This window comes from Mariniflexile sp. HNIBRBA6329, assembly GCF_043558645.1.
In the GTDB taxonomy this organism is placed as follows: domain Bacteria; phylum Bacteroidota; class Bacteroidia; order Flavobacteriales; family Flavobacteriaceae; genus Mariniflexile.
The window spans coordinates 230686-288356 of sequence record NZ_JBIFXS010000004.1 but is presented as its reverse complement, the minus strand read 5'-3'; the positions used below and the strand labels follow the sequence as shown (position 1 = coordinate 288356).

General features: G+C 34.2%; 50 protein-coding genes, 1 tRNA gene and 1 pseudogene (2 of these 52 only partly in view). 37 read left to right on the top strand and 15 right to left on the bottom strand.

The window, feature by feature from the left end:
* A protein-coding gene (locus tag ACGK9U_RS07960) for an AAA family ATPase (RefSeq protein ID WP_394465832.1) crosses the window boundary here: on the top strand, positions 1 to 196 show its 3' portion. It extends 803 nt beyond the left edge of the window; only the last 196 of its 999 coding nucleotides appear in the window; the start codon falls outside the window, past its left edge; it ends in the stop codon at positions 194 to 196.
* A 79-nt stretch (positions 197 to 275) separates the two neighbouring features.
* Positions 276 to 1607, top strand: a complete 1332-nt coding sequence (locus tag ACGK9U_RS07955) for a DUF58 domain-containing protein (protein WP_394465831.1) — start codon at positions 276 to 278, stop codon at positions 1605 to 1607.
* 95 nt (positions 1608 to 1702) lie between these two features.
* Here the strand turns inward: ACGK9U_RS07955 and ACGK9U_RS07950 are convergent, their stop codons facing one another.
* Positions 1703 to 2182, bottom strand: coding sequence for a Dps family protein (locus ACGK9U_RS07950; protein ID WP_394465830.1), 480 nt, complete (start codon positions 2180 to 2182; stop codon positions 1703 to 1705).
* Between the two features lie 103 nt (positions 2183 to 2285).
* On the opposite strand from ACGK9U_RS07950, the gene ACGK9U_RS07945 reads away from it, so the two are divergent.
* Positions 2286 to 3227 (top strand): LysR substrate-binding domain-containing protein, encoded by a 942-nt coding sequence (locus ACGK9U_RS07945; protein WP_394465829.1) that lies wholly within the window; start codon positions 2286 to 2288, stop codon positions 3225 to 3227.
* A gap of 98 nt (positions 3228 to 3325) precedes the next feature.
* Here ACGK9U_RS07945 and ACGK9U_RS07940 read toward each other — a convergent pair whose 3' ends face one another.
* The 7 genes from ACGK9U_RS07940 to ACGK9U_RS07910 all read right to left on the bottom strand — a co-directional run bounded on the left by ACGK9U_RS07940 (position 3326) and on the right by ACGK9U_RS07910 (position 8572).
* Complete coding sequence (locus ACGK9U_RS07940; RefSeq protein ID WP_394465828.1) at positions 3326 to 4318, bottom strand: hypothetical protein; 993 nt, start codon at positions 4316 to 4318, stop codon at positions 3326 to 3328.
* Positions 4293 to 5336, bottom strand: a complete 1044-nt coding sequence (locus tag ACGK9U_RS07935; RefSeq protein ID WP_394465827.1) for a cytochrome-c peroxidase — start codon at positions 5334 to 5336, stop codon at positions 4293 to 4295. Before ACGK9U_RS07935 ends, ACGK9U_RS07940 begins: the two co-directional genes overlap by 26 nt.
* Positions 5337 to 5417: 81 nt before the next feature.
* A complete protein-coding gene (locus ACGK9U_RS07930; protein WP_394465826.1) occupies positions 5418 to 6218 on the bottom strand; it encodes an MbnP family protein in 801 nt (266 codons plus the stop codon).
* 169 nt (positions 6219 to 6387) lie between these two features.
* The gene (locus ACGK9U_RS07925) at positions 6388 to 6711 is read right to left on the bottom strand and encodes a hypothetical protein (RefSeq protein ID WP_394465825.1); all 324 of its coding nucleotides are present in this window, start codon (positions 6709 to 6711) and stop codon (positions 6388 to 6390) included.
* A 148-nt stretch (positions 6712 to 6859) separates the two neighbouring features.
* Positions 6860 to 7057: a hypothetical protein gene (locus ACGK9U_RS07920; RefSeq protein ID WP_394465824.1), complete on the bottom strand. Its 198-nt coding sequence runs from the start codon at positions 7055 to 7057 to the stop codon at positions 6860 to 6862.
* 118 nt (positions 7058 to 7175) lie between these two features.
* Complete coding sequence (locus ACGK9U_RS07915) at positions 7176 to 7976, bottom strand: TIGR00266 family protein (protein WP_394465823.1); 801 nt, start codon at positions 7974 to 7976, stop codon at positions 7176 to 7178.
* 140 nt (positions 7977 to 8116) lie between these two features.
* Complete coding sequence (locus ACGK9U_RS07910) at positions 8117 to 8572, bottom strand: DUF4442 domain-containing protein (protein WP_394465822.1); 456 nt, start codon at positions 8570 to 8572, stop codon at positions 8117 to 8119.
* Between the two features lie 146 nt (positions 8573 to 8718).
* Here ACGK9U_RS07910 and ACGK9U_RS07905 point away from each other — a divergent pair, with 146 nt between their 5' ends.
* The 4 genes from ACGK9U_RS07905 (at position 8719) to ACGK9U_RS07890 (ending at position 12404) form a co-directional block, all read left to right on the top strand.
* Entirely contained in the window at positions 8719 to 9165 is a 447-nt protein-coding gene (locus ACGK9U_RS07905; protein ID WP_394465821.1) for a DUF4870 domain-containing protein, read from the top strand.
* Between the two features lie 258 nt (positions 9166 to 9423).
* Positions 9424 to 9762 (top strand): PadR family transcriptional regulator, encoded by a 339-nt coding sequence (locus ACGK9U_RS07900; protein ID WP_394465820.1) that lies wholly within the window; start codon positions 9424 to 9426, stop codon positions 9760 to 9762.
* 1 nt (position 9763) lies between these two features.
* Positions 9764 to 11542 carry a PspC domain-containing protein gene (locus ACGK9U_RS07895; protein ID WP_394465819.1) on the top strand — a complete coding sequence of 593 codons (1779 nt, stop codon included), beginning with the start codon at positions 9764 to 9766 and terminating at the stop codon, positions 11540 to 11542.
* 133 nt (positions 11543 to 11675) lie between these two features.
* Positions 11676 to 12404 (top strand): head GIN domain-containing protein, encoded by a 729-nt coding sequence (locus ACGK9U_RS07890; protein ID WP_394465818.1) that lies wholly within the window; start codon positions 11676 to 11678, stop codon positions 12402 to 12404.
* 61 nt (positions 12405 to 12465) lie between these two features.
* Here the strand turns inward: ACGK9U_RS07890 and ACGK9U_RS07885 are convergent, their stop codons facing one another.
* Positions 12466 to 14634 carry a prolyl oligopeptidase family serine peptidase gene (locus ACGK9U_RS07885; protein WP_394465817.1) on the bottom strand — a complete coding sequence of 723 codons (2169 nt, stop codon included), beginning with the start codon at positions 14632 to 14634 and terminating at the stop codon, positions 12466 to 12468.
* Positions 14635 to 14818: 184 nt separating this feature from the next.
* On the opposite strand from ACGK9U_RS07885, the gene ACGK9U_RS07880 reads away from it, so the two are divergent.
* A complete protein-coding gene (locus ACGK9U_RS07880) occupies positions 14819 to 15655 on the top strand; it encodes a GIN domain-containing protein (RefSeq protein WP_394465816.1) in 837 nt (278 codons plus the stop codon).
* Between the two features lie 18 nt (positions 15656 to 15673).
* On the opposite strand, the gene ACGK9U_RS07875 is transcribed toward ACGK9U_RS07880, so the two are convergent.
* From ACGK9U_RS07875 to ACGK9U_RS07855, 5 genes are read right to left on the bottom strand one after another with little or no spacing between them, the layout of a single operon-like run.
* On the bottom strand, positions 15674 to 17638 hold the full coding sequence (locus ACGK9U_RS07875; RefSeq protein WP_394465815.1) for a DUF2264 domain-containing protein: 1965 nt from the start codon (positions 17636 to 17638) through the stop codon (positions 15674 to 15676).
* A gap of 59 nt (positions 17639 to 17697) precedes the next feature.
* Complete coding sequence (locus ACGK9U_RS07870; RefSeq protein ID WP_394465814.1) at positions 17698 to 18699, bottom strand: glycoside hydrolase family 43 protein; 1002 nt, start codon at positions 18697 to 18699, stop codon at positions 17698 to 17700.
* Between the two features lie 12 nt (positions 18700 to 18711).
* Positions 18712 to 21825, bottom strand: coding sequence for a glycoside hydrolase family 2 TIM barrel-domain containing protein (locus ACGK9U_RS07865; RefSeq protein WP_394465813.1), 3114 nt, complete (start codon positions 21823 to 21825; stop codon positions 18712 to 18714).
* 20 nt (positions 21826 to 21845) lie between these two features.
* On the bottom strand, positions 21846 to 22991 hold the full coding sequence (locus ACGK9U_RS07860; RefSeq protein ID WP_394465812.1) for a glycoside hydrolase family 88 protein: 1146 nt from the start codon (positions 22989 to 22991) through the stop codon (positions 21846 to 21848).
* 32 nt (positions 22992 to 23023) lie between these two features.
* Positions 23024 to 24373 (bottom strand): BNR repeat-containing protein, encoded by a 1350-nt coding sequence (locus ACGK9U_RS07855; RefSeq protein ID WP_394465811.1) that lies wholly within the window; start codon positions 24371 to 24373, stop codon positions 23024 to 23026.
* 309 nt (positions 24374 to 24682) lie between these two features.
* On the opposite strand from ACGK9U_RS07855, the gene ACGK9U_RS07850 reads away from it, so the two are divergent.
* The 16 genes and pseudogenes from ACGK9U_RS07850 to ACGK9U_RS07775 all read left to right on the top strand — a co-directional run bounded on the left by ACGK9U_RS07850 (position 24683) and on the right by ACGK9U_RS07775 (position 44263).
* A complete protein-coding gene (locus ACGK9U_RS07850; protein ID WP_394465810.1) occupies positions 24683 to 25996 on the top strand; it encodes a nucleoside hydrolase-like domain-containing protein in 1314 nt (437 codons plus the stop codon).
* Between the two features lie 121 nt (positions 25997 to 26117).
* Complete coding sequence (locus ACGK9U_RS07845; protein ID WP_394465809.1) at positions 26118 to 27584, top strand: nucleoside hydrolase-like domain-containing protein; 1467 nt, start codon at positions 26118 to 26120, stop codon at positions 27582 to 27584.
* Positions 27585 to 27596: 12 nt separating this feature from the next.
* On the top strand, positions 27597 to 29063 hold the full coding sequence (locus tag ACGK9U_RS07840) for a DUF4038 domain-containing protein (protein ID WP_394465808.1): 1467 nt from the start codon (positions 27597 to 27599) through the stop codon (positions 29061 to 29063).
* Positions 29064 to 29091: 28 nt separating this feature from the next.
* Positions 29092 to 30465: a glycoside hydrolase family 105 protein gene (locus ACGK9U_RS07835; protein WP_394465807.1), complete on the top strand. Its 1374-nt coding sequence runs from the start codon at positions 29092 to 29094 to the stop codon at positions 30463 to 30465.
* A gap of 20 nt (positions 30466 to 30485) precedes the next feature.
* Positions 30486 to 31163 (top strand): response regulator transcription factor, encoded by a 678-nt coding sequence (locus tag ACGK9U_RS07830; RefSeq protein ID WP_394465806.1) that lies wholly within the window; start codon positions 30486 to 30488, stop codon positions 31161 to 31163.
* Complete coding sequence (locus tag ACGK9U_RS07825; RefSeq protein ID WP_394465805.1) at positions 31160 to 32431, top strand: sensor histidine kinase; 1272 nt, start codon at positions 31160 to 31162, stop codon at positions 32429 to 32431. The genes ACGK9U_RS07830 and ACGK9U_RS07825 overlap by 4 nt, the downstream gene beginning before the upstream one ends.
* A gap of 113 nt (positions 32432 to 32544) precedes the next feature.
* Complete coding sequence (locus tag ACGK9U_RS07820; protein WP_394465804.1) at positions 32545 to 33363, top strand: PepSY-like domain-containing protein; 819 nt, start codon at positions 32545 to 32547, stop codon at positions 33361 to 33363.
* 55 nt (positions 33364 to 33418) lie between these two features.
* Positions 33419 to 34810, top strand: a complete 1392-nt coding sequence (locus ACGK9U_RS07815) for a polysaccharide lyase family 1 protein (protein WP_394465803.1) — start codon at positions 33419 to 33421, stop codon at positions 34808 to 34810.
* 22 nt (positions 34811 to 34832) lie between these two features.
* The gene (locus ACGK9U_RS07810; RefSeq protein ID WP_394465802.1) at positions 34833 to 36248 is read left to right on the top strand and encodes a nucleoside hydrolase-like domain-containing protein; all 1416 of its coding nucleotides are present in this window, start codon (positions 34833 to 34835) and stop codon (positions 36246 to 36248) included.
* 45 nt (positions 36249 to 36293) lie between these two features.
* Positions 36294 to 37769, top strand: a complete 1476-nt coding sequence (locus ACGK9U_RS07805) for a polysaccharide lyase family 1 protein (RefSeq protein ID WP_394465801.1) — start codon at positions 36294 to 36296, stop codon at positions 37767 to 37769.
* A gap of 11 nt (positions 37770 to 37780) precedes the next feature.
* Positions 37781 to 39121 (top strand): polysaccharide lyase family 1 protein, encoded by a 1341-nt coding sequence (locus ACGK9U_RS07800; RefSeq protein WP_394465800.1) that lies wholly within the window; start codon positions 37781 to 37783, stop codon positions 39119 to 39121.
* Between the two features lie 110 nt (positions 39122 to 39231).
* Positions 39232 to 39303, top strand: a pseudogene (locus ACGK9U_RS07795) (hypothetical protein); the annotation flags it as partial.
* Positions 39300 to 39494: a nucleoside hydrolase-like domain-containing protein gene (locus tag ACGK9U_RS07790; protein WP_394465859.1), complete on the top strand. Its 195-nt coding sequence runs from the start codon at positions 39300 to 39302 to the stop codon at positions 39492 to 39494. The pseudogene ACGK9U_RS07795 and the gene ACGK9U_RS07790, both read left to right, overlap by 4 nt.
* A gap of 474 nt (positions 39495 to 39968) precedes the next feature.
* Positions 39969 to 41201, top strand: coding sequence for a T9SS type A sorting domain-containing protein (locus ACGK9U_RS07785; RefSeq protein WP_394465799.1), 1233 nt, complete (start codon positions 39969 to 39971; stop codon positions 41199 to 41201).
* A 333-nt stretch (positions 41202 to 41534) separates the two neighbouring features.
* Positions 41535 to 43364, top strand: a complete 1830-nt coding sequence (locus ACGK9U_RS07780; RefSeq protein ID WP_394465798.1) for a T9SS type B sorting domain-containing protein — start codon at positions 41535 to 41537, stop codon at positions 43362 to 43364.
* A gap of 35 nt (positions 43365 to 43399) precedes the next feature.
* Complete coding sequence (locus ACGK9U_RS07775) at positions 43400 to 44263, top strand: alpha/beta hydrolase fold domain-containing protein (protein ID WP_394465797.1); 864 nt, start codon at positions 43400 to 43402, stop codon at positions 44261 to 44263.
* A 366-nt stretch (positions 44264 to 44629) separates the two neighbouring features.
* On the opposite strand, the gene ACGK9U_RS07770 is transcribed toward ACGK9U_RS07775, so the two are convergent.
* Positions 44630 to 44704: transfer RNA gene (locus ACGK9U_RS07770), tRNA-Pro, on the bottom strand.
* Between the two features lie 231 nt (positions 44705 to 44935).
* Here ACGK9U_RS07770 and ACGK9U_RS07765 point away from each other — a divergent pair.
* The 13 genes from ACGK9U_RS07765 to lepB form a co-directional block, all read left to right on the top strand.
* Complete coding sequence (locus ACGK9U_RS07765; RefSeq protein ID WP_394465796.1) at positions 44936 to 47191, top strand: TonB-dependent receptor domain-containing protein; 2256 nt, start codon at positions 44936 to 44938, stop codon at positions 47189 to 47191.
* A gap of 23 nt (positions 47192 to 47214) precedes the next feature.
* Positions 47215 to 48339 (top strand): PQQ-dependent sugar dehydrogenase, encoded by a 1125-nt coding sequence (locus tag ACGK9U_RS07760; RefSeq protein WP_394465795.1) that lies wholly within the window; start codon positions 47215 to 47217, stop codon positions 48337 to 48339.
* 10 nt (positions 48340 to 48349) lie between these two features.
* Positions 48350 to 48751, top strand: a complete 402-nt coding sequence (locus ACGK9U_RS07755; protein ID WP_394465794.1) for a c-type cytochrome — start codon at positions 48350 to 48352, stop codon at positions 48749 to 48751.
* 66 nt (positions 48752 to 48817) lie between these two features.
* Entirely contained in the window at positions 48818 to 49423 is a 606-nt protein-coding gene (udk, locus tag ACGK9U_RS07750; protein ID WP_394465793.1) for a uridine kinase, read from the top strand.
* A gap of 1 nt (position 49424) precedes the next feature.
* Positions 49425 to 49748, top strand: a complete 324-nt coding sequence (locus ACGK9U_RS07745; protein ID WP_394465792.1) for a septum formation initiator family protein — start codon at positions 49425 to 49427, stop codon at positions 49746 to 49748.
* A complete protein-coding gene (locus tag ACGK9U_RS07740; protein ID WP_394465791.1) occupies positions 49741 to 51129 on the top strand; it encodes a methylmalonyl-CoA mutase subunit beta in 1389 nt (462 codons plus the stop codon). The genes ACGK9U_RS07745 and ACGK9U_RS07740 overlap by 8 nt, the downstream gene beginning before the upstream one ends.
* Before the next feature lie 35 nt (positions 51130 to 51164).
* Positions 51165 to 53288, top strand: a complete 2124-nt coding sequence (scpA, locus tag ACGK9U_RS07735) for a methylmalonyl-CoA mutase (RefSeq protein ID WP_394465858.1) — start codon at positions 51165 to 51167, stop codon at positions 53286 to 53288.
* Positions 53289 to 53396: 108 nt separating this feature from the next.
* Positions 53397 to 54161 (top strand): ParA family protein, encoded by a 765-nt coding sequence (locus tag ACGK9U_RS07730; RefSeq protein ID WP_394465790.1) that lies wholly within the window; start codon positions 53397 to 53399, stop codon positions 54159 to 54161.
* 2 nt (positions 54162 to 54163) lie between these two features.
* Positions 54164 to 55075 carry a ParB/RepB/Spo0J family partition protein gene (locus ACGK9U_RS07725; RefSeq protein WP_394465789.1) on the top strand — a complete coding sequence of 304 codons (912 nt, stop codon included), beginning with the start codon at positions 54164 to 54166 and terminating at the stop codon, positions 55073 to 55075.
* Positions 55065 to 55679 (top strand): DUF5683 domain-containing protein, encoded by a 615-nt coding sequence (locus ACGK9U_RS07720; RefSeq protein ID WP_394465788.1) that lies wholly within the window; start codon positions 55065 to 55067, stop codon positions 55677 to 55679. Before ACGK9U_RS07725 ends, ACGK9U_RS07720 begins: the two co-directional genes overlap by 11 nt.
* A 38-nt stretch (positions 55680 to 55717) precedes the next feature.
* Positions 55718 to 56419, top strand: coding sequence for a 4-hydroxy-tetrahydrodipicolinate reductase (gene dapB, locus ACGK9U_RS07715; RefSeq protein WP_394465787.1), 702 nt, complete (start codon positions 55718 to 55720; stop codon positions 56417 to 56419).
* 20 nt (positions 56420 to 56439) lie between these two features.
* Complete coding sequence (locus ACGK9U_RS07710; protein ID WP_394465786.1) at positions 56440 to 56796, top strand: four helix bundle protein; 357 nt, start codon at positions 56440 to 56442, stop codon at positions 56794 to 56796.
* Positions 56797 to 56833: 37 nt separating this feature from the next.
* Positions 56834 to 57671, top strand: partial view of a signal peptidase I gene (gene lepB / locus ACGK9U_RS07705; protein ID WP_394465785.1) — the 5' portion only. The gene runs 770 nt beyond the window's last position; only the first 838 of its 1608 coding nucleotides appear in the window; the start codon lies at positions 56834 to 56836; its stop codon lies off the right edge, out of view.

Below are 57671 nucleotides of genomic sequence, written 5' to 3'. Positions count from 1 at the left end.
TATTGCCATATTGAATGCTGCCAAATCCAACGCTGCCATTAACGGAAGGGATTTTGTAACGCCCGACGATATAAAACGCTGTACCAAAGCCGTATTAAAACACCGTTTGGTATTAACCCCAGAACGGGAAATGGAAGGTTTTACGGTTGAAAAAGTCATTGAACAAATTTTAGAAACCATTGAAATTCCTAGATAAATTTTTTAATTAGATATAAGATCGCTGCGCTGTTCGAAACAAGAATATAGACTTTTATAGTCGTAGTAAAAATTAATAAATGAAACGCTTTTTCAAAAATATCTACTTAAATACACACTTTTTTGTAAGTGCAAGTGTTCTTGTTTTCCTATTTATTCTGGCATATATTTTTCCAGGGTTATTGGTTATCGCCCAAATGTTGTTTTTTGTTTTTGTAAGTTTACTGCTAGTGGATGCCATCCTGCTATTCAAACAAAAAGGCATCACAGCATCACGAATTTTACCAGAAAAATTGAGTAATGGTGACGATAATCCTATTGAAATTTCATTAAAAAACAATTACAATTTCACAAGCACATTAAAACTTATTGATGAGTTACCGTTTCAATACCAAAAACGCGATTTTGAAATAGATACAGAATTAGAAAAGCAGAGTTTTAAAAAAATCACCTATACCCTTCGCCCTTTAGAACGCGGTGAATATTATTTTGGTAATTTAAATTTATATGCTTGTAGTCCCATCCGTTTCGTTTCAAGACGTTTCCAATTTGGAAAAGATGCGATGGTACCCAATTACCCATCATTTTTACAATTGAAAAAATACATGCTTATGGCGTTTTCAAACAAGATTTTTGAATATGGTTTGAAAAAGATACGCCGTATTGGGCATACCATGGAATTTGAGCAAATTAAAGATTATGTACAAGGTGATGATTTACGCAACATCAACTGGAAAGCGACCGCAAAAAGCAACCGACTGATGGTAAACCAATACCAAGACGAGCGCTCGCAACCCGTTTACAGCGTCATTGATAAAGGCAGGGTCATGAAAATGCCCTTTGAAGGTTTAAGTTTGTTGGATTATGCCATTAATGCATCGTTAGTAATTAGCAATGTGGCTTTAAAAAAGCAAGATAAAGCGGGGTTATTTTCATTTTCAAGAAAAGTTGAAAACCGTGTGGTTGCCGAACGCAGGCCCTCGCAAATGAATACTATTTTGGAAACCTTGTACAATTTAGATACCGATTTTGTAGAATCGGATTTTTCAAGATTGTATATAGATATAAAGCGCAGTTTAAACCAACGGAGTTTACTGTTGTTGTACACCAACTTTGAAACTTTAGATGCTTTGCACAGGCAATTACCTTACTTAAAAGCCATTGCTAAATACCATTTATTGGTTGTTATCTTTTTTGAAAATACTGAATTGCAAAAACTCACCCGAAAAAGTGCCACAAACACCTTTGAAATATTCGAAAAAACCATTGCCGAAAAGTTTATTTATGAAAAGAAATTAATTGTAAGCGAACTTCAAAAACACGGTATTCAAAGTATATTAACAGCACCCGAGCATTTAACAATCAACACCATTAATAAGTACTTGGAGATAAAAGCTAGGGGACTTCTTTAATAAAAAGTTATGAGTTCAAAGTTTAAAGTTCAAGGTTTAAAAGTTATGAAACTAAGTAACCGTCTTTTTAACTCTGAACTCTGAACTCTGAACTTTTACACCGTTTCGCTTAACCAAGCCTTCATCATCCAAACGGTTTTTTCTTGTTCCGTTATAAAATCACTCATCATGGAGTTGGTACCTTCATCGTTGGCATCGCCCGATTTATCTAAAATGGCACGTTCAATTTTTAATAATTCCGATAATGAATCAACAATTAACCTCACTGCCTTTTCATCTTGTGAAATATTTTTAACAACGGGCACTTGGGCATGTGCCATATAATCTTCAAAGGTGTGAAGAGGCGTTTCTCCCAATGTTAAAACACGTTCTGCAATTAAATCTACTTTCATATTGGAATCGGTGTACAATTCTTCAAACTTCACATGTAAATCAAAAAAACGTTTGCCTTTAATGTTCCAATGGATACCACGTAGGTTTTGATAATATATTTGAAAATTTGCCAACAAATTATTTAAGTCTTTTGCCAAATCTTTGGTCTTTTCAATATCTAATCCAATGCTATTTAATGTCATAATCACTTTGTTTTATTATACTACAAATTTAATCTATAATTAACTGTTAAATCGATAAATTTTATTGATAGTTTTTATACTTTTATAGGCTAAATTGATATACATGACTATTACACAATTATACTATGTTTTGGCAGTAGCCGAAAATCAAAATTTCACAAAAGCAGCCGAAAAATGTTTTGTAACGCAGCCAACTTTGAGTATGCAAATACAAAAACTGGAAGAAGAATTGGACATTCAAATTTTCGACCGTAGCAAAAAACCCATTGAATTGACCGATGTTGGGAGAAAAATAGTAACGCAAGCCAGAAATATTGTAAACGAATCGTATAGAATTCAAGATATTGTAGACCAACAAAAAGGGTTTATTGGTGGTGAATTCAAACTTGGCATCATTCCAACGGTCATGCCAACACTTCTGCCCATGTTTTTGAAAAATTTCATAAAAAAGCATCCTAAAATAAAGCTTAAAATTGAGGAGTTGACCACAGAGGAAATTATTGAGCGCTTAAAAGATGGCCACCTAGATGCTGCTATTGCCGCTACGCCTTTAGAAGATGAAAACATTAAAGAACGTGTGCTTTACTTTGAACCTTTTGTGAGTTATATACCTAAAAACCATAGGTTACACGGCAACAATAAAATTAATGTAGCCGATTTGGATATTAGTGATATGCTTTTACTTGAAGATGGGCATTGCTTTAGAGATGGCGTTATTAATTTATGCAAAGCTTTTAAAGACCAATCGGACGAGCAATTTCAGTTAGAAAGCGGCAGTATTGAAACCTTGATAAAATTATCGAACGAAGGTTTGGGGATGACGCTTCTACCCTATTTACACACCTTGGATATTAATGAAAAGGAAAAACAAAATCTGCATTACTTTAACGAACCCACACCTGCCAGGGAAGTAAGCCTTATCTACCATAAAAGCGAATTGAAAATGCAAATTATTGAAGCATTGCAAGATGTTATATCTGGAATAATTCGTGGTGCTATTGCGTTTCAAGATGTGAAAATTATAAGTCCACTGCCTTCAAAATAAATAAAGTATCAAAATGCATGTCTGTTCGAGTGCAGTCGAGAACTTAAAAGCTTAGGTCTCGACTGCGCTCGACCTGACACATGTTCGAACAACTTTGTTTACAAAACATAATTCAAATAAATAGTAAATCTGTTTTTAGACGTTACATTATCTCCAAACAAATGCTGGCTTATAGGAAAGGTATAGTTTGCTCCAACTATAAATTTATCAATCATAAACTCGGAACCCAATGTACCATTTACAATGTTTCCATTGGTGTCTTTTAAAGTTTCACCGAACTGTTTTATAGAATCGTAAACATCGCCCGAAATACCTAAAAACGGACTTAAAGCCGATTTTTCGAACGGTACTTTGTAATAGACGTTAGAAGCAAAACTAAATTGATTTCCAAAACGGTATTCGTTTTTATTTTCAGTCTTTAAATAGTAAGTTGCCGTTGTATTAACACCTAGATTGTTTTTAGAATAGGTATGCATCAACGAAAACACAGCATCAAAACTCCCTGTTCCTACTTGAAAACCTGGGTTCACTCTATTGGCTAAACCCTCCTCAAAAGAACCTGTTGGCAACTTTGCCCCTAAACCAAAATTTAATTGATGTGCAGATAATTCTCTTTCTTCTTCTGCATCTTCCTCATTTTCAGCTTTCTTTTTATAAAACTTAAATTGATACCACCCAATAATTGACATATCCCCCAAACCATTTCTATGTTCGCTTCTATCTTCAAATTCCCTATTTAAATCTTGATATGGAATAATGGCATTCAATGAAAACCTTTCGCTAAGGGGTACACGCCCCCAAAGTTGGTAGGTATTGAAACGCTCGGTACTTGTTGGCGAATTACTGAAAATACCATCTTTCGATTTAAAATCTTGGTAAATGTATCTTACACCCAAAAAACTCACATTTCCTAAAGTGCCAAAACTAGAGCTTCCGCTACTGGTAGAACATCCGCATAAATCGCAAAAAAACTCAAATGCACTGTGTTTATGTGGCGGTATGGATTTCGCTTCATTCTGTAATGGAATTAATAAGAACAACGTTCCTATTAAAACCGCTTTTATATTAATATTCTGCAAATCTTTCATCATTTAAAAATTCGTTATCTGTAAGTATTTTTAAAAACGCAATAATGCTCTCTTTTTCGTAGGCATTTAATGTAATACCATAGGTGTTATCCGGTCTTAAAAGCGATGCATCCACATTTCCGTTATCCACAACGCCAGAGTTGTAAAAATCTAAAACGGCTTCTAAAGTTGCAAACCTGCCATCGTGCATGTAAGGAAAGGTGTTTTCAACATTTCTTAAACTGGGTACTTTAAATTTGTATAAATCATTAGGGTTTTCAAAAATGACAAACCGCCCTTTGTCGTTTAACTTGGGGTTTATAGGTAAACCGTTGTTTCTGTACGATTGGTCCGTAAACAAATCGGTTGCATGGCAGGATGCACATTTTTGTCTAAAGGTGTTCAAACCATCTAATTCTATTTGAGATAAAGTAACATTATCTTCATTCCTAACGTATTTATCATATTTAGAATTTGAAGACACCATCATAACCATAAACTGCGATAAGGCTTTTAGCATGTTGGCTGAATTAACTTCGCCATCATCAAAGGCTTTTGCAAATTGCTTTTGGTAATAAGCATCTTTTTTAAGCTTTTCTACAACATTTGATAAGGTTTCACCCATTTCCAATTCACTTGTAAGTGGAATGATGGGTTGAAAATCTAAATGCGAAGCGGCTCCATCCCACATAAACTCTTTTTGAAATGCCATATTTTGTATGGGTGTTGAATTTCTAAACCCTATACCTCCATTAACACCATGGCTTAAAGTATGCCCGTGATGGGTAAATGCAAAAGCTTGTTCATGGCAAAAAGCACAAGGTATGGCATCATTGGCAGACAATTTCCCCTCATAAAACAAGGCTTTACCCAACTCGAAACCCTCTTGGGTTAAGGGGTTGTTCTCCAAATTATAGACAATATCTGGAAAGTTTGATGGCAGCTCTAATGTTAAAGGTCTTGGAATATAAGCATCTTCATCTTTTGAACACGACACCAAAAAAAGCTGAATAAAAATAACTGTAATAAGTATTTTTTTCATCTGTTATCTTTTTGCAAATTCATATATAGAATGATTAGGAAGTAATTTTAAAACCACTCCCTAACCGTATCTAATTATGATTTAGTTATTGTGTACATGGTGTACCTCAAAAATACCTTTTAGATTATTGGCAATAACAGGTGTTGTTTCTGCACTGGTGTGTACTTGGTTGTAACCATCGGCAAAATTTACAGATGTTTCCCCATCAAATACTTTAGAAATATCGGCAACAATATGTACTTCAGGTTCGGCTGTTTCTCGCACTCTTACTGTGTTTGGGAACATTAAGGTAACTTCTTTATAATTATCTAAAGATGTACCAACGCTACCCATGTGCAATGCTAAGGTTCCGTCTACAACCTCTGGATTCGCAATAGCGGAAGAGTAAGTGCCATCAAAACGCATAAATCTGTATCCTGTAGCCCACGCCCACATCATACCAGCTGCTTGTGCATCAGCAAGAAAATCACCTTGACCATCAGCACCTAAAGCATAACGTGTTTGGTCAATACCTATCCCAAAAGTAATTTCAGTATAATCGGCAGCATCAACTCCTTCTAATGCAATTAGTATTTCGCCTGCATTATTTCCGTTAGCTTCATCTATAATAAACACATTATTTTCAGCTGGATAAGTGAATGTATTTCCTTTAGAATCTTTAACCCTTACATTGCTGATGATGTATTTTAAAGTTGTAAGTTTATACGATTCGTTATTGGATTTATTATAGGACGTTCCGAAAATAAAATCTTGGTCTCCTACACTATTATCAAACTTTAAGGTTAAAGTTCCTGTTTGCCCTTCTAGACTTTCATCTTCAGATGAGCATGATATAATTAATACGCATAGCAATAATGCCAATGCCATTTTAGTAATTTTCATTTGTAAATTTTTATTGTTTTTAAATTGTCAAATGCAACATCCATAGCCTAATTAATCAATGATAATAAGGCATCATCATAGATGTTTCATTTATTAGAAATTTAATAGCAACGCGCGCTATTATTTGCAAGCACTTAAAAAGCCTTGTAAAAAAACTGAATATTAAATTTTAAGAAATTGGGGGTTTGTATGCTTTATCTGCATGGAGAAAGTGATAACCATTGGTATAACAAAAACTATCTTTTTTATAAACTACATCAATAAATTTATTGAATTTCACTTCTTGGGAAGCTGCTATAAATACAGGGAGAAATGACTCGGAAATAACCCTTAAAGGTTTATTGCTATCTTCATCATTTTTATTTGAAGTTTCACTTAGCTGAGTTGCCAAATGACATTTACCATTACATTGAAACTCTGGTTTATCTTTGTTAACACAGTATTTTTCAATTATAGAATCTATATTCAACTCAAAATAAACCAATTGCCCCATATAATATGCTGGACGAATGGAAAAGCAACATAAAAGAAATATGGTAATAAGCTTTTTCAGATGAATTATTTTTTTGCAAATATACAATTCAACTGAATACTTTAACTGATTTTTGTCATAAAAAAAGCGACCTAATGGTCGCTCTTTTTTATGGTTTCAAATAAATTAAACATTGATTTAATTCTGGGTTTTGCTGTACAAGAGAAAGAATAAATTGTTTAAGCTCTTCTAACTCATGCGGCAGTAAACGTTGTGCTGCCTTTTGTACTTCTTTGCAAAACAATGATGCGTCAAAACTAACTTTTTTAAGCACAGTTTTGGTGTAATCAAGCATTGCTCTTGCCATAATTTTGTTAGGGTTTAGGTTTGATAAAGGTAGATTTTTTATATAAGCTATATTTTGTTGAATGTTTAAATTTAATAAAAAATATCAAGCAATTTTAAATTTTAATTAAAATTAACTTTTAAAAACGATTATCCCCGTCTAAAAGGTTTCCTAAACCACCTAAAATACTACCTTCTCCTTTATCTTTTCCACCGCCCTGTGGCGCCGATGCTAAAACTCTGCCTGCCAACCTACTAAATGGTAAAGACTGGATATATACCGTTCCCGGACCTTGAAGCTTCGCAAAAAACAAACCTTCGCCACCAAAAATGGTGTTTTTAATACCGCCTACAAACTCAATATCGTAATCTACATCTTGGGTAAAGCCCACAATACAACCGGTATCTACACGTAATGTTTCACCACGCTGCAATACTTTTTTAGCCATGGTGCCACCAGCATGCACAAATGCCATACCATCACCTTCCAGTTTTTGCATGATGAAACCTTCTCCTCCAAAAAGCCCACGCCCCAAACGTTTACTAAATTCTATACCAATACTGACACCTTTGGCGGCGCATAAAAAAGCGTCTTTTTGGCAAATAAACTTACCTCGAAATTCGGTTAAATCTATAGGGATAATTTTACCTGGGTAAGGTGATGCAAAACTTACATTGCGCTTTCCTGTTAGGGTGTTGTAAAACGCCGTCATAAACAAACTTTCACCAGTTAGAATACGTTTTCCTGCGCCTAAAATTTTTCCTAAAAATCCAGAATCATTTTGAGCGCCATCACCAAAAATGGTTTCCATTTTAATACCATCGTCCATCATCATAAAACTGCCTGCTTCGGCAATAACACCTTCTTGCGGATCGAGTTCTATTTCTACGTATTGCATTTCTTCGCCGTAAATTCTATAGTCAATTTCGTGTGCTGTCATTTTTTTACTGTTTTTTGTTGATTCGTTAAATCGTTGAATTGTTTATTGGTAGCATTGTTTAAGAATTTGTTACATTTTTTGTTAGTCGCTTAGTTGCTTGTTGTTAAGTTGTAAAGCAGTTAAACGACTTTACAAACGCCTTAACTTTTAGCTTTGATACTCCACTCAAAAACAAAGGTTGAAACTTCTAGTCCTTCTTCATTCACTCCTACAGATTTCATACTAATGGTTTGCCCCTCGCCTGTTTCAATGGCTTTTAAAAGTGCTTCATCAATTAATTGACCATCGTTACAAGTGAAGGTTATTTTACCGGTTGCTTTTTTAGTAAATGTTGCTGAATTTGACGTAACCAACATGGATACCCGCTTACCTGAAGCTTTTATTTTTGTCATCATTAAAGCGCCCGTAGAAAACTCTGCTGCCATACCTTGCACTGCCCAAAACATGGAATTAAATGGGTTTTGATTTATCCAACGGTGTTTTACCGTAACCACGCATTTATTGGCATCTATGTATTGGGTTCTAACGCCACAAAAATAGGCCGACGGCAACTTAAAAAACGTGAAACTATTTAGTTTTCCGGGAGTTATATTCATTTATAATGATTTAATTTTCTACTAAGTTATGAAATAAATTCACATTTGTAAATGTTAAAATTGTGTTAAATTATGGTACTATGCGTAACATAATACCTGTTTAAAGACATATATTTGCATAAGAAACTATTATATGTTTTAAAATCATGCTAGACAATCACCAAAAAAACATCGCTACTTTTATCCATTTATCAACCTTTAGTAGGTTTATTATTCCGTTTGGGAATTTTATTGGACCTATAGTTTTATGGGTTGCTAATAAAGAAAAATCGGAATTTGTGGACAACCATGGAAAACAGGCTATTAACTTTCAAATGAGTATCTTATTATATGCTATTATTATTGGAACCATCTCTATTCCGTTCTTTATTTTCAACATTTTTAGTGGTTTTGATTTTATAAACTTTAATGGTTTCCACGATTTTCATATTAACATAGGCAAGCCCTCTCCACTATTGTACATTGGTGGCACTTTAGGTGTTTTGGCTGTTGTGGGTTTTATTATTGAACTTGTGTTAATTGTTAATGCCAGCTTGAAAGCTAGAGATGGTGTTTATTATAAATATCCGTTTACCATTAATTTTTTAAAGTAAAATGACTTTTGGAAAGAAAACAGAAAACAGCAAACATACCCGCGTTAGGGATTGCTCATGCATGTATATTTTAAAATTGAAATCGTGAATGCTCCGCATTTGAAGCGGTATCCTTTTTTGAGGCACGAAAAAAAGATATAGCGAAAAACCCGACCCGATAGGGTAACGCAAAAAAAAAAGAATAAAAATTTCATCAAATAACAATCATCAAATCAATCAAAAAATGAACAGTTTCACTTTATTAAAACGCTTTAGAACATGAAGATAGAAAACACAAAAGCACAGATGCGTAAAGGGGTTTTAGAATTTTGCATACTATCGGTCTTAAAGGACGACGATGCGTATGTGGCAGAAATTTTAGACACCTTAAAAGACGCTAAGTTGCTGGTGGTAGAGGGCACGATTTACCCCCTACTTACACGCTTAAAAAATGCCGGACTACTTAATTACCGTTGGGAAGAGTCTACTTCGGGACCGCCAAGAAAATACTATGGTTTAACCGAAACCGGTAAATTATTTTTAAATGAATTAAACACGACTTGGAGCGAACTACAAAACGCTGTGAACTTAGTAACGAACACCAAAAAAAAACATTAAAATGAATAAAACAGTCAACATAAATTTAGCAGGAACCTTCTTTCATATTGATGAGGACGCCTATTTAAAATTACAACGCTATCTTGAGGCTATAAAACGTTCATTTACAGACTCTCAAGGTCGTACTGAAATTATTGCGGATATTGAAGCACGTATTGCTGAACTTTTTAGCGAACGTGTGCAGAACGACCGCCAAGTAATAAGAATTAAGGAAGTTGATGAAGTTATTTCCATTATGGGGCAACCGGAAGATTATTTGGTGGATGATGAGATATTTGAAGATGAGCCACAAGCGGCTTATGAACGAAAATCATCGGCTTCAAAAAAACTATTTAGAGATACCGATAACTCATACATTGGCGGTGTTGCTTCTGGTTTAGGACATTACTTGGGTATTGATGCCGTTTGGGTGCGTTTACTTTGGGTATTGCTTACCGTGGGTTCAGGCGGTACGTTTATATTTATTTATATTCTGTTCTGGATTTTAGTTCCTGAAGCTAAAACCACTGCCGAAAAAATAATGATGACAGGCGAACCTGTGAACATTAGCAACATTGAAAAAAAAATAAAAGACGGGTTTGAAACCGTTACCGAAACAGTAAGCGATGTTGCTAAAAACGTTAGCGATTCGGTATCGAACGCTGCTAAAAAAGTAGATTTTAACAAGCAGGGAAGTAAGATAAAATCGAGCTCCAAATCATTTTTTGATACAGTTGCCGATGTAATTATGCTCTTCTTTAAAATAATTGCAAAGTTTATAGGCGTTATTTTAATTCTAGTAGGCGCCTTTGCTTTAATTGCTTTAATTATTGGATGGTTTTCTGTGGGTGTTATCAATGTTGTAAACATACCCGGATTAGACTTAATAGACATTGCCAATGCTGGCAACACGCCTATTTGGTTGGCATCATTGTTAATCTTTTTTGCCATTGGAATACCGTTCTTTTTCTTGTTTTATTTAGGATTAAAAATTCTAGTGAACAACCTAAAATCTATTGGAAATATTGCAAAATTCACGCTTTTGGGTTTATGGCTCATTTCAATTATTGGATTGGTGGTTATGGGTATTAGGCAAGCCAGCGAACATGCTTTTAACGAACGTGTTGTTGAAAAGCAAGAACTAATTATAACTGCCAACGATACCTTAGAAGTAAAAATGGTTGACAATGATTTATTAAGAAACAGATACGACAGACACGATTCTTTTAAGGTTGCTAATAATGAAAACGGTGAAAAAACCATTTACAATTCAGACATTAACATTCTAGTTAGATCGACTACCGATTCCTTAGCTTATATAAGTATTGAAAAAAGTGCTGATGGCAGAGATTATGAAAAAGCCATTGAACGTGCCAAAAACATAGAATATAATTATGTTTTAAAAGGAAATGAATTGCAGTTAGACCCTTATTTATCTACACTTTCCAAAAACAAATTTAGCGACCAAGAAGTTACCGTTATTTTGTATTTGCCAGAAGGAACTGTTTTTAAATTTAACAATAATACTAAACATTTTTTAAGCCACAGAATTCCTTCAAACTATGTAAATCATTATTTAGAGGTTGCCGAAGACGACCTAGTTTGCTACGATTGTGAAGAAGATGAAAGTGAATTCGAAGTAAACATTGATACACCAAACATAAACATTGACGAAAACGGTATTGAAATAAAAAGCGACAACAACACTTTAAAAATTGACAACAACGGTATTAAGGCCGAATCGGAAGATGTAAAAGTAAACATCAACGCTAAAGGCGTAAATATAAAATCTGAAAACTAACAATTCAGCAATAAAAAACAACAGTTCAGATATTTAAGTTACTCATCAAAACCTTAAAATTAGATATTTGAATTATAAATCATCAACCAATAAGATGCTGAAACAAGTTCAGCACTAAGAAAAACGAACAGTTATGACAACTTTAGCAAAAATTATTGTAAGTACCCTAGTAAGCTTAAGCTTGGTTTCGTGCAATTTCGATTTGAACATAAATTCCGGGGTTAAAGGGAATGGACATGTTACCACAGAAAACCGCACTATTACTAAACCATTCGCAACCATTAAAGCTACTGAAGGTTTAGATGTTTATTTAACTCAAAGCGACAACGAAAGCATTAGTGTTGAAGCCGATGAGAATTTACAAGGCCTTATTATAACGGAAGTTATTGATAATGTTTTAAAAATTCACACGAAACAAAACATAGGCACCTGTACTTCTAAAAAAGTTATGGTAAGTTTTAAAAATATTTCTAACATTATTGCCACCAGCGGTAGTGATGTAAAATCTACAAGCACTATTGTTACCAAACACTTAAATTTAGAAACCACCAGTGGTAGCGATATGGATTTAGATGTGAACACCTCCACCCTAAATTGCAAATCTACTAGCGGTAGCGATTTAAAACTTTCTGGAAAAACCATTGAACTTACAGCCGAAGCAACTAGTGGTAGCGATTTTAAAGCAGCTAATTTGATAGTGCAAAATGCCGATGTAAAAGCTTCAAGTGGTGCAGATGTTACAGTAAACGCCACTGAAACATTAACTGCAAAAGCCAGTAGTGGAGGCGATATTAAATATACAGGAAACCCTAAAAAAGTAGACAAAAGTTATAGAGCTTCAGGCAGTGTCCAAAAACAATAACCATTTAAAGCCAACCAATTTAAAAACAAACCCCTAAGCTTTCGCTTAGGGGTTTGTTGTATTAATCTTTAACTGATTTGCTTAATTGAAAATCTGGATGTCCAGATTGCCAATAAAAGAACGCAAACAAACCTGAAAATTCATTTATAGCATCTGTTAGTTTTGTTCCACCACCATGACCTCCTTCAAAATTAGTCAAGAATAAAATGGGGTTATCAGATGTATTGTCAGCTTGCATTTTAGCAGCAAACTTAGCAGGTTGCCATGCTATAACTCGTGGATCATTTATTCCTGCAGTAATTAACATGGCAGGATATTTAGTGTTAGGCTGTAGGTGGTGATAAGAATCCATTTCTAATAGCCCTTTAAATTCTGCAGGATCTTTAACGGTACCAAATTCAGGGGTGTTTACTGGTCCATTTGGAGTTTCTTCCATCCTAACTGTATTCATAGCTCCTACCATAGGAGCTCCAGCAACAAATAAATCTGGGCGTTCTGTTATAGTCCTTCCAACAAAAATTCCACCTGCACTTGCTCCAAAAATTGATAATTTACTTGGATTTGTATAGCCTTCTTTAATCAAATATTCCGCAGTTGCTATACCATCTTTCCATGTATTAGGTTTCGTTTCTTTTTTCCCTCCTCTATGCCATGCCTCACCCAACTCACCACCACCTCTTACGTGTGGTACTACTAACACCCCATTGTATAAAGTATACGCCAATGTAATAGGGCTAAAAAACGGACTTGAAGAATTACCATAAGCACCATAGCTATAAATTACTGTAGGATTTTGCCCATCCATTTCTATGCTTTTGTTATGAATAATAGAAACTGGTACCATAACGCCATCATGAGACTTCACCATTACCTCTTTCGCTATTAAATTATCTAATTCTGGATATTCAACAGGAGTTGATAATTGTTGATGCGTAAAGGTATTTGTTGCTAGATTATATAAAAACCGTTTACCTGGAGATGTCCAACCTGAAATGGATATCCAAATTTCAGATGATTCGCTATTTTTACTTTCCAAACCTACTTGACCTGCCGTAAATGGTAATTGAAGTTTTTTAGGAACTGTTTTGTTTTTCGGTAAAAAATACACATTTGCTTCCACACCATTTTTCATGACAGCATAATACAGTCCGTCTTTAGTAACTTTAAAATCAATAATCATTTCAGATTCAGATTCTGTCACAATAGTTTTAGCATTCGCAAAAGATGGAGCCTTTATTGATGCTTTAAGAATTTTATAATTGGACGCATCTTTATAAGTTAGAAAATAAATATTTTCTTTATCACCTTCAACATTAACCACATGATCACTTCTTTGTGCTAGCACTTTCCATTTTACACTTGAATCGGATTGAGCGTCTTTATAAAATAATGCTAAACTATTATCTACCGTCACAAAATTTAGAACATCTAAATTTGATTCTTCTGAATAAGAAACAATTGGAATTTCTTTTGCATCAATATTAAAGTCGGGATATAATTCTGAAGAAAAAAACAAATCATCAGCTTCTTGCTCGGTATCAATTTTATGAATATAAACTTTTGTAAATAATTTTCTATTCATATCAGTAACATCTGCAGAATTCAACTTATTATAATAAAACTCATTTCCAGATTTAAGCCAAGATATACCCCTAGTAAGATATAATATCTCGTTAAATTTTTCTCCATTTTCTTTAAAAATTAATACCTCTGGGTTTTCAGAACCATTAGGTGAAACGGTTACTGCTATTTTATCGCCAAGTAAATTTGGATTTATAGAAGCGATTGTGTAAGTTTCTTTGGCATCGGCTTTATATTTTAAGGGATCAAAAAAAAGTGTTTCTTCACCTTCATAACCATTACGCTTATACATTTTACCAATATCTTCACCAGGCATGCGTTTTATGTAGTAATACACATTACTTTTTGTAATGTGTACATTGTTTATAGAAGCCGACCTTCTATTTATCAACTCCATCATTTTATCAAATAGCACCTTTTTTCCAGAAATGCTATTTAAAACAGACGATGCATAATTAGCGTTTTCCTTCATCCAGGTTAGGACTTCGGGATTAGATAAATCCTCCATATATTGATATGGATCTTCTAATGTTAAACCATAATATTGGTTGGTTACAACTTTAACTGGAGCTAAATTGGGTTTAACAATTTCCTGAGCACCAATAGTAACACAACACACCATTAGAATAATACACAATAATTTTTCCATAAAGATTTCGTTACAAATTGGTTAATTAAAAAATTTTGCTAAAATTCAAGGAGATTCATGAATATACAATAAATTTATTATACAGTACAATTACTGTAAACAAATAAGCCCAACCAAAACTTTAATTAAAGGTTTGGATGGTTTTTGTTTATATTTGTTAAGACAACGCCTTTTTTTCAAATCAATGAATAAACCATTTTTTACCATTTTCTTTGTTTTATTTTTCTGCTTTATTTCAGTGGCACAAAATCCTGAAAAAGTAAAAGGCAACAAAAACGTTACCATGGTTCAAACTGAAATTGATCCATTTCACACCATCATCGTTGATGAAGATTTCGATATTGAAATAATATATAATAACGTTCCTTCCGTTACCATTGAAACCGATGAAAATCTACACGAGTTTATAAAATTCAATGTAAATAATGGTGTTTTAACCTTTGATAAAACCACTCGAATTACATCTAAAAAACTATTAAATATCACAGTAAATTACGATGATAGCTTAACCAATATTAGAACTATAGATGATGGCGAAATACTATCGTTAACCACCATGAATTTAGCTAACACCATATTAATTACCGAAGGATCTTCAAAAGCAGGTTTAACTATAAAAACTGGTGGTTTTGAATTTCAAAGTAATGGAAAATCGAAAGTAAAATTGAATCTAACTTGCGACAATGCGAAACTTTCTTTAACCGATAATAGTAAGCTGGATGCATTGATTTACTCACCAAAAACCAATATAGATTTATATCAGCGCGCTAGCACAAACATTGAAGGAGAAACAGATGAACTACAAATAAAAACCGATAATTTCTCAAACTTTAATGGTAAAAACTTTACCGCCAAAACCTGTAATACGTTAACTGAAATATCCAGCGATGTCTACTTGGATGTTGTTGATGCCATTACTATTGATGCATCTGGCAACAGCAGTGTTTATCTTTATGGCAATCCTGAAATTGTTATCAAAAAACTTGCTGATACATCAAAAATTCAAAAGAAAGAAAAATGAAACATAGCCGTTTAAATATTAATGTTTTATAATTATTTCGTTTGTTTGGTTTAAAATCTTAATTCTACCGTCATTTAAAACATCTATTTTCCTTACAGGTAGTAATTCTTTTTCATTCCATTTTTCACCAGATTTTTTCCAAAGCATCAAAGTTGCATAAACTGTTGTTTCTTTTCTATTTAAAATTTCATTATTGATAACATTAATCACATAACTTTCATCACTTTCAGGGTGCAACCCTTTTGATTTTATAACTTCTGTTTTATTCCAACCTAATAGAGGCACCATTGCTAATTGGTATTCTCCATTATCAATAATAGTAATCTCATAGCCTTTAATCTTTCTTTTTGAGGTAACAATTTCTTTATTTAGCTTGGGTAAGGCATAATGCCCTAAACGTAATGATATAGGCTCTGTACTATTACTTCTATCAATTCTTAAAACGCCATTAGCTAAAGGAACATCTGCTAAATTGAATTTAACAGCTTCATCCGTTTCTAAAACCACATCTCTGTAATAAACACCATCCTCAAACTTTTTAAAAGTGTACAATCTAAAAGCTTCCCAGTCTTTGTTTTTGTTTTTTATAAGATAATTCATGGCAACTTCTCCATTTTCACCATCGGCTTGCCAAGGGAAAGCACTATTGTAAGATAATCTATTATAATTTTCCGTGGAACGGAATTTTTGCCAGTCGTCTTTCACTTTTTCATGACACCATGCCCTAATTTCGGAAGCTCCAATATTAGGATAATCTGTAATTAATATCTCTGAAGCTTTCTGAAAGTTATTATATACCTCATCTTTTTTAAATTCAGTTTCCCAAGCACCGTTGTTCTCTTTTGCTGTCCAAAATGGATTATCGTCAGGAACGAGCAACCCTAAAAATGCTTTCCCCATCCAATAAACACTGCCTCGGCAGCTGTAAACCTGAACAGCAGGCTCAAAAGCACCATAAAAACCTAAAGTTGGTACATGATCTTGCATAAATTCTGGATGTGTAAAGAACTGTTTTATAACACCTGACGAAATCCGTCGCATCCAACCATAATTTACATCTGATTTATCATTTTCAAACCCCATTAACGGAAACGGTATTATAGATCCTATACGGTAACTTATACTTCTTCCATACATAATCATTTCTCCATTTTCACTAAATAAATATGGATAGTTATCTTTTACATCTTTAAAATTAGTTACGAATTTTGAAGCTATCTCTGGGTAATGCTTTTTTCCAAAATATTCAGACCAAATCATGCCATACATTTGAAATGCCCACATACTGTAATAATCGTAGGCAGGACTGTCGTTATACCAACCTTGTCCGCGATAATGCGTTAAAGACTTTTCAAGATATTCTACTAACAAATTTTCATTAACAGCATAACCTTGCTCTTTAAAAAAACTTAGCACGAAAATATTGAAAAATTTCCAGTTAGAATCTACTGTTGGCCCATCACCATAACTTAACATTGATTTAGCGAGTGCATCTTTTTGACTTTGTGGTAATCGATCCCACAATACATCTGGGTTAATTAACATAGATACGGCCAAAGCACCAAACTCTACTAAATTTTGACTTGGGCCTCCATTTTTAGCTCTTGGTACTATATAAGATTCACTTTCAGGATTTATTAATTGTTCTATTTGATATCTATAATAATCAGCAACTTTTATATTATTAATTACAAGATTTGGATTTTCCTTTAACAGAGGTGCAGCCACAAACAAGGTTCTACAAATCCCTTCGAGCTTTTCTGTGGGTATTTGACTCTCCTTTTGAGGATAACTTTTACCTGGTTGTTTAGGGAACTTCATAGGAGAATCCAAGTTATCAATATAACTAAAAGCACCTTCGAGCAAATACAAAGCAGCATCTTTCCAATGTTGTTTGGTCATACCTGTGTAAGGACTTAACTCGTAATCTGGATTTATAATTTGAAACACATCTCCAGTGTTCTGCTTTTGTTGGGAAAACACTGTGATACTGTTTAAGATGAAAAATAGTACAAATAATTTTAAGCGTATCATATAAAAAACTAAGGTTTATAAACGTTAAGAACAACCAATTTATCACCAGTTAAATCCACCTCAAATAAATGAGGAACTCTTATAGTTCTGTTATCCACTTTTTTATGGCTATGTAAAGCCATTAACTGCTTTCCTTCAAATGTTTTAAATAACATGCCATGACCAAAATTAGGTGGTGTAATGGGATCCTTTTCTTGAATCCATGGACCATCGAGTGTGCCACTTTCTGAATAAGCAACACCTTGGGTGTAAACATTGTAAATCCAACTGGTCCAAATCATTCCTAACCGTCCTGTTTCTGTTTTAAACAAATAAGGGCCGTCGGTAACTTTGTGGGGTTTATCATTGCCATTTGCATCCTTTTCTCGACTCCAAGGAGAATCGCTTGCCTTAAAAAGTAACTTTCCCTCTCCAATAGAGCCACTTAAATCAGGCTTTAATTCAATTTTTTCAATAGTTCCGTTACCACTCTGCAACCATTCATAACAATATACCATATATGGTTTTCCATCTGTGTCTATCCAAAACGTGCCATCAAGAGTTGGTTTATCTGCTGGCAAATAGATATCATCTTTCATAGGAACAAAAGGACCGTCGATTGTGTCACTTACCAAAATATGGCTTGCACGACGTTCTATGACATTACCTGCAACCGTATCAATCATTACATTTCTGTTAGTGAAGGTAGCGAAGTAATAATATTTATTTTCGTATTGATGAAGTTCTGCCGCCCAAATCATAGGGTTGGGTCCCATCCAAGAATTCGGATTTGTTTCAGTCACTTTATACGGACCTTCCCACATTTTTAAATCTTTACTTTTCCATAACAAACCACCGGTACCAGTCATATAATACATATTGGTTTCCTTATCTGCTAAAATAGCTGGATCGCTTAATCTTATAGAATCTAAAGGTATATTTTTTTTAATATTTCCTTTTTGCCCAATACAAAGTGTTATCCATAAAAAGCAAATACATACTGAAAAGTAACAATGTTTTTTATTTGTCATTTTATATTTTAATTATTCTGACACAAATTTAATCTGATATGAATAGGTGTATTTCTTATCCTCTAAACGATATTGCTTATGAGGATATGCACCCCAACTTGTATCTCCACCAACCCCTCTTTGCTTTAGATCGATGTGTAGGTATATTTTATCTTTTTCTACAATAATATCTATTGGGTGTGTTTGTGATTTTGTATCGCCACCATCTAAAGCTTCGGCACTCATGTTTAAGGCACTGAAACCTAGTGGTTGTTCGCCTACAATTTGAATACCTTTACTTTGGTTTGTTAAACTCAACCATCTTATATCAGTTTTATAGCCAGCTTCTTGTGGACGAATGTATTCCCATGTATATTGATTTTCAACTTTATCTTTATAAACACCAATAAAGGATGCCGTATTTCTATCAGAATAATTTTCCCAAGGCCCACGCCCGTAATAGGTTAAATTATCATACGTGCCATCTAAAACCATTCGCATTCCGAAACGCGGCAACTCTGGCAACTCTTTTGATGACATATCTATACTAGAAGTAATTTTTATGGAACCATCATTTTGAATTAAATAATCTACCGTGTACGGAACTTCCAATTCTGAAATGATAAACTCAACTTTAACAAGTACACCTTCCTTAGTTTCTTTACCAACAGTAACATTTTCTACTTTCAAATTTTTATGGGCGTTTTTCCATTTTCCCAAACGCTCAGGCATTTTATTACCATAATCATTATCAGTTGGTGCACGCCAAAAATAGGGCTCAGGAAAGTTTCTAATTACCTTATTGTCATCATTAGTTTTTAGTTTATACATAAATAATTTCCCTTGAACCAAATCAAAACTACCCACCACATTACCACTTTCAAACTGTAACGTGTCTCTTACGGTCTTATAAACTAATTTGCCTTTACTTTCAATTTTTTCATCAAAATATGAAGTAATATTTATTTTAAACTGTTCTCTAGCAATTTCATGGTTTGCTGGAATAGTTTTCGTTGTATTCTTAGTGTAGGCATAAACTTCTAAATAATATTCTTTCCTATCTTCCAATTTAGGAAATTGCAGTGCTATTTCTTTTATTTCTTTTGGATTTGCTGAAACTTTAAAAGCCTGTTCTTTAACAACTTCACCATTAGCTTTTAAAAACCATTTAAAATTGTAATCATCTAAATTGGTGAAATTGAATTTATTGGTTACAACCAATGTATGTTCTTTTTTCAAATCGAATTGTATATCTTGATATACTTTCTTAACTTCATAAAGTCCAGGATGCGGCATTCTATCGGCTGTTACTAAGCCATTAGCACAGAAATTTTGATCGTGCTGCAAATGTTCACCACCTAAATCGCCACCATAGGCCCAAAACATTTTACCATCTGCTGTTTCCGTTTTTAAGCCTTGGTCAACCCAGTCCCAAATAAAACCACCTTGCATTTTTTTATTTGAACTAATAATATCAAAATACTCTTGAAAATTTCCGTTGCTGTTACCCATTGCATGCGAGTACTCACACATAATGTACGGTCTTGTTTTTTCTAAATTTTCTGCATATTCTTTCATTTTACCTATACTCGGGTACATAGGAGCAACAATATCGGTATTACTATTTTCATCGGCTTGTTCAAACATTACAAAACGTGTTTTATCCGTTTCTTTCAACCATTTATAAGCATCATAAAACACGGGGCCATTACCACACTCATTCCCCATAGACCAAAGAATGATTGAAGTACAATTCTTGTTCTGTTCTTGCATACGTTTTATTCTATCTAGATGAGCAGGCGCCCATTCTGGCAAATATGCGGGATGAATACTCTTATCAAACCTTCCTTGCTTTTCTGCACCCATGGCATGGGTTTCTATATTGGCTTCATCTACAACATACATGCCCAATTCATCACACAAGGTGTATAAATACGGGTCGTGCGGGTAATGGCTCATCCTTATGGCATTGACGTTGCTTTGTTTCATTAACTTGATATCTTCCAACATGGTTTCCTTATCAGGCGCATGTCCTTTAATTCCATGATGCTCATGCAAGTTTACACCATTTACCATTAAAGGCTGGCCATTAACCATAAGTTGCGAATTTTTAATTTCAACTTTCCTGAAACCTATTTTTTTTGAAATAACTTGGATATCATCTTTATCAGATAATTTCAAAATATATCTATATAAATTAGGTGTTTCTGCACTCCATTTTGTAACATTATTTATAGTTGAAGAAAAGGTAATCTTTGTGTCTGTTTTATTTAATTTTCTTTCTTCAGAATAAACCACTTTATCATTTTTATCTAGTAGACTGATAGAAATTGTTTGTTTTTTAGATGATTTACCTTCAAAATGTATTAAATCTGCATCAATTTTAAAAATTCCATTTGTGTAATTTTCATCTAAATTTGCTTCTGCCGAATAATCCCAAATAGTTGATTTTGGCACCGCTTGTAAATATACGTCGCGTTCTATACCACTTAACCTCCAAAAGTCTTGGTCTTCCAGATAACTACCATCATGCCAACGAAACACTTGAACAGCAAGTACATTTTCTCCTTTAAGTAAATATTTTGTAATATTAAATTCTGCTGCGGTTTTTGAAGCTTTTGTCATGCCAACCTCATTACCATTTAGAAAAATACGGGCATAACCAGAAATGGAACCAAAGTTTATAAACACTTCTTTCTTATTCCAATTTTCAGGGATTGTAAAATGTTTTCTATAGCTTCCAACAGGATTGTAAGCCTCATCTATAAATGGCGGGTTTTTAGGAAACGGGTAAATGATATTGGTATAAATTGGAATATCAAAACCCTGCAATTCCCAATTTGAAGGCACATTAATAGTTTTCCAATTTTTTGTATCTAAATTGGTTTTATAAAAATCCTGTGGCCTTTCGGATGGTTTTTTAACGATGCTAAATTGCCATTCTCCATTCAAACTTTGATACAAACTTGAATTTTCTGGAATATCAATTAGTGCAGATTCTTCATCTTCATATAAAACGAAAGAGGATCTACCACTTTCCTTATTACGGTCAACAATTGCTGGGTTTTCCCATTCGCTAGTCTTATTTTGAGCAAAACTTAAATATGTAAGCGTTAAAAAAAGTGGTATTAAAATTATTTTTTTCATTTATAGTTTAGTTGAATTTATTAATCTAAAAATCGATACATTTCTGAAGCTGCTAATAAAAACGCACCTACACCAAAATCGGCAGTAGAATTAATATCTACAACCTGACCTGGAATTGCTTTTTCGCCTATTGGCTGCACATAACCTACTGCCCCATTTTCTTGTAAAGCAACTTCGATTAAATATTTCCAAGATTTTTTAACCACTGGCAAATAGGTTTCTTTATCTAAAACACCATTATTTATACCCCACAAAAAACCATAAGTAAAAAATGCTGTTCCGCTGGTTTCTGGTCCTGGAGCATGTTCTGCATCCAAAATACTGCGTGTCCAATAACCTTCCTGCTGTTGTGCTCTGGCTAAGGCTTTTGCCATATCTTTAAATCTGCCAATGTATTTTTGCTTTTGGTTTGAATCTGGCAAATCTTGAATAATTTTAGCATACCCTGCAAAAACCCATCCATCGCCACGCGCCCAAAAGTCCTTTTTTCCATTTGCACTTTTATGTTTGGGGTAAACATACTTGGCATCACGATAATAAAGTTTAGCATCTTCATCATACATAATACTATCGGCATAGGATAAATATACATCTAACTTTTCTAAATATTGGGCATTACCTGTAACATTGTACAACTTCGTCATTACGGGCATTACCATATACAAACCATCTGCCCACCACCAATAATCGGTTTTATCGGTACTCATTTCATATTCCATAACTTCACGAGCACGCGCAATTTTACGTTTGTCATTCGCTCCTGTAAAATTGTACAAATCAATATAAGTTTGAAAGCAAATTTGCCAATCTCCAAACAAAACGTGTTTATCTGTTTCTCCGTAATTATACTTCCATTCGGATTTGTTTTGCGACTTAGCACCCATCCATTCATTTTTATTTGCCCAAACCAACGAATAATCAAGATAGTCTTTATTTTGAGTTACTTTGTAAGCCTCCATATTTCCTGTATGGTATGCGCTAACATGCCAAAACGCATTTCCAAAATTTGGATGTGTTTCTTGCCAATGGTTGTTCACTTTATGAATTATTGAAATGACTTCCTTTTTTGATTGATTTATTGCACTTCCCTTTGCAATACTGCCACAGCTAACAAAACCCAATGTTATTAAGATTACAGTTGGAATAAGTAATGTTTTTAAATTCATAGGTTTTCTATTTGATTTATATCTTATATAATTTATTGTTGATACGATGATTCTATCAATTTATTGAGATTTTTCACCCTTAAAATTGTTATTTCGGAAGCTTTTTTTTCAGCAACTCCCTCTCCATCAATTTGAGTTACATTTTGCAAAAAAATGTGGAGCTCCTTTTTGCTTTTCCATAAGGAAATATCGTAATTAGGCTCCCATTGCCCTACTCCATTTTCTGTTAAATCAATTACTTGAAAAGGTGATTTATCATTTAAGAAAGCATATCCCAAAGACACTTTATTACCTCTTTCTTCGTCTCTAAAAAGAATAGATATCAATGTTTTATTATTAACCTCATCAATTAAAATATCTGGACGTGCTATAGGAATTCGTTTTGTGCCACCCCCTCCTAATGTAAAGGGTGTTTTTCTAAAACCTGTGTTCATCTTCTTCCATATACCAGATTCCAAATAAACAACTTGATATTGCGGGATAGTCGATTCGTTCCAATATGTTGCTATGTATGGATTCCCATTAACATCTGTACACATTGCAGTTTGATTAATTAGGTTGCTATTTTGAGGAATTCTCCAAGCAATTTCAGCTGAAGCTAAAGTTATTGGCAACACATATTTTTCTCCTGTAGATTTTTCCCAGGTTTTACCACCATCTTTAGAACGTGCATAACATAAATCATGGTTGGTTTCTACCTCCCAAGTTTCCCTCCAAACCCAAGAAACATGTATAACGCCATTAGCATCTACACATGCCTGCCAATAAGCACTGCGCTTTTCTTCACCGTCAATAAGATTGCTTTGTAATTGTGTCCATTTTTTTGTTCGAACATCATAAGAATTGATAACCAAATTACCTCTTCCAGATTCGCCCGATCTGTAAAAAAATACTAAATTTCCGTTAGGTAAATTATAAAATTCCGGGTAGGTTACTTTTTCTTCTTGAAATGCGGTCATGCTTATTTCATCACCTAATTCTAAGCTTAAAGGCGTTTTGCTTTTGGCATAACGTAGCTTTGTATTATGGTGATCCCAACTTACATGTAAAAACCCATCGCCATCTATTGCTAAACTAATGCTATTATGAGCATCTTTTGTATGGCCTTTGTATGGTGTTTTTTTAATAAACCATTTAGAAGTGTTTACTTTTCTTTTGGCTAAAACTAAGTAACTATCATTGTTATAATATGCCGAAAACTGATAGTTTTTATATGTAGATATTGCATTTTTCCTAAATTTTACAGTATTTACCGAGTTATTGCTCCACCCATTACCTATTACAGTAGATGATATATTTGTCTTACATGCAACCAAAAACATGCAACATAAAACCAATGTTAGACAAAACTTAGACAATAAGAATATTCTATTCTTTTCCAATAATTAATTAGTTAACTTCAATCGTAATATCTATTTTGATTCCATCCATGTTTAACAATAAATATCATGGCTAAAATTACTCAAAATAAAAACAAAAATTGAAAGGGCAAGCTATAAAAAATCAAAAAAACTGGCAACTATACCTAAAACATCTTTAGTTTGTTTTTAGAATTCGGCGCACCATTCCTTTTCATATCTTCTTCATTTATTTATGTTTGTTAATTTTTTTTTTCGTTTATTTTCTTTTTGTTATATTTACAAAGAATTAAAAAAGTTTACTAATGATTTTTAAACTAAAATATGTCAAAAATGCTCATTAATACTTTAATAAGAAAAACAGGCCTAAGTATTATTGGATTCGCAGTTCTATTTGCTTCTGTGCTAGTAATGCATTGTAGCAATACCCAACAGCACAAAATAAAACCTCGTATTTTAATTAGTAGTGATATTGGAGGAACCGATCCAGACGATTTTCAATCTGCCATACATTTATTTATGTATTCCGATTTATTTCAAATTGAAGGACTTGTTTCATCCCCCTTTGGAAACGGTAGAAAAAAAGATTTTTTAGACATGATAGATCTTTACGAAAAAGATTTTCAGCAATTAAAAAAACATAATAAAGACTTACTTGAACCTGATTATCTTAGAAGCATTTGCAAACAAGGAGGTATTGCAAGTGCACCTTTTAAAGGATACAATTCTGCAACTGAAGGCTCTGATTGGATAATTAAATGTGCTAAAATGAAAAGTGAACAACCACTTTGGGTTTTAGTTTGGGGTGGCATTGAAGATGTTGCCCAAGCTTTACACGATGCCCCAGAAATAGAAAAAAACATTAAAGTGTACTGGATTGGTGGTCCTAATAAAAAATGGGGCATTAATGCATATGCATACATTGCAGAACATCATCCAAACCTATACATGATTGAAGCTAATGCCACATACAGAGGTTGGTTTATGGATGATGATTCACCTGAAAACATTAAAGGCGACAAATATTACGACAACTTTATTCAAGAACGAGGCGCTATGGGCAAAGCTTTTAAAAATTATTATAACGGCAACATTAAAATGGGAGATACTCCTTCCCTAGCCTATACAATGAACGGTAATCCTAACGATCCTACAGGCGAAAGTTGGGGCGGTAGTTTTACAAAAATAAACAGAAGTTCCAGATATATTTTTGAAAGAAATACTACAACTTCCGACACTGTTGCCGCCTATGGTGTTATAGAATGGAAATTTAAAGGCCCTGAATTAGACATCCCTAAAGACTCATCATGTTTTACAATAGAGATTTCTAAACAAATATGGCCAGGGTATTATCTTGGTAACGGTGTTTATGGCGCGAGTTACTCATCTAAAAAACCAGAAATTTGCAGCTACACAACTGCAAGTAGCATCCCTGAGCTAAACGAACAAAATGGACAATTTGTTAGTACTGCTCCCTGGCCCGGAAAACCAAATGTTGATGATTACAAACTTGGTAACAATTGGTACGGAGACAAAACAGAACCAGAACTTTTCCTAAAAGATCAACAAGGTGCCAAAACCATATCAAAATATCGTTCAGAATTCCTATTGGACTGGGCAAAACGATGGAAATGGCTTGATAAATAAGTCTAGAATAATTGGGATTATTATTTCAAAAAGAAATAATAAACGAAATAAATAGTTCTATCTAATAAAATGTAATCGATTATTATTTATATTTAAAAACAAACATTCAACAAATAACGACATGAAATATCACCTAAAGTATTTTCTTTTTTTCAATGTTATTTTAAACACCTACTTATTATTCCCTCAAAGCAACAAAATCATTGACAAAACACGAGTTATAATTACAAGTGACGGTGAAATAGATGACGAATGTTCTATGGTACGTTTTTTATTATATGCTAATGAGTGGGATATTGAGGGCATCATCACTTCCAGTTCTCAATACCACTGGCAAGGACACAAATGGGCAGGTGACGACTGGATTGACCCCTATTTAAAAGCTTACACTGAAGTATATCCCAACTTAATTAAACACGATAAAACATACCCTGCGCCTGCATATTTAAAATCAATTAACTTCCTTGGCAATGTTGAATCTGAAGGCGAGATGGAAAAAGTTACGGCTGGTTCACAACATATTGTTAATGTTCTTTTGGACGAATCGGACAATCGGCCTATTTGGGTTCAAGCTTGGGGAGGAACCAATACCATCGCCAAAGCTTTAAAAACAATCGAAGAAGAATATCCTAACAAAATAGCTTATGTAGCAAATAAACTGCGCTTTTTCTTTATCTGGGAGCAAGACAACACGTATCAAACATATATCCGTCCACATTGGGGAAAATACAATATTCAAACCATAATATGCGACCAGTTTTGGGCAGTTGCTTACCAGTGGGATAAAATAATGCCAGAAAATAAAATAAGCTATTTTAAAAATGATTGGATGACGCCTAATATTCTAGAAAATCACGGCCCACTTTGTTCTTTATACGAAGCCTATAAAGGTGGTGACGATAATGAAGGGTTTAGAGCCGAAAACCATAAAAAGAAAGGCGATTTTAGGTCTGAAGGAGATTCACCAGCTTTCATTTATACCATTCCAACAGGATTACGCTCTTTAGAATCTCCTGATTATGGTGGCTGGGGAGGCCGCTATGTTAAAGTACGTGAAAACACTTGGCTCGATCAAGTTCCTGAAGATAATTATACCTATCCAGAAGGGCGTTGGTATACAAGTACAGCCTGGGGTCGGCAATATATGAAAAACATATATCCAAAAAACCAGGATTTAATGAATACCTATTTTAAACCCATTACCCGTTGGGCAGATGTGCTACAAAATGATTTTGCCGCACGTGCCGATTGGTGTGTTAAATCTTATGATGAAGCCAACCATGCGCCAATTGTTAAAATAAAAAACGGAATAGACTTAACAGCAAAACCTGGCGATAAAATAAAACTTAACAGCAAAGGAACTTATGATCCTGATGGCAATAAACTTAGTTACTCTTGGTGGCAATTTAAGGAAGCAGACAGTTACAGTGGGGAAATTCAAATTTTGAACACCAATGATCAAACAACCAAGTTTGTCGTTCCTAAAGATGCTAAAAAAGGAGATACCATTCATGTTATATGTGAAGTAAAAGATGATGGCACACCTCAACTTACTAGATACCAACGGATAATTATAACAGTTAAATAAAAAGTTAATACGATGCTAAAAAACATAAATATTACAATGATTTTATGTGCTACTCTAATATTTTCACTAAAAGCACAAGCACCTTGGCAAGAACACGGAAAACTTGAAGTTTCCACAAACGGACATTATATCCAATATAAAGACACAACTCCTTTTCTATGGATTGGAGATACGGGTTGGGGCATGATTCAACAATTAACAAGAGAAGAAATCGACCAATATTTGGACAGTCGCAAAACATTGGGTTTTACAGTAATTCAAGCTGTAGCACATTGGTCTCCTCATGGTGGAGGCCTAAATAGAAGTCCAGACAATGCTCCTAATGCTTACGGACACCGCCCATTTACTGGAGAAGAAAAATCGCCAAACACATCCGAACCTTTAGTGGTTAAAGGTGGCAGTCTGAGCGCACCAAATGATTATTGGGACCATGTGGATTATGCTATCGAAGCGGTTAAAAAAAGAAACATGTATTTAGCGCTTTTGCCATGTTGGGCTTCACAACTAATTTCGGGCACTGGTGAATATACGGTGGGGGAAGCTAAAATTTATGGTGAGTTTATAGGGCAACGCTATGGAAAAGAACCTCACATTATTTGGGTACTAGGTGGTGACACAAAAGCACAATTTGAGGGGTATGATAAAAATCAAAAATATAGCGAATACGATTATCGCTCCATATACAGAGCCATGGCAGAAGGTATTGTAAAAGGAGCAACGGGCAAAAACCCTTCTTGGAATGAAAAGAATCCAGCATGGGATGCTGTTTTTATGACCTATCACCCAAACGGAGACTCACCTTATGGCTCTTCGCAATGGTTCCATGAAGATGCTTGGCAAGATGTAAATGGCGTAGAAGTTTGGAAAGAAGTGAATGATGTTTACAGAACGATGTTGAATGATTATCAATTGAAAAATCCTGTCAAACCGAGTCTATTTTTAGAAGGGTCTTATGAATATGGTTCTTATCGGCATGAATGTGGTTGGGTAACACCTGTTAGGGTTCGAAGGCAATTTTATCAAACATTTTTTGCTGGTGGAGCTGGTCATACCTACGGTGCAGGACCAATTTGGGCAATGAGAGGAAATGATGGCGACTATAACTGTGGTTATACTTGGCAACAAGCCTTGGATTTCCCAGGTGCTATTCAAGTAGCTTCAATTGGAAAACAGTTTTTAATAGACCATAAGTGGAATGAATGGATTCCAAACGGCAATGTTATTTCAGGGGTTGGTGAAAATGAAAGTTTAAAAACAGCAGTTTCTACAAAATCTGGAGATATGGCCTTGGTGTATTTTTCTAATGACTCACATTGTCGTGTGAAAAATGTTTTGAACAGAGAAGCTAAAGCCTATTGGTTTAACCCTAGGAATGGTGAAATAGAGAAAACATCGTCATTTAACGATAATGAATCCAGAGATATGGTACCACCATCAGATTGGGAAGATGCAATATTGGTACTTAAAACACAAAATTAAAATAACAAGATAAAGTCAATAAAAACAAATGAATAAATTAAAACACCTTGTAATAATACTTTTTGTAATCGTCCAAGGATTCATTCTAAAAGCTCAAGAAAATACTAATACCAGAATTCCAAATTATGAAATCCCTTATGAATTTCCTGAAGTTGAAAACATAAAGGAAGTCTTGAATAGAATCCGAATCTACTACGAAGCATCCAGCCCTCAAAGTATTGTTGATTCTAAAACGGGTAATAAAATAACCAACTTTAAAACATTCAATACAAATGCCGAACCATCCAAAGGTTTTTCAAGTGAATATTCTTATACCCATGGGGTTGTACTTTCTGCATTCGATTATATTGAAAACGTTACGGGAGATAAAGCATTTTTCGCCAACAACATAAAATTCTTCGATTATATAGTTAAGAATCTACCTTACTTTCAAAAAAATTCTGATAAAATTAAAAAAGAGAAAATTGGCAGTTGGGGTCGTATATTAAAATTTCATGCTTTAGATGATTGCGGTTCCATGGGTGCTTCACTCATTAAAACCTATTTAAAGACTAAAAATGAAGAATATCTCCAATTAATAAATCAAACAGCAGATTTCATTTCCAATGAACAATTTCGATTGCCAAATGGCACTTTAGCGCGTAATCGTCCGCAATACGAATCCATTTGGGCCGACGATTTATATATGAGTGTGCCATTTCTTGCTAATATGGGCAAACTTACTGGTGATACTAAATATTATGATGATGCAGTTAAACAGATTTTACAAATTGCAGATAGACTTTATATTCCAGAAAAAGAATTATTCGATCATGGGTGGAATGTAACCTCCGGTGACTATGACCCTCGGTTTTACTGGGGAAGAGCCAATGGCTGGACTTTAATGACTATGGCAGAAACTCTAAGCATATTACCAGAACATTACAAAGGGAGAGACAAAATCCTGCATTTATATCGCGCAATGGTTCGTAGCTTAGCGAATTTACAGGATGGTACTGGATTCTGGCATAATTTGTTGGATAAAAATGACACCTATACAGAGACATCATGCACGGCGATGTTCACGTTTGCCATAGCTAAGGGTATTAATGAAGGTTGGATTAGTCATGTTTATGGCCCCGTAGCACTTACAGGTTGGAATGCCACTAAATCTAGAGTGCTTGAAAATGGAGCTGTAGATGGCACTTGCGAAGGTACCACTTTTGCACACGATAATACTTACTATTATAACAGAGGAAAAAGTATTTATGCAACCCATGGTTATGGCCCCGTCCTCTATGCGGGAGCAGAAATGATTAAGCTATTGCAAAATGATAGGTTTGAAATTCTAAAAGCCAAAGATAATGCTGTAAATAGTACCTATCACTTTCTTTTAAAAAGTGAATGGCCAATAAAAAAATAGTTTGTTTATATAATTTAAAAATGAAAATACTTGTAATAGAAGACGAACCTGAAATGAAAGGAGTGATAAAACAATTCCTTGAAGATGAAAATTATGTGGCTGAAGTGGCTGATAATTTTCAATCAGGGTTGGATAAAATCGTAACCTATGATTACGATTGCATTCTTCTTGATATTACATTACCTGACGGAAACGGCCTCGATTTATTACAAGAATTAAAAAAACTTGATAAGGCAGATAGCGTTATCATTATTTCAGCCAAAGATTCTATTGATGATAAAGTTAAAGGTTTAGATTTAGGAGCCGATGATTATTTAACCAAACCTTTTCACCTTACAGAACTAAATGCCCGAATAAAATCTGTTATCCGTCGAAAAAAAACTGAAGGAAAAAAAATATTAGAATTAGAAAACGTGAAAATAAATATTGAAGATCGTTCTGTTATTATCAATGATAAATCAGTTGAGTTAAATCGTAAAGAATTTGATATTCTGGTTTTTTTCGGCATGAACAAATCTAGAATTGTTAGTAAATCTGCCATAGCCGAAAATATATGGGGCGATTATATAGACCAAGCAAACGATTTCGATTTTATTTATTCCCAAATTAAAAACCTACGTAAAAAGCTGCGGGACCATCATGCTGAAATAGATATTAATTCGGTATATGGAATGGGCTATAAATTGGCCATAAAATGAAACTGATAAACCATACGTTGTGGATACTTTCCGCGATTCTATTTGCAACCGTTGGTTTATGGGCTTTTCTTTTTTATTCACAATTATTAAGTCAAATTAAAACCACTATTGATGAAGGTCTTACCAATCATAAAATAGCCATTATTGACAACTTAAAGGATGAAACCGTTATATCCGAACAAAATAATTTTCTAGATAAAAGCTACATTATTAAAAATGTAAGCGAAGATTATGCGCTTCAAATAACAGATTCTTACAAAGACACCTTAATTTTCTCAACACTTAAAAACAGTAATTATGAAGCACGATTACTAACTACAGCTTTTGTATCTTCTGATGGAAAGTATTACGAAATGAAAGTACTTTCGCATGAATTAAACAAAGGCAAACTAATCAAAAAAATTATTACCTCATTACTTTGGCTGTTTTTGTTTCTATTTATTAGTGGTGTTTTAGTAAATAGATTTGTGCTAAAAAACACATGGAAACCTTTTTATAATTTATTGGAATATTTAAATGAATTTAGACTAGACAAAAACACTTTCAAAGAATTAACCAAAACAAATATTAAAGAATTTGCTTTGTTAAATGAATCTGTTCAAAAACTATTAAATACCAATGTGGATATTTTTAATAGCCAGAAACAATTTATTGAAAATGCATCACATGAACTACAAACACCTTTGGCAATAGGAATAAATAAACTCGAATTGCTTGCTGGAGATTCTGATTTATCAGCTGAACAAATCAAAAAAATAGGGAATATTATTGAATCCTTTCATCGCTTATCTGGTTTAAACAAATCATTACTTCTACTATCTAAAATAGAAAACAAGCAATTTATTACTACCGAGACATTGAGTTTTGACGAAATTATTAGCAGAATCATACAGGATTTTTCAGATTATGCTGAATTTCAAAAAATAAAAATAACCTATGTAAAAGATGCCGATTGGAAATTTAAAATGAATAAAAACCTTGCTGACATGCTTGTTATTAACTTAGTAAAAAACGCTATTATCCATAATAAAACAGGAGGAGATCTTAATATCCATTTAACAGCTTCTTATTTCACCATAAAAAACACAAGTAATTTAACTCAAATGCATATTGATAAATTATTTAAACGATTTAATAAAAATTCTACCAATAAAAATTCCACAGGACTAGGACTTGCTATAATAAAAGCAATTGCTGATGTGTCTGATTTGCAAATTAATTACTCTTATAATCAAAGGCATATTTTTAAAATAAGCAGTAAAAAATAAGCCTTAATCACAATAAAAAGAAATATGCTTTTACAATTTCAGATTCTTTCCAGATTCTTTCCCAATTGTTTCCAATTTCATGTTATTTATTTGTGTCAAATTTTAAAATATAAATGAACCGAATTATAGTAATAACGATACTTCTTCTTTTTGCAAAAATCACGTTTGCTCAAAACATCGATCAAAGTCGTGTACCTGCTGTTGTACTAAATACGTTTCAATTAAAATTTCCTAATGCAGATGATGTTAAATGGAAAAAAGACAAAAATGATTATAAAATATATTTTAAAATAAACAACAAGGAAAACAAACTGACTTTAAACTACAAAGGCAATGTATTAGAACATTCTCAAGATTTATACATAAGCGAAATCCCAAAAGTAGTTTTAGAAACCATTAAATCCAGAGTTCCATATTTTGATATTCAAGATGCCGATAAATATGAAAAAAGCAACAGAATAACCTATGAAATTAAATTCAAAATTGATGGTAAATACCGTTTTTTCTGGATAAATGATAAAGGAGAACTATTAAAATACCGTCAAGAATTAAAAGATAGTGAGATACCTTCAACAATAAGTAACCTCATCAAAAACAACTATGGAAAAATTGACATCGATTATTCCAAATATGTAGAAGAACGCGGTGAAATAATCTATATCGTTGACGGCGAAATTAACGATGAAGACCATAATTTCAGATTCGATGATAAAGGAAATATAATAAAGCATATTCACGATATTAAACACGCCTCAATTCCAGATTCTGTAATAAAAACAATAGCTTCAGAATTTAAAGACTTTGACATTAAAGATGCCGATTTTATTGAAGAAAAAGGGAAAAGCTATTATTATTTAAGAATGAAAAAATCAAAAAACCAAGTATATGTAACTTTTGACGAGAATGGGAAAGTGCTAAAAGTAAAATCATAAAAATACATCAATCAAATATTACAATTTATAACCAAACTAATTAACTATTAACATTATGAATAAGACCGTTTTTTCAACATTAACCGCTTTGTTATTATTTTCGACTGTATGGTCTCAACAATTAGCATTCCCAACCGCAGAAGGCTATGGGAAATATACCGTTGGTGGACGTGGCGGTAAAGTTTTTGAAGTGACTAATTTAAATGATAGTGGTGAAGGAAGTTTAAGGGCTGCAGTTGAAGCATCAGGACCTAGAACTGTTGTTTTTAGAGTATCTGGAACTATAATACTAGAAAGCGCACTAACAATCAAAAATCCATATATCACTATTGCAGGACAAACAGCCCCTGGTGATGGGATTTGTTTACGAAAGTGGCCTTTAGTCATTGGTGCTGATGAAGTCATAGTTCGATACATAAGAGTTCGTTTTGGAAATGAATCTGGTTCAGATGCCGATGCCATTTCAAGCAGATATAATAAAAACTTGATTCTAGATCACGTGTCGGCAAGCTGGAGTGTAGATGAAACCATGTCCATTTATCATTGTGAAAATGTAACAGTACAATGGTGCATCATTTCAGAAAGTTTGTTTAACTCTAACCACATCAAAGGAATTCACGGATTTGGTGGTATTTGGGGATCCAACTATAGTACATACCACCACAATTTAATAGCAAATCATTCCAGTAGAAATGTACGATTTGCCTCAGGTTCCGGCAATACCGATTATAGAAATAATGTTATTTACAATTGGGGCTATCAAAGTGCTTATGGCGGAGAAAACCAACAAAAAGGTAATGATAAATTTAATTTCTCTAACATTAATATGGTTGCTAATTATTATAAACCAGGACCTGCAACACAACCAGGAAATGTTTCCTACCGCATAGTAAATCCATCTCGCCGTGACGTGGTAACTGATTACGGAAAATGGTATGTAGCTGATAATTTTATGGAAGGAAATTCAGATGTTTCTGCTGATAATTGGAATGGTGGTGTACAACCTCAAGGTGGCGATTCAGATCTTGAAATATTAAAAGCAAATAAACCTTGGAACGCCATGAAAATTAACCAACATACGCCACAAGAAGCTTATAAATTAGTACTTCAAAATGCGGGAGCAACGCTTCCAAAACGTGATGCGGTTGATACTCGAATTGTTAGTGATGCTAAAAGTGGTATGGCCACTTTTGAAGGTGCTACTTATAAAGCAACAAAAAAAATGAAAGACACCTCTAAAAAGAGTGGCATTATTGATACACCTAACGATGTTGGTGGCTGGCCAGAATTAAAAAGTGACCCAGCTCCAGTAGATACAGATCATGATGGGATGCCTGATTCTTGGGAAAAGAAAAACAAACTAAACCCTAAAGATCCATCAGATGGAAATAACATTGGTAAAGATGGATACACCATGTTAGAAAAATATTTGAATTCGTTAGATTAACTTCAAATAAAACTTAACTATTATGACTAAACTAATTCAAACCATAGTTCTCTTACTTACTATTGGAACTAGCCTTGTTTCAGCGCAAGAAAAACCTAGATTATTTGTACTTACCGATATAGGAGGCGATCCAGATGACCAAATGTCGATGGTTCGCTTAATGACGTATTCAAATCAAATTGACATTGAAGGTCTTGTTGCCACAGAAGTTGTAAAAACAGTTAATCCTGAGCGTATAGAACAAATAGTTGAAGCTTATGGAAAAGTACGCAACAACCTAGAACTTCATGAACCAGGATTTCCTCAAGCCGAATATCTTCAAAAATATATATCCCAAGGTATTCCTATTGGTGGCATGAATGGTGTGGGTGAAGGAAAAGATTCTCCAGGATCGGAATTATTAATTAAAACGGTAGATAAAAAGGACTCAAGACCTTTATGGGTAAATGTTTGGGGAGGCCCAAGTGTTTTAGCACAGGCTTTGTGGAAAGTTCGTAAAACACGTTCAAAACAAGAACTTGCAAAATTTGTTGCCAAACTTCGTGTGTATGCCATTTCCGATCAAGATAATAGTGGCCCATGGATACGTAAAGAGTTTCCAGAGTTATTTTATATAGTTACCCCAGGTGCCAATGCTGGTGGTGGTTTCCATCATAGCACCTGGATTGGTATTGGAGGCGATAAATTCCATGGGCGCTTTGGTGGGGCGGACTTTGAATTGGTTACCAACGAATGGCTGGAACGTAACATTCGTAAAAAAGGCCCTTTAGGTAAAATGTATCCACATTGGGAATTTATGATGGAAGGAGACACGCCTGCTTTTCTTTACCTTGTAAATAATGGGCTTAACAACCCCGACCATCCTAATTGGGGCGGCTGGGGAGGTCGCTACGAATTATATACACCAAAAACCGAAAAGTGGTTTTATCAACCTGAAACACACCCTATCTGGACAAATGCAGATGATGAAGTATTAGGCAATGATGGCGAATGGCACGAAACTAACCAAGCAACCATATGGAGGTGGCGCGAAGCGTATCAAAATGACTTTGCTGCTCGCATGGACTGGACAATCTTGCCCTTTGACAAAGCGAACCATCCTCCCGAAGTGAAGCTTGAAACTCCCGAATATATCAAAGCTAAAAAAGGCGATCGTATTGAACTTAGCGCTGTGGGCACAACAGACCCTGATGGCGACCCATTATCATACGAATGGTTTTGCTATGAAGAAGCAGGTACACGCGCCATGTCCAATTCTAGAACAGGCATTAAACATGATATCATTGGTTTCGATCAGCAAAAAGCCTCCATCATAGTTAAATCAAGTCGTGTGATGCCTCCCGGTACTGGAACGATGCACATCATTCTTGCTGTTACCGACCATGGATCACCGCGTTTAACGCGATACAAACGCATTATTATTGATGTTGTTGAATAAATAGAAAGCATCATCAAATAAAATCAATAATTAACTGTAGCAGTTATGAACAAACATTTTTTAGAGCTAATAGCTTTTATATCATTTGTTTTCATAGGCAATTCCCAACAGCTTGCTTTTCCGGGTGCTGAAGGATTTGGAGCCTATTCTAAAGGCGGTAGAGGCGGACAAGTAATTGAAGTAACGAGTTTACTTGATGACCTAGATGGATCTATCGAGGGCAGTTTACGTTGGGCTTTCAAAAAGAATACTTCTGAACCCACAACCATTGTATTCAGGGTTTCTGGTATTATCAATTTAAAGGCTGAATTGAGAGGAAAGTTCACAAAAGGATTAACACTTGCAGGTCAAACGGCTCCAGGCGATGGCATTTGCATACGTGGCAATAAAGTTAACCTCGGAGGAAGTTCAAATTTAATAATCAGACATCTTCGCTTTCGTATTGGCTTACATGATGATGGCTCTTTTGTAGAAGGAGGTTCTCTCGGGCTTGAAAACGCCAATAATGTTATTATTGACCACTCCACTTTTGGATGGTCCGGCGAAGAAAACATGACCATGTACGATAACGATTTTACAACGGTTCAATGGTGTATCATACATGAAGGACTTTATGCTTCTGGCCATTCCAAAGGAGCGCGTAGTTATGGCGCACAATGGGGTGGACAAAATGCGACCTATCATCACAACCTTTTGGCGCATAATTACAGTAGAAGTCCAAGGTTTAACGGAAGTAAGCACCATGATAAAAATGTTAAATACGAGTATGTAAACAATGTGAATTACAACTGGGGAAAGGCCAACTCAGCCTACGGCGCTTATGTTGAAATAACAGATGGTACATATAACTGCAATTTTATAAATAACTATTATAAACCAGGACCTGCGCATCCAGGTAGTGAAAAATCGTTCTTTGCACAATCATCACATCATTCCATTCAAGGAGATTCCTTAATAGCCAGATGGTATATGCACGGAAATATTATGGAAGGTGATGCCAATAAAGCCTTAAACAATGATAATTCCCTTGGTTTAGATGCTGAATCTTATATGAAAGTTGGTGTATCTAGGTCGCAATTAATTGCAAAAAATGCTTTTCAAATGCCTCATAATCTTATTATAGAATCTGCAGAAGATGCTTATAAAAGTGTATTAACAAAAGCAGGTGCATTTCCAAGGGATAATATCGACAAGCGTATTGTTCATGAAGTAAAGACAGGAACTGCTTCAGGTAAAGGAACCAGTGCAAAATACAAGGACAAAAGAAAAGATAATGGTTATATAGAAAACCCTTTTTATGGTATCCAAAAAGGCATTATAGATAATCCCGTATTGGCTTTTGGCTCAAAAGCATATCCTGAATATAAAACTTACAATGTGCCTACGGACACAGACCATGATGGAATGCCTGATGCTTGGGAAAATAAAAACGGACTGGATCCAAAAAATGCCGAAGATAGAAACAATACGGGCAAAGACGGATATACTATGTTAGAACTATATTTAAATAGTATAAAATAAAACTAATTATTATGAGAAAATACATTTTTACCCTTTTGGCATTCACATTGTTTTTAACCTCTACATGGTCTCAACAACTCGCATTTCCTACAGCTGAAGGTTTTGGAGCTTATTCTAAAGGCGGTCGTGGAGGTCAAGTACTACATGTTACAAATCTTAATGACAATGGCCAAGGCAGTTTACGTTGGGCCATAAACCAACAAGGTCCACGTACTATTGTTTTCGATGTTTCTGGAACCATTGAACTAAAAAGCAGACTAGATATAAAAAACCCTTTTATAACAATTGCAGGTCAAACCGCACCAGGAGATGGTATTTGCTTAAAAGGAGAAACCCTAAAAATATTAACACACGACGTTATAGTTCGATACATTCGTGTTCGAGTTGGAGATGCAAAATTTAACATAGGTGGTAGCAATCAAGGTAAAGACGCTATCGATATTTCATTTGGTGAAAATATTATAGTTGATCATTGCTCAGTTAGTTGGAGCCTAGATGAAGCATTATCAACATCATCATATAAACCAACCCTTACTAAAGTTACCGTCCAATGGTGTTTTATTACAGAAGGCTTAAATCCTGACAATCATGGTTTCGGATCATTAATTCGAGGAACTAAAGGGGCTAAATACAGTTATTTATACAATCTATATGCCCATAACAAAGGTCGAAATCCACGTCCAGGGAATTACGACTCCAATCCTTATAATGAAGATCCCGAAGGACTACTACTTGATTTTAGAAATAATGTAATATACAATTGGGGAGGTGGACATGCAGGTTATAATGCAGACAAAAAAAGTGTTACTCGATTAAATTATGTAAATAATTATTTAATTGCTGGTGCAGACTCAAAAGCTACAGGATTTGCTTATTCAACTGGATCTCCATATAATCGTTCTTATTTTTCAAACAATTATTTTAATGATCAACTTCCAGAAAACCCTTGGGATTTAGTGAATTTTAATGCTAGTTGGACGGATGAAAATATTAAGAATTATAAACAGGACAAACCATTTGAATCTGGATTTTTAAAAAAAATAGATGCTAAATCTTCCTATCTTCTAGTATTATATAATGGTGGTGCAAGTTTGCCTAAAAGAGATGCTATTGACAATCGTATTGTAAGCGACGTAAAAAGCAGAAAAGGTAAAATCATTAAAAGTCAAGAAGATATTGGTGGATGGCCAGAATTAAAAAGCACCCCCGCTCCTATCGATACCGACCACGATGGCATGCCTGATGCATGGGAAAAGAAAAACAAACTAAATCCTAAAGATCCATCAGATAGAAATAACATTGGTAAAGATGGATACACCATGTTAGAAAAATATCTGAATTCGTTAGATTAACTTCAACAAAAACATAATTATTTATGACCAAACTTATTCAAAGATTGATTCTGTTGATATTCTTTGGAGTAAACCTTATTTAAGCTTAAGAAAAACCAAGGTTATTTGTACTTACCGATATTGGAGACGATCCAGATGATCAAATGTCAATGGTACGTTTAATAGTTTATCAAACTAAATAAATATTGAAGGCATTGTTGCTACAGAAGTACAAGATGAAGTAAATCCAAAACGTATAGAACAGATAGTTGAAGCTTACGGAAAAGTACGCAACAACCTAGAACTTCATGAGACAGGCTTTTCAGAAGCAGAATATTTAAAAAATGCATCTCTAAAGGAATTCCAATCGATGGAATGGATGGCGTGTAAGTGAAGGAAGGAATTCGCTAGGGTCGGAACTACTTATAAGAATTGCAGATAAAAAAGATTCAACACCTTTATAAGGTGAATGTCTAGGGAAGTGGACTTGCAAGAAAAAATCTGAACTTTTCATGTTCTAAATTTAGAACCAGTATCCTTTAAGCTTTTTTAACTAGCTTTTTAAAATATAAACACATCACTCCAAAATAATACTTAAAAAGTTAGATTTCCCATAAATACACGTTATCGTGGATAATTTGACTTTAATCTGTTATTTATCAGATAACTAATTGAATTATGACTATTTACAAACCTCTTCGGATAGTTTTAAAACCCTAAACAAAGGCAATTATGATAATTTTGGACAAAACTAATAGCAGAAAGTCTCATCCATTTTTTCTGCTTTTATTTTCACCCCATAACTACCTAAAATAGTACCTATTTGTGTTTTAAAAACTAAATTATAAACTAATTAAAACACAAAATCATGAAAAAATTTACATTATTATTAATGCTATCAGTATTACCTTTTTTTATTGAAGCACAAGTAACAAACACCACATTTAATGCCAATGTAGACGGCTGGATAGCAAGCGGTAACGCCGGTGCAACTGTAACTTGGGATGGTATCGAAGGCTCTGCAGCAGCTGGATCTCTTAAATTAATATCTATAGTATCAGGCGATAGAGCACAAAGTTCACCAAACACGCAACTTGTTCCATCAGATGGCAATTACACCCTTAAGTTTAAGGTTAAGGGCACAGCAGGCACTCAAATTCAGGGAAGTATATTTCAAGGATCTTTAATCTCTGGAAACACATTAACTTTAACAGGTGGGTGGGATGAATTTTCATCTGTCTTTACAGGTCTAACAACTGTAAATGCCAATATTAGATTTGTTGCAAAAACTGCAAGCAGTGTATATTATATCGATGATGTTCAGCTAATAGCTACAACTATAACTACAGAAAATAGTTTTGTGTTAAATCCTGACTTTGAAACTGGTATTGGTGGTTTAGACAATTGGTCACTAGGAGGACCAGATGCATCCTTAAGTTCTACCACTGGAAATGGGGGTGGTAATGCAGCACAGATAAATTTTGATCAAGATATAACAAATCAAAGTAATAATCTTTTAGAAAATATTGTTTTTGATTTTGGTAAAACTGTAAATCCATCTGAAATTAATGCTGCATTTGATGCCATGTCTAATAATACAGCTATAGAAATTCAAGTTACAATTAGAACTTTTGATGCAGCAGATGGAATAGTTGAAACTTTAAATGGTTCAGCTGAAAAGGTTGCAATAGCAAATACTTGGGAGTCTTTCACCTATAATAAAGGTATTACGCAACCGTTTAATAAAATTCTTTTTAGAATTAGAATTAAAGGTGCAGCTATGATGGGAGATAAAGTAGCTATAGATAACATAACTTCAAATTTTACATATTCAACCTTAGGAATTAACGACTTAGAGGCTAAAGACATTAATACTATGAGCTTGTACCCGAACCCCGCAAAAACTCTACTAAACATTAAAAGCTTACAAAATATAGCTTCAATTAGTGTTTATGATATTACTGGAAAGCAAGTTTTAACTTCTAATAAAATAACCAACAATCAATTAAATATATCAAATTTAAATAATGGGGTTTATTTAGTTCGTCTTGAAGATGTAAATCGCCATTACGAAGTTAAAAAACTAGTTGTGTCTAAATAAAAAGAATAAAATCAGCAATATCTCTAATATTGGGATGTTGCTGATTTCTCAATTCTCATATATTTAATTCCTACAATAAGTTAATACTTTTTGTTTTAAACACAAGAACCAACAAATTATAATGATGACCATATTAATTATAATTTCAGCGTTAGTTGCATCTAACTTTTTGCTTCTAAAAATTAGTTGTAATAAAAATAAATCTACACCAAAAGACTTAAAAAAACAAAACTTTAAGCTTACTCATCAGATTAAATTAAATAGCTACCATTTTAAACACAAACCAAAACTGACGCACGCTGAAAACCAAATACAATAAATTATACTTTATAAATGAAACTCCTAAAAAAAATAGGTTTAGTGCTAATTTATACGCTATCATTTTCAATGGGGTATTGCCAACAAGGTAATGGAAAATTTTGCTTAGATGCAGAACCTTTATGTGGTTCTAACCAATTTTCATATCCAAATACTTCTGGTTTTAATTTAGCTGAAAATGTACCGGATTATAGCTGTTTGGTTTTACAGCTAAACCCTTCTTGGTTTTATCTGCAAATTGCTCAAGAAGGAGATATTGAATTGAAAATTGAACAAAGCACCACAGCAGCAGGTTTCCCAGATTTAGATGTAGATTTTATTATATATGGACCATTTACTGAACCTACATCTGCTTGTGTACAGGATCTTACCACTTCAAATATAGTAGATTGTAGTTATAAACTAGATGTTGTTGAATATGCCAAATTAACAAATACAAAAGCTGGTGAATATTACCTCCTGCTTATTACTAACTTTTCTAGAAAACCAGGTTTTATAACAGTAACCCAAATTTCGGGAGCTGCAACCACTAATTGTGAATTGTTAAAAGACCCTATAATTTCTAATAAATGGGCATGTGAGGGTGAAACAATTACTTTAGATGCATCTTCTAGTCTAAACGCTGCATATTATAAATGGTATGAAGACGATGGTAGTGGAAATTATACCAGTATTGCCAACATCAATACCGCGCTACTTGATGTTACAGCAACAAATACTTACCGAGCGGATGCCTTTAATAGCAAAAACGTCCTTATAGAAAAATATGAATTCCATGCTATATTCAATCAAGTACCAATAGTGCCCAGTAATTTACAGGATTATACCATATGTGATAATTTAAATGCTAATGATGGCTTTGCTCAATTTGATTTAAGCACTAAAGACGCTGAAATTTTAAACGGGTTGGATCCCACTGTTTTTTCGGTTTCCTATTATGACAATTTAACTGACGCATATAAAGGTGTTAACGCATTGCTTTCAAATTATAATAATACAGCAAATTCTGAAGTTATATATACACGTATTGACAATATTGCATCAACAGCTATATGTTACGATGTTGGTTTATTCAACCTAAAAGTAAATTTGTTACCAGAATTTAATTTAGACACTGAATACATACTCTGTATTAACACCAATGGTACAGAAGAAACAGTAACGCCTCCAATAATTGACACGGGTTTAAATACAAATGATTTCAGCTTTATTTGGAGATTAAATAATCAAATAATACCCTTTGAAAACGATTCAAAATTAATACCAAAAATAGGCGGCAACTATAGTGTAGAAGCAACTAGCCTTAGCACTACATGTTCAAATTCATCAAACACTACTGTAATTGAAAGTGCTCCACCAACATTAATCACATCGGTTACTTCTAATGCATTTTCAAATATGCATACTATTGAAGCTATAGCTGATGGACAAACCCAGCAAGGATTTGAGTTCAGTTTAGATGGTGGTTTATGGCAAGATATGGGTAGTTTTAATAATGTTTCTTTTGGAGAACATATAATTTCTGCAAGAAGTATTGATGGTTGTGGCTTAAATCAGTCAACCGTTATGGTCATTGATTATCCACATTATTTCACACCAAATGGCGACAGCGTTCATGACCAATGGCATATTGTAGGATTACAAAATCAATTACAAGCAAAAATATATCTATTTGATAGATACGGAAAGTTGTTAAAGGAATTAAGGCCTTCAGGATCAGGATGGGATGGTACCTTTAATGGGGAATTACAACCAACAGGCGATTATTGGTTTATAGTTGAATATATAGAACCCCGTGATAGTTCATTAAAACAGTTTAAATCTCATTTTACATTAAAGCGATAGTATTTATTAATAATCAATTAAAAAAACTCAATTCTATGAAGCCACAAAAAAAAATATTCATAAGCAGTATTATTTTTATCATGTTGTTATCATGCTCAACTGAAAGTGTAGAAATTATTGAAAACACTTCAATTCCTTATAAAGAAATCCTTAATGTTTCTTATGGTACTGATAGTAAACAGGTATATGACATATATCTACCTAAAGACAGAAACTCAAATACTAAAGTCATGATTTTAGTTCATGGTGGTGGTTGGATTTCTGGCGACAAAAGTGACATGGAAATATTAAAAGATTTGTATAAACAGGATTTTCCTAATCTTGCAATAGTTTCAATTAATTACAGATTGGCAGACCAAAACAATCCACCTTTTCCAATGCAAATTAATGACATTACAGCTGTTATCAATCATTTAAAAAAGAATAAAGAAAATAATGTGATTTCTGATGAATTTGGATTTTTAGGTACTAGTGCTGGTGGTCATTTGGCTTTACTATGGAGTTATGCCTTTGACACACAAAAGAATATTAAAATGGTTGCAGGTATTGTAAGCCCTACTAATTTTACCGATGATGCCTATATAAACGCAACCAACCCCGAACTTAAACTGCTTTTAAGCATTTATGGTGTAAATACAAGTCCTGAGTTTTTAAAAGAAATAAGTCCATTACATAGAGCTAACGCCTCCTCACCTCCTACCATACTCTTTAATGGTGGCCAAGACCCACTTGTTCCTGTAACTCAAGGAACTGGATTAAGAGACCAATTAAACTCACTTGGGGTGATTAACGAATTTACTTTATACCCTAATGCTGGACATGGTTGGACTGAAGGAGTTGAATTGCTTCATACATGGAATAAATTAAAAACTTTCACGATTCTTTTTATGGCGCCATAGACTAAATGACTTGCTGTTAAATGCATAACATCCACATAAGAAAGTCCCATATAGCAACTGAATACAAATAGATCATTGATTGACTAGAATTGCAATAAAAAATTGAAAACAAACACTAAATTTAACTACAAATGAATCGATTTTGAGCACTTACTTTGCTATGCTCATTTTCACCCGCAAGTGGCTCACTTTGCCCCCTATCCTCTTCTTAAATTTAAAACAATTTTAGTGAAAGTGTGCACACCTAATTGCACATCTTTTTATTGAGGTTTTTTAATTTTATTTGATTTCAAATAAAATACATAAAAAAAAACACTAAAAATCAAAAGATTAACAGTATTTTAGCTTAACTTATCACTAAGTTCGTCGGGGTGGCAGGATTCGAACCTGCGACCTCCTGCTCCCAAAGCAGGCGCGATAACCGGGCTACGCTACACCCCGAAAAAATTAAAATTGGTAGTTTAGTTTATCTCGAACTTGTCGAGAGACTACACCACGTAGTTAGTTTTGTTCTAACGGGATGCAAATATACTTTTTTATACAATATACTAACTAAATATTTTATTTAATTTTAAAAAATCTATATTTACTTGTTAAATACAAAGCGACCTAAACTTTTCAAAACAAATAATGATCCAACCAAATTCCCTCATCTTGAAAAAGATATTCTTTTTGAGTATTTTTTTTATTAGTCTCACGCATGCGTATTCACAAGCGCTTCTAAAAGGCAAAATTATTGATAGCGAAACCAAAACTCCTATTGCTAACGTAACAATTAAAAACACACTAAACAACACCATTTACATTTCAAATAATTTAGGTGAATTTGAATTGCAAGAAGCTGGTAATTATCAATTCTCAAAAACAAGTTACCAAGAAAAAAGTGAACAGCTAAATACCGGTTTCTATATTATTCAATTAGAAATAAATCCTTCAAACTTAAAAGAGGTTTTAGTAAATGCAAATCATATTCCCCAAAACCTACAAAAAGCAAACACAACCATAGATATTATCACTTCTAAAGACATAGAACGCAGCAACACAACAAATGTTCTTGATATTTTAAACAGAGTTCCCAGTGTTTTCATGCAATCGGGTGCTTTGAACACCAATAAAATTTCGATTAGGGGTATTGGATCCAGAAATCTGTATGGCACTTCAAAAATCAGAGCTTACTTTCAAGATATTCCTTTGACTTCGGGAAACGGAGAAACAACCATTGAAGATTTTGAACTAGGTTCTATATCGCGTTTGGAAATTATTAAGGGTGCTGGTTCTAGTATTTATGGTGCGGGACTTGGCGGCACCATTCATTTAATACCTCAAAGTGCTTATCTAAATCAAACATCGGTACAAAGTGATGTATCTTTGGGATCTTTTGGACTCATGAAAAGTGTTTTTAATGTAAATCATGGCGCTAAAAAACATAGTTTTCGTGTTATTCACAGTAACACACATAGCGACGGATATAGAGATAACAATAATTATGACCGGCAAACAGTTACTATTAACACTAACCATTTTTTAAGCAATAAAGATGACATCACGCTTTTAGGTAGCTACGTAGATTTAAAAGGTTTCATACCCAGTTCCATTAATGAAAATGACTACCTAAACAATCCTAAAAAAGCCGCTTTCACTTGGGCACAAGCTAAGGGTTATGAAGATTCTAAACGCGGTATTTTGGGGCTTTCCTGGAATCATCAATACAGCAGCAACACAAAACAAATAACCAGCATTTTCACTTCTTTTAAAGATGCTTATGAACCAAGACCTTTTGATATTCTTACTGAAAACACCGCTGCCATTGGCATCAGAAGTCGTGTTTTAGGCACTTTTAAAAAACTAAATTGGACACTTGGTGGCGAGCTGTTTAAAGATTCATACAAATCGAGAAACTACAAAAACCTGTATCAAGATTTTCCCGCAGGAACCGGTAGTGTTGAAGGCGATAAGTTCTCAGATTTTAAAGAAGAACGAACCTATTACAACCTCTTTTTTGAAACCAATTACAGTCTTTCGGAAAAAACCACACTTTCCGTTGGATTGAATTTCAACAAAACTTCTTATGATTTATTGGATCGATTTATAACGGATGAAGGTCCAGACCAATCGGGAACGTATAGTTTCAAAGGCATGGTGTCTCCAAAATTTGGAATTTCGCATGTTTTCAATGATAACATCAATATATATTCGAATATAAGTCATGGTTTTTCGCCGCCTTCTACCGAAGAAACCTTACTTCCAGATGGCTTAATAAACACCAACATAAAACCCGAAACGGGTTGGAATTTTGAAATAGGTACACGCTCCACGTTCATCAACAATCGTTTACAATTTAATCTAGCTTTGTATCGATTAGATGTTCGTAATCTTTTAGTAGCCAAAAGAACGGGAGATGACCAATTTATTGGCATAAATGCTGGAAGAACCTTGCACAATGGCTTGGAAATGGTTTTAAAATACCAATGGATACAATCTGAAGCTATTTCATTAAGCCATTATCTTTCATATACACTTAATGATTTTAAATTTAAAGAATTTATTGATGATGGAAATAATTTTTCTGGAAACAAACTAACAGGTGTACCTTCAGAAGTTTTAAATACTGGTATAGACTTTGATACTAAATTAGGCGTGTACACAACCATTAATTATCAATATGTTGGACGTATTCCTATGACGGATAGCAACACGCTTTTTACCGATAGCTACAGATTAACCAACATCAAATTAGGCTACAAACATCAAATAAACAAAAACCTTAAATGGAATGCTTATTTTGGGCTAGATAATATTTTTGATACCCATTATGCATCACAAATACTAATTAATGCTACAGGTTTTGGTGGTACCGCACCTAGATATTATTATCCAGGTAACACTGTTAATTATTACACCGGAATAAACATAAGTTATCTATTTTAACTAAATTTAAACAAAAAAAAAACATGAAACAGTTTCATTTAATACTCACGGTAGCTTTAATTTCCTTAATGGCATGCGCGCAGCAAACGGAATCTACAATAAAAGCACTAGACCCTGAAACCTTAAACTATACAACAGAATTAGTGGTTGGAGATATAAACATCCCTTGGGGTATGGCTTTTTTACCCGATGGCAGCATGCTAATTACTGAAAAAGCCGGTGAACTTATCCATTTTAAAAACGGACAAGAGCAATTGATAGCTGGTGTTCCCGATATTTATGTGCGTGGTCAAGGTGGTTTTATGGGTATCAAACTACACCCAAACTATGAAACTAATGGTTGGATTTATTTCTCTTACGCTTCCGCGGAAGGTGAAGGCGATGGAGGTAATACGGCCATTATGCGAGCAAAAATTAACAACAACACTTTAGTTGAAAAAGAAGTACTTTATAAAGCAGAACCAAATACAAAAAAGGGGCAGCATTTTGGTTCGCGTATTGAATTTGACAATGATGGTTATTTATATTTCTCTATTGGTGAACGTGGAGAACGTGATATAAATCCGCAAGACCTTACGCTAGACTGCGGTAAAATTTACAGACTTCACGACGATGGTAGAATTCCAGAAGACAACCCATTTGTTAATACCCCTAAAGCAAAAAAAGCCACTTATAGCTATGGACACCGAAATCCACAAGGCCTTATAAAGCACCCAGAAACAGGAGACATTTGGGAGCACGAACATGGTCCACAAGGCGGCGATGAAATTAACATTGTACAAAAAGGAAAAAACTTTGGTTGGCCTGTTATTTCCTATGGTATTAATTATAGTGGCACTTCTTTTACCGATATTACTGAAAAAGAAGGCATGGAACAACCTGTTTTTTATTGGGTTCCATCCATCGCACCAAGTGGTATGGCGTTTGCAACATCAAACAAATACCCCGATTGGAAAGGAAATATTTTAGTTGGTTCGCTTAAATTCGAATATTTGGAACGTCTTGTTTTAAAAAATGGCAAGGTTGTTAAGCGTGAAAAATTGTTTGAAAAAATTGGTCGCGTTAGAGATGTTGTTCAAGCGCCTGATGGCTACATTTACATAGCCGTAGAAGGCAAAGGTATCTTTAAAATAGTCCCTAAAAATTAATTATAAAACTATGAAATCAACCCTATTAACCTTATTTGTTACACTTTCAATCATATTTACAAGTAATTCTCAAACCAGTGCTTTAAAATCGAGCATGGAACGTGGTGAAGAAATCTACACCGATTTTTGTATATCATGCCATTTACCTAACGGAAAGGGTGTTGAAAAAGTGTATCCGCCGTTGGCAAATTCCGATTATCTTCTAAAAAACAGAGAAGCAAGCATTAAAGCCATTAAATTTGGAATGCAAGGTGAAATTACCGTAAACGGAAAAAAATACAACAGTGTAATGGCACCTTTGGGTTTAAGTGATGATGAAGTAGCCGATATTATGAACTACATTACCAATAGTTGGGGCAATAAAAACGACAAAATAGTAACCGAAGCCGAAGTTTCAAAAGTCAAAAAATAAAATAAGAGCCCCATTAATTGACTTTCATTTTAACTAACTTTGTAACGGGTTAAAACAAAATTGCACATGCTTATTATAGGAATTGCTGGAGGGACAGGTTGTGGCAAAACAACTGTTGTAAATCAGATACTTAACGAACTTCCAGAAGGTGAAGTTGGGGTTATTTCACAAGATTCTTATTATAAAGATACCACGCACTTAAGTTACGATGAACGCATAAAAATAAATTTTGATCACCCAAAGTCTATCGATTTTGAACTTTTGGAAAGTCATCTTAAAGATTTAAAAAAAGGCCTTCCTGTACACCAACCCGTCTATTCTTTCGTTAAACATAATAGAACCAGCGACACTATTTTAACGCACCCTAGAAAAGTAATGATTGTGGAAGGTATTTTAATTTTAACGCATCCCGAATTACGCAATATGTTCGATATAAAAATTTTTGTGCATGCCGATACCGATGAACGTTTAATAAGAAGATTAAAGCGCGATATTTCAGAACGTGGCAGAGATTTAGATGAAGTGTTAACACGTTACCAAACCACATTAAAACCCATGCACGACCAGTTTATAGAACCTATGAAAGAGTACGCAGACATCATCATACCAAACAATAAGCACAACACAGTAGCCGTAGATATTGTTCGAACCATTATAAACAACACGTTGTAAAATGACGTTTTTTAAGCACAAAATATTCAAACCGTTTAAAAATATATTCATACTTATATTGGCCGTATTTATTGTTTGGATGCTTTTTTTCGATGCCAATTCCTGGTTAATCCATCATGAATTGAATACTGATATTGATGCTTTAGAAAGTGAAAAAGAATACTATAAAAAAGAAATAGAAAAAGATAATAAGGCCATTAAAACTTTAAGTACAGAAGAAGGTTTGGAGAAATTTGCACGCGAAGAATATTATATGAAACGTGACAATGAAGAAATTTATATTATTGAATATGAAGATAGCCTAAAAACCGATAAAGATGAGTAATGGCCTGTTTAATGAATTTGATGGTGTTTCCGCAAAACAGTGGAAACAAAAAATCCAGTTCGATTTAAACGGCGCTGACTATAACGAAACGCTTATTTGGAAAAGCAACGAAGATATTTCGGTAAAACCTTTTTACAATGCTGAAGATTTTAAAGAACTCCCCGAAGTTTCAAACACCAAAGCAACCCAATGGAACATTTGCCAAACCATTTTTGTAGCTAACGTTGAAAAATCCAATAAAAAAGCTTTAAAATCTATTGAACGAGGTGCAGAAAGCATCAAATTCATCATTCCAAATCCAGATATTCCGGTTTCAGATTTACTTAAAAACCTTGATAACATTCCTGTTTTTTTTGAACTTCAATTTCTTTCTGAAGAATTCATAAACAAACTAAACGAAAGTTACCTTAAGCGCAATCGAAAGGTCGCTTCTGAAAACGAAATTAGCATTCAAACCGACATTATTGGAAACCTTGCTAGAACGGGCAATTGGTTCAAAAATTTAAATGATGATTTCTCAAAATTCAAATCAATAGTCAAAAAAAACAAATCTTTTAATGTAGACACCACGTTATACCAAAATGCTGGTGCCAATATGGTGCAACAATTGGCTTATGCCCTAGCACATGCCAATGAATACCTAAATACTTTTGACAATAGTTTTGACCAAGAAACCAAACAAGATTTAAAAATAACCTTTGATGTTTCGGTTGGATCCAATTACTTTTTTGAAATAGCAAAACTGCGTGCTTTAAGGTTGCTTTGGAACACATTGGCTTCGGAATATGAATTAAACCCAAATTGCAACATTTTTGCCATTCCTACAAAACGCAACAAAACCATTTACGATTATAATACCAATATGCTTCGCACAACGACCGAATGCATGAGTGCCGTACTTGGTGGTGCCGATACCATTTGCAATTTGCCATACGATGTTATTTACAAAAAAGCCAATGCTTTTAGCGAGCGCATCGCACGGAATCAGCTTTTAATTTTGAAACATGAAAGCTATTTTAACACAGTAAATAATCCTGCCGATGGTGCTTATTATATTGAAACCTTAACCCATCAACTTGCCGAAAAAGCGCTTAGTTTATTTAAAGATATTGAAGCCAATGGTGGCTTTTTAAAACAATTAAAAGAAGGCACCATTCAACGAAAAATAAAAGAAAGTGCCCATAAAGAACAACAACAGTTCGATGCTGCCGAAATAATTTTATTGGGCAGTAACAAACATCCAAACTCTAAAGATGAAATGAAAAACGAATTGGAACTTTATCCATTTGTAAAAACACATCAAAGAAAAACATTAATAGAGCCTATTATTGAAAAACGATTGGCTGAAAATCTAGAGCAGATTAGACTTAAAAGTGAATAAGCCTGTGTTATTATTTTACAAAAAATGATTTTATGATGTCTAGAAAAAATCTTCAGCATATTATTTTAAAGACGGAAGACGGAAGACAAAAGAAACCTACTTTTGAAACTTTTACAACCTCTGAAGGCATTGATGTAAAATCAACTTATTCAAAACAGGACATTGAACATTTAGAACATATAAATTTTGCCGCTGGTATATCGCCATACCTACGTGGACCTTATAGCACCATGTACCTTCAAAAACCATGGACTATAAGGCAATACGCAGGTTTCTCAACAGCCGAAGACAGTAATGCTTTTTACAAACGTAACCTAGCAGCAGGGCAAAAAGGACTCTCCGTTGCGTTTGATTTAGCAACACACCGCGGTTACGATAGCGACCACGAGCGTGTACAAGGTGATGTTGGAAAAGCAGGAGTAGCCATTGATTCCGTGGAAGATATGAAAATTCTCTTCGATCAAATTCCACTCGATAAAATGAGTGTTTCCATGACCATGAACGGCGCTGTTTTGCCCATTATGGCATTCTATATTGTAGCAGCTGAAGAACAAGGCGTAAAATCAGAACAGCTTTCTGGCACCATTCAAAACGATATTTTAAAAGAGTTTATGGTGCGTAACACCTACATCTACCCACCTACGCCATCCATGAAAATCATTTCGGATATTTTTCAATATTGCAGTAAAAACATGCCAAAATTCAATAGTATTAGTATTTCGGGGTACCATATGCAGGAAGCCGGTGCCACTTGCGATATTGAACTCGCTTACACCTTAGCAGATGGTTTGGAATACGTTAGAAAAGGACTCGATGCAGGTATGGATATCGACACCTTTGCTCCACGACTTTCCTTCTTTTGGGCCATTGGCATGAACCATTTTATGGAAATTGCCAAAATGCGAGCCGCACGCATGCTTTGGGCCAAATTGGTAAAACAGTTCAAACCTAAAAATGAAAAATCCTTATCACTGCGCACCCATTGCCAAACGTCTGGATGGAGTTTAACAGAGCAAGATCCTTTCAATAATGTGGCAAGAACCACTATTGAAGCTGCTGCTGCCATTTTTGGTGGCACACAAAGTTTGCATACCAATGCCTTAGACGAAGCTATGGCGTTACCTACCGATTTTTCAGCACGTATTGCACGTAACACCCAACTATTTTTACGCGACGAAACACAAATAACAAAAACCGTAGATCCATGGGCGGGAAGTTATTACGTTGAAAAATTAACGCACGATATAGCTAAAAAAGCTTGGGATTTAATCGAAGAAATTGAAGCTTTAGGTGGTATGACCAAAGCTATTGAAGCAGGCATTCCAAAAATGCGCATTGAACAAGCAGCAGCAAAAAAACAAGCACGTATCGATTCCAATCAAGATATTATTGTGGGGGTTAATAAATTCAAGCTTACAAAAGAAGATACTATTGTAACACTTGAAATAGATAATGAAACTGTACGCAAACAACAAATTGAGCGGTTAAAAACCATTAAAACTAAAAGAAATACAGAAAAGGTTAACGAAGCTTTATCAAAATTAACCGAAGCAGCACGTACAGGACAAGAAAATTTACTAGCTTTAGCTATTGAAGCAGCTCGAGAACGCGCCACACTTGGAGAAATTAGCGATGCACTTGAAGTGGTATTTGGACGTTATAAAGCTGAAATAAAATCGTTTTCTGGTGTGTATAGTAAAGAAATAAAAGATGATGCTTCCTTTAAAAAAGCACAAGAACTAGCCGATATTTTTGCAAAACAGGAAGGCAGGAGACCCCGTATCATGATTGCTAAAATGGGACAAGATGGCCATGACCGAGGTGCTAAAATAGTAGCAACAGGTTATGCTGATGTTGGTTTTGATGTAGATATTGGACCGCTTTTTCAAACACCCCAAGAAGTAGCTAAACAAGCTATTGAAAATGATGTGCATATTTTAGGCATTTCGTCGCAAGCAGCTGGCCATAAAACATTGGTTCCGCAAGTTATTGCTGAACTTAAAAAATACGGGCGTGGTGATATCATGGTTATTGTTGGAGGCGTAATACCCAAACAGGACTATCCATTTTTACTAAATACCGGTGCCACGGCAGTATTTGGCCCTGGTACAAAAATCAGCGAAGCAGCTATACAGATTTTAGAGATTTTGATTGGCTAAATCAAGGAATTCATTTTTCTTCATTTTATTTAATCCAATGTTTATAATTTGAGTTTTTATTCCTCATAAATAATTGTATTTTTACCGTTCATAAAACCAAATCATTTAATGGGTAAAATCATTGCAATTGCAAATCAAAAAGGAGGCGTTGGAAAAACAACAACATCCATAAATTTAGCCGCCTCACTTGGCGTTCTGGAAAAAAAAGTATTACTTATTGATGCTGACCCTCAAGCAAATGCAACTTCTGGAATAGGACTCGATGTAGAATCTGTTGAAATAGGTACCTACCAACTTTTAGAACATTCTAGTTCGGCAAAAGATGCTATTTTAAAAACAGAAACACCTAATTTAGATATCATTCCAGCACACATAGACTTAGTAGCTATTGAAATAGAATTAGTTGATAAGGAGTCTAGAGAGTATATGCTAAAAAAAGCTTTGGCAGAAATTAAAGACGATTACGATTATATTTTAATTGATTGCGCGCCGTCTTTAGGCTTGTTAACACTAAATGCCTTAACAGCTGCCGATGCCGTAATTATACCAATACAGTGCGAATATTTTGCACTGGAAGGATTAGGAAAACTTTTAAACACCATAAAAAGTGTTCAAAAAATACACAACCCAGAATTAGACATAGAAGGTTTGTTGCTAACTATGTACGATTCACGCTTAAGATTGTCCAACCAAGTGGTTGAAGAAGTTCAAAAACATTTTAACGACATGGTATTTCAAACCATTATACAACGAAATGTAAAGCTTAGTGAAGCGCCAAGTTATGGAGAAAGTATTATTAACTACGATGCGTCTAGCAAAGGAGCTTCTAACTACTTAAGTTTGGCAAAAGAAATTATCAATAAAAACGCTTAAATATGGCTAAGGCAATAAAAAAACAAGCTTTAGGAAGAGGATTATCTGCACTTTTAAAAGACCCTGCGAACGATATTCAATCGGCGCAAGATAAAAATGCTGATAAAGTTGTGGGAAATATTATTGAATTAGATATTGAATTTATTGAAGTTAACCCATTTCAACCCCGTACTAATTTTAGTGAAGAATCTTTACGTGAATTAGCTTCATCTATAAAAGAATTAGGCATCATTCAGCCTATTACCGTTAGAAAACTAGGCTTCAACCAATACCAATTGGTTTCAGGTGAGCGTCGTTTTAGGGCTTCTAAATTATTAGGTTTAGAAACCATACCTGCGTATATACGTATAGCAAACGACCAAGAATCGCTAGAAATGGCGCTGGTTGAAAACATTCAACGCCAAGATTTAGACCCTATCGAAATCGCTTTATCATACCAACGTTTAATTGACGAAATCAATTTAACGCAAGAACAGATGAGCGAGCGCGTTGGCAAAAAACGTTCTACCATTACCAACTATTTACGTTTATTAAAGTTAGACCCCATTATTCAAACCGGTATGCGCGATGGCTTTATTTCCATGGGACATGGCCGTGCTTTAATTACGGTAGAAGACCCTACAATTCAATTAGATATTTACGAAAAAGTGCTTTCAAACGAACTATCGGTTAGAGATACTGAAAGTTTGGTTCGCAACTACAATACCACTCAAGAAGTAAAAGTAGCTCCCAAAAAAGAAGATAGTGGTGAAACGCCTTCGCACATAAAAGATGGTATTAAAGCATTTTCAGAATACTTTGGGCATAAAATAGACGTTAAAGTCTCTAAGAATGGAAAAGGAAAAATCACTATTCCTTTTCATTCTGAAGAAGATTTTAATCGTATTAAAAAATTAGTTGAAGGTGCCAAATAAACTCTTTATAGCTACTCTATTTTCACTAATATTTTGCTGCTTGGTAACAGCACAAGAAAAAAAGGATAACAAAAGGGAGATATCTGAAGCCATTGTAGCTGACTCTATTGTAGAAATTAAAAACCCCTACAATCCACTTTCTCCTGCAAAAGCTGCTTTCTATTCGGCTGTTTTACCAGGTTTAGGACAAGCTTATAACAAGCGTTATTGGAAAATCCCCATTGTTTATGGAGGATTGGCAACTGGTATCTATTTCTACACAAACAATAATAAAGAATACAACCGCTATAGAGAGGCCTACAAAAGTAGATTAGCAGGTTTAAGAACCGATGAGTTTTATTTTGATTCTCAAGGCAATCAATTAACTACACCTCGAGTTTCAACCGATGGTTTACAACGCGGACAAAAGTTTTATAAAAAAAACAAAGAGATTTCACTTTTGGTAACGCTAGGTATTTACGCACTAAATATTATAGATGCCAATGTAGATGCACATTTAATGCAATATAATGTAGATGAAAACCTATCTTTGGCACCACATTTTATAATCAATGAGATTGATGCAACAAGCAATCTCGGATTAACTTTAAATTTTAAATTTTAGCCCATAATGGGCATTTTGCAAATTAAAACTATAAATAAATGAAAATAGCTTTACTTGGATACGGGAAAATGGGAAAAACCATCGAGCAAATTGCTATTAAACGCGGACACACCGTTGTTTTAACCGTAGATAAAGATGATGAAGGTTACGACATTACAAAAGCCGATGTAGCCATTGATTTCAGTATTCCAACGGTGGCTTTTAATAATATTTCAAATTGCATAAACAACGGCGTTCCCGTAATTTCTGGAACAACGGGTTGGTTAGAAAATTATGACAATGCAGTTGCTTTGTGCAAAGAAAAAAAGGGAGCGTTTATCTATGCTTCAAATTACAGTTTAGGTGTTAACATCTTTTTCGAGCTTAATAAAACCTTGGCTAAAATGATGAGCACTTTAAAACAGTATAACGTATCTATGGAAGAAATCCATCATACACAAAAACTGGATGCGCCAAGTGGAACCGCTATTTCTTTAGCGAATGATATTATCTCAAATAACGCCAACTACGATGCATGGAAATTGGACGAAGCCGCTGAAAAAACCATTCCCATTGTAGCAAAGCGTATTGAAGATGTTCCTGGAACTCACACCGTTAATTATGAAAGTGAGGTAGATACTATTACTATAGAACACGTAGCACATACTCGTCAAGGTTTTGCCTTAGGCGCTGTAATTGCTGCTGAATGGATTGTTGGTAAAACAGGCGTTTTTACTATGAACGATGTGCTAGGCCTTTAATGTCTAATGTTAATTGAATAATGGTTAATAACTTAAAGGAAAGAACTAAAATATTTGCACATGATTGTGTTAAACTTTCAATTTCTCTTCCTAACACTTTTCTTGGAAACCATATAAAAGGACAATTAATAAGATCATCAACTTCTGTAGCGGCTAATTACAGAGCAACTTGTATTGCACAATCTAAAAAAAGTTTTATTTCTAAAATAAGCATTGTTATTGAAGAAGTTGATGAAAGCCATTTTTGGATTGAATTTATTATTGATGAGGGCTTAATCCCAGAGGAAACTTGTAAATCTTTGTTAAATGAAGCAAATCAATTGACTAAGATTTTTATTTCATCTAGAAAAACTGCAAATTTGAACGCTAATAATTAATCAATTGTCATTAGACAATTATCAATAAAATAGAATTATGACTTTGATGCAATGGTTTATTTTCATCTTAATTATTCAAGTAATACATGGTTTAGGTACTTGGAAATTATACATTAAAGCAGGAAAACAAGCATGGGAAGCCTTTGTACCTGTGTATAATGGTGTTGTTTTAATGAAAATCATTAATCGTCCGTGGTGGTGGGTCATTCTTTTATTTTTACCCATAGTTAACCTCATTATGCTAGCTGTTGTTTGGGTAGAAACCGCTAGAAGTTTTGGCAAAAACGCGCATTTAGATACTTTTTTATCCGTTATAACTTTAGGTTTTTATAATTATTACTTAAACTATGCCACCGATGTTAAATACATTGAAAATAGAAGTTTACAACCTAAATCCACGAGTGGTGATTGGACAAGTTCAATATTATTCGCTATTGTAGCCGCTACTATAGTTCACACCTATTTTATTCAACCGTTTACCATTCCGTCATCATCTTTAGAAAAATCGTTGTTGGTGGGCGACTTTCTTTTTGTTAGCAAATTTCATTATGGTGCCAGAGTACCCATGACAACCGTTGCTGCCCCTATGGTGCATGATACTATTCCAAAACGAATAAAAATTAAAGGAATAAAGATCCCAATTCCTTTTGGTGGTAAATCTTATTTATTTGATGACCATAAAGGAAGTAGTTCTTGGAAAAACAAACTTCAACTACCTTACCTTAGAATTCCTGGGTTTGAAGACATAGAAAGAAACGACATTGTAGTTTTCAACCAACCAGCCGATACACTGTTGGATATGAACGATTTTCATCCAGACAGAAATTATTACAAGCCTATCGACAAAAAAACTAATTTAGTAAAACGTTGTGTAG

What these genes read in the sequence shown, in the direction of transcription:
- ACGK9U_RS07955 (WP_394465831.1), top strand. Translation starts at nt 276, where the DNA reads ATGAAACGCTTTTTCAAAAATATCTACTTAAATACACACTTTTTTGTA.
- ACGK9U_RS07950 (WP_394465830.1), bottom strand. Translation starts at nt 2,182, where the DNA reads ATGACATTAAATAGCATTGGATTAGATATTGAAAAGACCAAAGATTTG.
- ACGK9U_RS07945 (WP_394465829.1), top strand. Translation starts at nt 2,286, where the DNA reads ATGACTATTACACAATTATACTATGTTTTGGCAGTAGCCGAAAATCAA.
- ACGK9U_RS07940 (WP_394465828.1), bottom strand. Translation starts at nt 4,318, where the DNA reads ATGATGAAAGATTTGCAGAATATTAATATAAAAGCGGTTTTAATAGGA.
- ACGK9U_RS07935 (WP_394465827.1), bottom strand. Translation starts at nt 5,336, where the DNA reads ATGAAAAAAATACTTATTACAGTTATTTTTATTCAGCTTTTTTTGGTG.
- ACGK9U_RS07930 (WP_394465826.1), bottom strand. Translation starts at nt 6,218, where the DNA reads ATGAAAATTACTAAAATGGCATTGGCATTATTGCTATGCGTATTAATT.
- ACGK9U_RS07925 (WP_394465825.1), bottom strand. Translation starts at nt 6,711, where the DNA reads ATGGGGCAATTGGTTTATTTTGAGTTGAATATAGATTCTATAATTGAA.
- ACGK9U_RS07920 (WP_394465824.1), bottom strand. Translation starts at nt 7,057, where the DNA reads ATGGCAAGAGCAATGCTTGATTACACCAAAACTGTGCTTAAAAAAGTT.
- ACGK9U_RS07915 (WP_394465823.1), bottom strand. Translation starts at nt 7,976, where the DNA reads ATGACAGCACACGAAATTGACTATAGAATTTACGGCGAAGAAATGCAA.
- ACGK9U_RS07910 (WP_394465822.1), bottom strand. Translation starts at nt 8,572, where the DNA reads ATGAATATAACTCCCGGAAAACTAAATAGTTTCACGTTTTTTAAGTTG.
- ACGK9U_RS07905 (WP_394465821.1), top strand. Translation starts at nt 8,719, where the DNA reads ATGCTAGACAATCACCAAAAAAACATCGCTACTTTTATCCATTTATCA.
- ACGK9U_RS07900 (WP_394465820.1), top strand. Translation starts at nt 9,424, where the DNA reads ATGAAGATAGAAAACACAAAAGCACAGATGCGTAAAGGGGTTTTAGAA.
- ACGK9U_RS07895 (WP_394465819.1), top strand. Translation starts at nt 9,764, where the DNA reads ATGAATAAAACAGTCAACATAAATTTAGCAGGAACCTTCTTTCATATT.
- ACGK9U_RS07890 (WP_394465818.1), top strand. Translation starts at nt 11,676, where the DNA reads ATGACAACTTTAGCAAAAATTATTGTAAGTACCCTAGTAAGCTTAAGC.
- ACGK9U_RS07885 (WP_394465817.1), bottom strand. Translation starts at nt 14,634, where the DNA reads ATGGAAAAATTATTGTGTATTATTCTAATGGTGTGTTGTGTTACTATT.
- ACGK9U_RS07880 (WP_394465816.1), top strand. Translation starts at nt 14,819, where the DNA reads ATGAATAAACCATTTTTTACCATTTTCTTTGTTTTATTTTTCTGCTTT.
- ACGK9U_RS07870 (WP_394465814.1), bottom strand. Translation starts at nt 18,699, where the DNA reads ATGACAAATAAAAAACATTGTTACTTTTCAGTATGTATTTGCTTTTTA.
- ACGK9U_RS07865 (WP_394465813.1), bottom strand. Translation starts at nt 21,825, where the DNA reads ATGAAAAAAATAATTTTAATACCACTTTTTTTAACGCTTACATATTTA.
- ACGK9U_RS07860 (WP_394465812.1), bottom strand. Translation starts at nt 22,991, where the DNA reads ATGAATTTAAAAACATTACTTATTCCAACTGTAATCTTAATAACATTG.
- ACGK9U_RS07850 (WP_394465810.1), top strand. Translation starts at nt 24,683, where the DNA reads ATGCTCATTAATACTTTAATAAGAAAAACAGGCCTAAGTATTATTGGA.
- ACGK9U_RS07845 (WP_394465809.1), top strand. Translation starts at nt 26,118, where the DNA reads ATGAAATATCACCTAAAGTATTTTCTTTTTTTCAATGTTATTTTAAAC.
- ACGK9U_RS07840 (WP_394465808.1), top strand. Translation starts at nt 27,597, where the DNA reads ATGCTAAAAAACATAAATATTACAATGATTTTATGTGCTACTCTAATA.
- ACGK9U_RS07835 (WP_394465807.1), top strand. Translation starts at nt 29,092, where the DNA reads ATGAATAAATTAAAACACCTTGTAATAATACTTTTTGTAATCGTCCAA.
- ACGK9U_RS07830 (WP_394465806.1), top strand. Translation starts at nt 30,486, where the DNA reads ATGAAAATACTTGTAATAGAAGACGAACCTGAAATGAAAGGAGTGATA.
- ACGK9U_RS07825 (WP_394465805.1), top strand. Translation starts at nt 31,160, where the DNA reads ATGAAACTGATAAACCATACGTTGTGGATACTTTCCGCGATTCTATTT.
- ACGK9U_RS07820 (WP_394465804.1), top strand. Translation starts at nt 32,545, where the DNA reads ATGAACCGAATTATAGTAATAACGATACTTCTTCTTTTTGCAAAAATC.
- ACGK9U_RS07815 (WP_394465803.1), top strand. Translation starts at nt 33,419, where the DNA reads ATGAATAAGACCGTTTTTTCAACATTAACCGCTTTGTTATTATTTTCG.
- ACGK9U_RS07810 (WP_394465802.1), top strand. Translation starts at nt 34,833, where the DNA reads ATGACTAAACTAATTCAAACCATAGTTCTCTTACTTACTATTGGAACT.
- ACGK9U_RS07805 (WP_394465801.1), top strand. Translation starts at nt 36,294, where the DNA reads ATGAACAAACATTTTTTAGAGCTAATAGCTTTTATATCATTTGTTTTC.
- ACGK9U_RS07800 (WP_394465800.1), top strand. Translation starts at nt 37,781, where the DNA reads ATGAGAAAATACATTTTTACCCTTTTGGCATTCACATTGTTTTTAACC.
- ACGK9U_RS07785 (WP_394465799.1), top strand. Translation starts at nt 39,969, where the DNA reads ATGAAAAAATTTACATTATTATTAATGCTATCAGTATTACCTTTTTTT.
- ACGK9U_RS07780 (WP_394465798.1), top strand. Translation starts at nt 41,535, where the DNA reads ATGAAACTCCTAAAAAAAATAGGTTTAGTGCTAATTTATACGCTATCA.
- ACGK9U_RS07775 (WP_394465797.1), top strand. Translation starts at nt 43,400, where the DNA reads ATGAAGCCACAAAAAAAAATATTCATAAGCAGTATTATTTTTATCATG.
- ACGK9U_RS07760 (WP_394465795.1), top strand. Translation starts at nt 47,215, where the DNA reads ATGAAACAGTTTCATTTAATACTCACGGTAGCTTTAATTTCCTTAATG.
- ACGK9U_RS07755 (WP_394465794.1), top strand. Translation starts at nt 48,350, where the DNA reads ATGAAATCAACCCTATTAACCTTATTTGTTACACTTTCAATCATATTT.
- udk (WP_394465793.1), top strand. Translation starts at nt 48,818, where the DNA reads ATGCTTATTATAGGAATTGCTGGAGGGACAGGTTGTGGCAAAACAACT.
- ACGK9U_RS07745 (WP_394465792.1), top strand. Translation starts at nt 49,425, where the DNA reads ATGACGTTTTTTAAGCACAAAATATTCAAACCGTTTAAAAATATATTC.
- ACGK9U_RS07740 (WP_394465791.1), top strand. Translation starts at nt 49,741, where the DNA reads ATGAGTAATGGCCTGTTTAATGAATTTGATGGTGTTTCCGCAAAACAG.
- scpA (WP_394465858.1), top strand. Translation starts at nt 51,165, where the DNA reads ATGTCTAGAAAAAATCTTCAGCATATTATTTTAAAGACGGAAGACGGA.
- ACGK9U_RS07730 (WP_394465790.1), top strand. Translation starts at nt 53,397, where the DNA reads ATGGGTAAAATCATTGCAATTGCAAATCAAAAAGGAGGCGTTGGAAAA.
- ACGK9U_RS07725 (WP_394465789.1), top strand. Translation starts at nt 54,164, where the DNA reads ATGGCTAAGGCAATAAAAAAACAAGCTTTAGGAAGAGGATTATCTGCA.
- dapB (WP_394465787.1), top strand. Translation starts at nt 55,718, where the DNA reads ATGAAAATAGCTTTACTTGGATACGGGAAAATGGGAAAAACCATCGAG.
- ACGK9U_RS07710 (WP_394465786.1), top strand. Translation starts at nt 56,440, where the DNA reads ATGGTTAATAACTTAAAGGAAAGAACTAAAATATTTGCACATGATTGT.